Origin of the sequence: Mesorhizobium sp. M8A.F.Ca.ET.218.01.1.1 (assembly GCF_004791165.1) — a bacterium.
Lineage (GTDB): Bacteria > Pseudomonadota > Alphaproteobacteria > Rhizobiales > Rhizobiaceae > Mesorhizobium.
Map to the genome: position 1 here is coordinate 224,749 of NZ_SRUZ01000007.1, position 54,279 is coordinate 279,027.

Below are 54,279 nucleotides of genomic sequence, written 5' to 3' on the forward strand. Positions count from 1 at the left end.
CGAACCCCATGCGCGCCTCTACCAGCGTCTGCTGGCCGGTGATCCGGACGAAGCCACGGACCACGCCGAAGAGATGCTGGAAGAGAAATATCTGGTCGATTTCTACGACAAGGTCGCTATTCCCGCACTTCTGCTGGGTGAGCAGGACCGCGCGCGCGGTGTCATGGGCGATCAGCAAAGGCGGCAGTTGGCGGCCAGTGCGCAGGCGCTGGTGGCAAACCTCGACGAAAGTGCGCAGGAGGAAGCGGATGAGGAGGATGGCACGCTCGTGGCCGCGGAGGCGAGCGACGACGGTGAGACCGCCGGCGAGGAGGAGGCCGACCTGCCCGACGGCACGGATATGTCGGTGCTTTGCGCTGGCGGGCGTGGCGAGCTTGACGACGCCGCAGCAGCCATGCTGGCCCAGGTCCTGGAAGTCCAGGGCACGACGGTCTCGAAGGCAGGCTTTGCAGACATGGAACCGGGAGGTATTCGCCGCCTCGAACTCGACACCGTCGACACGGTCGTGGTTGGCTTCCTGAACCCGGATTCCATCAAGCACGCCCGGTTTCTGGTTCGCCGGCTAAAGCGCACGAAGGCAGCGCTGCGGGTGGGCATCGTGTTCTGGTCGGAGACCGGAAATGAGGACAAGGACGCAGCCGTCAAACTGGCCCAGGACATCAACGCGGATTTCGTGGCGCATGGCATGATGGATGCCGTGGTGGGCGCGCTGTCGAACGAGCCGCCGGTCGCCCTGAAGCTCGTTGCCAAACGCCGCATGCGGCGTCAGCGGGCCACCCCGAGAAAGGCCTCGGCCACCGCTGCGAGCTAGGGCAATTCCCGGAAAAGTGTGTAGGGGTTTCGCGGTCGTTTACATATTTGAAGCAACGTCGCGGGAGGAGGGCGGCTTGGGCTTGTGGGCTGGCCGCATCTTCGCGGTCTGGTGGGGAAGGCGGGAAACAGGTTTGACCGGATTTCCAGCGACCGGTGCCTGAACCTTGCGGCGCCGGAGCCAGTTGGAAGACAGTTCGGCAAGCAGACTGCGCAGGGTCTTCACAACATTCTCCTCCGTCGGGCGATGCAGTAACCTCCAGAGACCGGACTTGTTCCACTGCGCTTGGAGCCGTGGCGGTCCGCAGGCTTTTTTGACTATTGCATCGAGGCTGACCGAGGAAGATCGAACGGCATGACCGCACTCTCCTCGCCATTGTCGACGAGCCCGTTCCCACTCGCAGCCAAGCCGTTGCCCAGAGCGTCGAATTCGATTGCCGCGCCAAGCACCTGGGCAGCGTGCAGGACAAGGTATTCGACATCCTCGAGGGCGACATTCTCGGCCAGGTTTCGCACCCTGATCTGTTCGGCCACCGCGCTGATGTTGACGATGCCTGCCATCTCAAAGGCCCTCTGGACCGCCGAATTGACGTCGTCCAGCAACCGCGAAGAGTATTCGTACCGCATTTAAACCTCCCTTGGAGGGTTGTTTCTATCCATGTCGCAGCATGCGCCAGGTGGACGCGGATGACAAGCGAATTCTCAAAAATATTTGAATAAAATCAATAAGTTAGCATAGTGATGCAAGTGGGGGTCCGACGTCTTATTCTCATCATGGGTTAGATGCGCCGTTCCCCCACTGGCGGCACTTGACGCATTATGAGGCAAACCCTATTTATTAGCTGAACGAGGTAGATACTAACTCGACACATTCTCAGCTCCAGCGAGGAAGCTTAGATGGCTGACCTGGAACGTCCGGAACGGCTGCAGATCATGCTCACCGTTGACGAATTGATGGCCCTGGAAAACTGGCGCTTCGAAAAGCGCATGCCGAGCCGCTCCGCCGCGGTCAGGGAACTATTGCGCCGGGGTCTGGCCTCCGATGGCTTCCTCGCCGCCGGGCAAGGGACCAAATCGCAGGAATTCGGCGTGCTGGCGCCCGAGGTCGATGGCAGAAGGCCAAACGGCGGGACAGCTGAGTAAGCCGGGAGCTGCGGATTCCTTAATTCCGTCAGGGGGGCGATTGCCTCGATTGGTTTGCGGGCTAGTTAGGTGGCCATGACGGAATTCCTGGCGGCGATGAGTGATGTTGAAGACAAGGGACGATTGGGCGCGAGCGCCGATGCGCGGCTGGCGGCGATTGTCGATTCCTCTTTCGATGCGATCATCAGCAAGGATCTGACCAGCGTCATCACAAGCTGGAACCTCGCTGCTGAACGCATGTTCGGCTACAGCCCCGAGGAAGCGGTGGGGCAGTCCATCCTCATGCTGATACCCGATCACCTCAAGGGCGAAGAGACGGAGATCATCAGCCGGGTTCGCAGCGGCGATCGCGTGGCGAGCTATGAGACGACCAGAAGGCGCAAGGATGGCTCGCTCATTGCCGTTTCGCTGACGGTTTCGCCAGTCAGGAACGGCGTAGGCGAGATCATCGGCGCTTCGCAGATCGCCCGCGACATCTCCGCCGCCAAGGAGAGCGAGCGCCGCATCAGGCTGTTGATGCGCGAGGTCAACCATCGCGTCAAGAACCAGTTCGCGGTCATCCTGTCGATGGTCAGGGAGACGAGCAAGCGCTCGAGCGACCCGCAAGAGTTCGAGGAACTGATACGCGCCCGCATCATGGCGCTGTCGCGCTCGCATGATCTGCTCGTCACCTCGGAGTGGGCGGGAGCGAGCCTCTTCGACCTGATCCAGGAGCATCTGAAGCCCTTCGGCCGCGAGGAGCAGATCCTGCTTTCCGGGCCGGTCCTGACGCTGCAGTCGAACGCGGTGCAGAACCTCGGCATGGCTTTCCACGAGCTCGGCACGAACTCGTCCAAATATGGCGCCCTGTCCAGTGATGCCGGCCGGGTCGAGATCACCTGGACGATAGGCTCTAGCGCCTTGGGCGAGCGTGAATTCCAGTTGACCTGGGAGGAGACATCCAAGCCTCGTCCCGGCGACCGGCGCGACGAGACCACGCGCAAGGGGTTCGGCACCGTCGTGCTGCAGCGTGTGGCGCCGCAGTCGCTGGGTGGCTCAGCCGTTCTGGAACGGTCGCCCGGCCATTTGAAATGGCGATTGAGCGCGCCCCTGGCCTCCATCATCGTGGCGCAAGCCGGTACCGAGCCCATCGCCGATGCGGCGGGTTTGGGTATTTAGATTCGAGATTTCAATAGGTTGTCCGTTCGATCCTGAACGAGGAAGCTTGGTTGCCGCCGGGCAGGTGCGCGTAGAAATAGCGGTCATGGTGGGGCGGCGGGGGACCCCGCCGCCCGTTTTACCGGTCACGGATGATGATGGATATGCCTTTCGGCATCGACTTCGCCAACCGTGAAGCTCTGGAAGCCCGGCATGAGCTGCCATATGGCGGCAAGACCGATGACCGTATAGGCGAGGCGGGCCAAGGTGGCTCCACCAAGGGCCGTGCCGATCACGTCATAGCCCGTTACGCCCATGGCCAGCCAGTTGAGACCACCAAGGATGATAAGGGCGAGGGTGACGAGGTTCATGATGCGCATAAACGCCTCCTGATGTTGCCTGAACAAACGCCGGAAGAAAAACGCCTGTGGTTTCAGGAGGTTCCGTCAATCACGGAATTGTGAACGGTGGTAACGAGCGTGAGCGGTGGCTGGGCGCGAAATCAGGCCGGGTTGCGGCGCCTGGAGCCTATTCGACCAGGACGTGCGCCTCGCGCGCGGCCTCGACAAAGGCCTCCCTCGCGATATCCGGGGAAACGTCGCCACTCGTGGCGCGACGGCAGGCGCGTAGCGCCGACTGATGTTTCAGGCTGCCGGCATCGCGCCAATGTGTCGTGAGGAGTTCGATGGCCTGTTGTGTGTTGGACAGGTTGCGGGTGGCTCCGGTGACGCCGACCGAAACCACAACGGGCTTGGAGAACCACGCGGTTTGCATTGGAACCTCGACCATGTTGCGCATGGAACGCGCGTGGCCGCGCGAGGTTTCATATCAGCCGATCACTGTCGCGTGAGGCTCGGCCCGGCATCTCCCGGCAAAACAAGGCCTAGAGGATGTTGGTCGTCACCTCGACGATGATCGCGGCGCCTTCCAGGCCGCCGTTGGGCACATGCACGACACGCGAGACCCGCAAATCCTGCGGGCTTCCGTCGACCGACAGGGAAACACTCTCTCCAATGCGCGGCACGGCCTGGAAGGTGGCGTTGGTGGCGTCCGGCCGGTTGTCGATGGATATGCGGCAATTGACGGTCATGGAATGTCTCCTGTGGCTGGCGGTGCCGGTCGTCAACGCGGGGTCCGTGAAATGGTTTCAGGAGGGCCGGGGCAAACCGAGTGACCTGCCCGATGTCCGCCTGGCGGCCAACGGGCGGTCCGACGGCTTCCAGGCTTCTAGTTGGCTCTCGGAACGAAGTAGTTGGTGGTGACCGCATCGCGGCCCATCCCACGCGTGACTTGAACCGTGGCATAGCCTTCCGGGGGAATCGAGCCGGTCGCCGTCCGGTCGACCTGCTTGCATCGGCCGACCATTTCGCCGCCCGGCCACGGTGCCAATCTGACTGCAAGGGCCGCTTGGCATTCCTCCAGCGAGGAATAGGCAACGGGCTGCGACTCCATGGGCCGGCAGAGCGATGCGTTGCATGAAAGCATGATCATTACCGCCGCGGTTGCCGGATCCATGAAACTCTCCTGTTGGCCGACAACGTGCAACGGGCCGCAAGGTTTCATGCCGGGGATCGAGCACCGTCCCGTGGGCATTCGGCTGCGCTTCTTCCGCAGGTATTCGAAGCCTGCAATCGAAACTGCTTGGCCAGGGAAGCGACCGCGCTTAAAGGCCCGGCCCCGGTCCGCGCCTTTGGGTGGACCAAACGCCGGAACATCAAAGGCCAAACGAGGATATCGTCCAAGCGTTCTGGTACCCGAGGCGCGGCTTGGTATTCGCTGCGTCGGTCTGGGTCGACGTTGCTGTTCCGGTTGCAGTGCAGTCCAATTTTGCCGCCAATGCCGCCTTGATCGATAGACCAGCGCATGTGTTCGCAGCAGTGACTTTTGCCTTCTTTTCGTGCGCCGCAGCGACACTTGAACCGGCGAGGACAAGCGCCAGGCAAACGAGAGCCATTTTCATTAGAGCCACCTATTTTAGTGTAATCTAAATTAAAGTTAACGTAACGTTAACTGGCCGTCAATCGCGACGGGGTCCAGGGCGGAAGTCGCCGTCCTCCTGCCATTCTGAATTGTTCATCCAAGGCCCCAGGCGCCCGCCTGGGGCTGGACTACGGAGGCACGATGACTTGGATTTTCCGGTGCGAGCGGTCCTAGCAGGCAGGGCACCGGCCGATATCCTACCTGTATCCCGATTGGCCGATCGGTAGCGGATCTGAAGCGATCCGGCCTGATTCCGTTCAGAGAGTTCGCTTGCGGTTTTCTGCCTGGTTCCCGTTCATCGACTCGAACCACATCCCCGATCGCATGTCGTCACGGGGGTTTTAAGGACTACCGGCAGCCGGGCCAAGCTGGAGTTCCTCCCGGCGGCTTACGATGCTCAGCACAAATGCCGTTTGCTGGATTATCCCCGCCTCAGCGCGGACACACTCTCAGGTCCAGATACTAGCCTAAGCCGCGAAGCGCTGCAGCGCTCGCTACATTGGAAAGAATTTCACGGGATCGCTCTATAAGCCTACGGTTCCCCTCGATGACTTCCTGAGTTTCCTTGATGCGACGCTCCGTTTCATCCAAGCGGTCAACCAGCTTTTTGGTGTCATCGATGTGTTGCATGACAATGGCCACCTTATCATGATCCGCGTCCTCCCGGCTCAACAACTCGCGCGGGATGGAAGTTGTTCCCTGATTGGCCCATGAGCCGGAGGCTTGCGTGGCGGTTGATCCACGGAGAATGTTTGCGTCAGCCGAGGAGGCGGCGACATGAAGGCCGCGGCAAAGCGATTTTCTTGAGCATGCGTCAGAACGTTGTTGATGGCCACCGGCTCCGCCCTTGCCAAGTCAATCGATAGGAATATATTCCTCGCGCGGCGATTTCTGCAATCTGAGGCCGCACCATGTCCAAAACTATTGCCGATGCCATTCGCAACCGCGAGACGTTCTACGTCACCTGCGGGCATCCGATGTGCAATCATTCCCTCCAGATCGACTTGCAAGCGCTGGGCGCCCGCCTGGGGCTCGACCACGGCGCCATGCATAACGACTTGGTGAAAGTGTTCCGGTGCGATCTGTGCAAGCGTGCAGGCAGGGGTCAGCGGCCGGTGTTCTTCACCTGCATCCCTGATTATGGCGCGATCGATCGGCGGAGGAACAGTAGCAAAGACTGACTGGCGGTCTTGGCCGAGTGCTCCGCTGGCGGGCTACAGTTTTACGCTTCGCGGTTCGTATGATCGGGGGGCCGGGAATGCGGCGGCTCGGCGCCGGAGTTTGGAGGGGAGCGCCGAGCCTAGCCGGCCGGTACCTGTGGGGGGCCACGGGGTCCTGCCGGGCTGGGCCGACTATGCCCCGCCTTCCAATAAGAACGAAGTCATCCGAAAGGAGGTGTCCTTGCGCGACATTGGCCGCGTCATTTCCCGTCCGCAACCAACCCTGCCGCCACCCGTTGACCCTATGCTGGGTAGATCCCTAGCACTTCTGTCTCTTCCCGCCGGTTTCGCCCGGCGGGCTTTTTCATGCCTGGAACATTCTTTGGAGGCGGGCGTTAATGATATCGTGGTCGATTCTTTAGGATGTAGCCACGCCCAGGGCCCGTCGCGGGGGGCCACGCGGCGGGCCTTTCATTTAAGGCACGGAAATTCAATAACGCTGGCCAACGGCTCGTGGCTTGGCTTGAGCCAGAAGAGTTGACGCAAATCGCGTTGGTCGGCCGGCTGGCCGCGGCTTAGTCTCCAGATGGTGACGACGTGGTTTGCCAGGCTTTGTTGCATGAGTATGGAGCCTCGAAAGTTGGAACTATTTTAGCGCACGCTGATTGAATCATCGGCAGCCGGGGTCGACTGCTGACCAACGTCCCTCCAAGACCTTTGGTCGGCCCGCGTCAGAGTTGGGTGGCGCGGGCCATCGCTTTCGGAGGCCGGGGAAGGTTGCGCGAGTCCTGTGCATGCCGAAGACGAAGGCTGGATTCACGGTGCCTTTCCTACCAGCCCTGCCTGCTATACCAGTCATCGATATCCCGACGGGCGCGATCCTTTTCGATGCCGTAGCGCTCCTGGATCTTGCCTTCGAGCTGATCGCGTTTGCCGGCGATGCGATCGAGATCATCGTCGGTGAGTTTTCCCCACTGTTCTTTGACCTTGCCCTTCACTTGCTTCCAGTTTCCCTCGACGCGATTCCAGTCCATGACAACCTCCTTCGTTCGAAAAAGGCGCAACGTCGTCGTGTCGAGGAAGTTCCCAAAAGGCCATCTGTGGCGGCCTTCGGGGGATCGATGCATATTCGACGATACGTCAAAAATTGCATCTAAGTCATTGGTTTTGTTTGGTTCCCGCTCATGGGCTCGAACCACGATTCACGCCTTCAAAGGGCGCTGTCCTACCATTAGACGAAGCGGGAAAGGCGGGACGTTATGGCGTCCTTGCGGCTTGCCGTCAATTCGGACCACCGGCCGTCAATTCGGGAAATCGACGCCCGGGTCCTGGCAGCGATGGACCGGGCAGGTACCGTCGCGGGACGGGATATAGGCCGACATCGGGACGTCAGGCCAGTCGCACTCGTTGCCGAACTGCCTGACATAGCGGTCATAGGTGTTGCGGCCGGTGGTCAGCACCACGGCGCGATGGCTCTGGATCATGGCGCGAATCTCGCCGCAACTCATGGAGCGGCTGTCGGGACGGGCATCGGCCAGGCCGGTCGTCGCGAGCACGGCGCCGATGGCCATCAACAAGGTCAGAACGCGAGCGGACATGAGGGTTCTCTTTGGTTTGACTGAATTGCACATGCGGCCGGTCCGGATTGGCGCTGGAATGGCCGCTTGCATTGTCGCACACAACCGCTTTCGTGTCTGTTGGGTTCCGCGCAACCAAATCGGGCGTCGCGCATTGCTGGGCATGGACGGCAGGAAACCCTACGAAACACCGCAATGGTGGCCCGGAAACGAGGGCCGTGAGGCGATGTGCTGTTCCTTCTGCGGCGGCCGCTACCATCGTTTCGAGGAGTGTCCGCGAAGATCCGATCCTTTCCGGCCTGGTGAACCCGACGGCGACGATACAGCGGAGCAATCAGTCGGCTGATCCGAGGTGACTGGCAGTGGCTAACCGGGGCGGTGGCTAACCGGCACCGGCCTTGACCTCGCCGAAGAAATCGATCAGCGCGCCAGCCGTTTGCCCGGGCATTTCCTCGGGGAAGAAATGCCCGCCTGACATAGCGCGGCCACGCACGTCATCAGCCCAGTTCCGCCATAACGCCAGCGGTCCGCCTTCGCCGGCATACCATTGGGCCAGCGCGCCTTGCCCGCTCCACAGTGCCAGGACCGGGCAGGCGATGCGCCGGCCGGCGGCTTTGTCCGCCCGGTCGTGTTCGCGGTCGAGCGTTGCCGCCGCCCGGTATTCCTCGCAGATCGCGTGGATGTGGGCGGGGTCGCGCAAGGCATCGACATAGGCCCGGCGGATGCCGGCCGGAAAGACATCGGACGACGAACCCCAGCCGCCCAGCGCATTGTCGACGATGGCGTCTGGGGCGCCCGCCAGGATCTTTTCCGGCAAGGGCGCGGGCTGCGCCAGCAGGGACCACGGCCAGTAACCAAGGGCCAGCCGGGCATCGGCCCGGTCCCAGGCATCGGCCGTGGGCACGATGTCGAGCACGGCGAGTTTTTTGATACGGTCGGGATGGTCGAGCGCCAGGCGGTAGGCGACACGCCCGCCGCGATCATGGCCGGCGACCATGAAGCTGGTAAAGCCGAGTTCCGCCATCATCGCCACCATGTCGGATGCCATGGCCCGCTTGGCATAGGGCGCGTGATCGGCGCTCGATGCCGGGCAGGCGCTGCGGCCATAGCCGCGCAGGTCGGCGCAGATGACGGTGAAACGTTCGGCGAGCGCCGGTGCAACATCGCGCCACATCAGATGGGTTTGCGGAAAGCCGTGCAGCAAAAGCACCGCCGGTCCGCCACCGGAGCGGCGCACGAAGATGCTGGCGTCCCCAACGTCGACGTCGATAGGCTGGAAATGCTCGAACATGGCCGGCCTCCGGCACAGGCAACGGATGGAGACCAGAGTTGGTTGCAGCGCGTTTCGTGCAAGCGCCGGCGCTGTCGGCGTCGCCCGCGGCCTTGGCCTCTGGCAGGTGGCAAGGTTCGCCACGCTGATCGTGCTGATCCTGGCAGGGCTTGTGCGCCGGCTCGAACCCAGGGCCGGCCTTGGGGAGGGCGACAAGAAAGCCGCTCCGGCCCCAAAGGGGGCCCCCGCGAACAGGCCTCTTCGCCAACCCTTTTGGGCCAACCTTTTGGGCCGACGGGCGTTGTCCCATGAAGGGAAGGCCGCCGCGGGCGGCTGTTCAACGAAGGAGGCCGAGATGAAACCTCTCGCCATTGCATCATGCGCCGCGATGCTGGCCCTGGCGATGCCGGCCGCGGCACAGACGGCTCAGCAGATACCGAACCAGCAGGGCGACAAATGCCGGGTGCAGACGGATCAAGGCGGCAAGCAGCAGTCCGGCAGCGGCGACCTAAGCGAAAAGCTCAGTGATTGCGGCGGCGTGTTGAAGCCGCCGGCTACCGGCGACCAAGGCATGGCCGCGCCGGCGCCCGATGAAGGCAACACACCGGTAATCAAGCCTGGCGAAGTCCCGCCCCAGCCACCGAAGCAGTAGAGTTGGTTTAGACGACATTGCAGTGCCTGCAGCGGAACCTCGCGAACCAGGAAACGTTTCTATGACAAGACGGACCTGGGAAGGATTGGATCGTGAGAGATATTGCCGGCACCGCCACGTTGCTTGCCTCTATTGCTGTTGTGATCGTCCTGATGCTGATGGCGCCGAAGAGCTTCGGCTTCGAAAGCTCCCACCCGATCGTCAACGGCGATCTGCCCACCCAATGATCGAAAATGGGTCCAAAAAAAGCAGGCGAGTTCGCCTGCTTTTTGTTTGGGCATTGCCTTGGCCTATCGGACCAGAAGGCCGGCGTGATCGCACAGCGCGGTAAAGGCCTCCTGTGCCTGTGCCGCGCCTTCATTGTTGGTTAGCGCCGCCTCGATCTTCTCGCGCGCGGCCTGGTAGAAAGGGCCGCGCTTGGCATGCGGCCAGTCGATGAGGACTTCACTGGCGTCCTGGAGCGTGGCCACCTCACGGATCGTGTCCGATCCATGCGGCTTGACCCGCAGCGGTGTCGACAGCATCAAATCGGCCATTGGTTTTCCCGCTATTGGAGGATGCGCGCTTCACGCGCGGCGTCGATCATCGCCCGCATCGCCTTTTCCGGCGGCGTCCAGCCATCCAGGGCATCGCGGCAGCTGCGCAGTGCCGCCCGGTAGCGCCGGCCCCGGCCGGCCGGCCAGTCACCAAGGCATTCCAGACCTTCCCAGGCGCTGCGCACCACGCGCTCCCGTTCGGGCGCGAATTTCAGGCGGATCGGTCGGGGAAACATCTTGTCGTTCAACGGTCGTCTCCATGAATCGCATGGCGGTCAAAACCGGGGGCGAGCCGACATGCACAGAGGAAGCGCCGGATAACGTGGCCGACAGGGCAGGGTTCCAGGTCCGGACGATCAATTTTCAAGCTTGCGCTCAATCGCTCGCGACGGCGTCCGACAAGGCTCTCGGCGCTGGCAGATCCGCGCCCTCTGCCAGCGGCCGGTCATGCTCGAACTGCTCGGCGTCGGGCAAGGCATGCAGCCAGGTTTCGCGCCGGCCGGTCCACAATTCATATTGCGGTTCAAGGTCCGTCGGCGCGACGTCGAGACTGCCGAGCATCACCTCGGCCTCGTTGTCGTCGACCCAGGCGACGCGGCTGCCGCAGGTCGGGCAAAAGCTGCGTGTGCCGTAGCTTGCCACTTCGCCCGATGTCTCGAAGGCATCGCGCGGCCAGATGGCAAAGGCGGAATAGACCGAACCGCTCGCCTTGCGGCAGTCCTTGCAGTGGCAAAGGCCAACCCGTGACGGCTGGCCGGTGACGACGAAATGCACGCCGCCGCACAGGCAGCTACCGGTCCTGCGTGTTGTCTCGGACATGGTTGCGGCCCTCCGTTTTCGCCACCCTGGCTGTCAGCCATACGGCTGTGCAGCCGATGCTTCGTCAGTTTGGCATGCCACGGGCCGGGCGGGACAGATGCTCGTCTGCCATTTCGTTGGCCAGGATGAGAAACCGGGAAAAAGACATCCTGTTCACCGTACCGCCGGGCCCGGTTGACGCGGCCCGCAGCAATCTTCAACGCCATCCAGGTGAAATGGTTGCCGCCTTGCGGGCCGCGTTCTTCTATCCGCGCGCGGCCATGTGGTTGTCGAGCTTCTTGCGCGAGGGGCCATAGCGCTTGATGATGGTCTGCGCCTCGCTCTGCGGAATGCCGTATTTGCGCGCGAAGGCGGCGACCTCATAGGTCTCCTCGCTCGAGACCAGCTTGCGGTCCTGCTTGGTCTTCGATTTGTCGTCGGGCATGGCTGGCCTCACTTTCTGTAAGCCGCATGGTTGCGCGGACGTCTAGATGTCGCGGTCAGACATAACACGGATCGGTCATGCTGGTTCCATGGCGGATGGCGGCGACCGCCGGGCGCTTGCCGCCGGCCCCGGTTCAGGCCGATGGAAAGGCCGAGTCGGCGCCGTGGCCGTCAGTCGCGCCGCATTCGGCGCAGGGCGCGCTGGCGCCGGGGCAGCCGCGGTAATGCGTGCCGGCGGGACAGCAAAGGCCGTTTGAACTCGTCCAGCGCGGGCACTGGAAAACCTGCCCAGTGCCGCCGCAGCCATCGCACTCCAACACCGGTGACCGGACCAGATAGGACTTCGTTCCCAACCTGACGCTTGCGCCCAAAACTCGACCCACCCCAAAATCACTGCACAGGACACGCCGTGCATTAGCCCCAGCTAACAATATCACGTTGCCGGTTACGGACAAGTTTCAGGATCGTTAATTGTTCATGAATGCCCGGCGCATGTTGTGGGGGCTGACGATCGGCGCCCTGCGCGTGCTCCGAAATCGGAGAGAAAAAAATCGCCGACTCATGAAAAATCGCTGGCCCATGTCGGATCCGCGCGTGGCGGCGCGTCCTTGGGGCTGATGAAGCTGGAGAACAACCATGTCGTCGCAAATCGCACAATCGCCGTGGCAGACCGCGGCCCTCCTCGTTGCCCGGCTGATCTTCGCCGCCGTCTTCCTGATGGCGGTGACCTTCAAATTCATGGGCATGGAGGCCACGGCGGGCTATATCGCGACCGCCGGTTTCCCGTTCCCGCTCTTCCTCGCCTGGTGCGCGGCGATCCTGGAGGTTGCGCTGGTGCTGTGCTTGCTGAGCGGCGCCTTCTTCACGCAGGCCGCCCTGGTCGCCGCCGCCTATGTGCTGTTCCTGGCCTTTGCCTTCCACGGACCCAGCCACTGGTCAGGCAACCAGGCCGAATTCGGCTTCTTCGTCGACCATTTTTCATTCCTGGCCGGCCTGCTGTTCGCGGCGGTCCATGGACCGGGGAGGATTCTGGCGCTGAACCTGGAATGGCCGGGCAGGGCTTAAGTAGCCCGCCCGGCAAGGCGCGAAGAGGACCTTACATCTGGTCGTTGTAGGGCTCCTTCATCTGGCCGACCATGCGGGCCAGCTTCGAGAAGGACGGCATGTCCGCCTCCGGCTGGCACTGGTTGGCGAGTTCCAGCAGCCGGATCGGGAAGTTGACGGCGTCGCGGCTCGACGCCGACATGCCTCCTGATCGCTCCTCGCCGGTTTCGGAGGCCTCGGCCTTGCGCAGCGCAATGTCGATCTCCTCCGCTGTCAGCACGCCCTTCTTGACCAGGACGTGGTTGATCGAGGCGACGGCCATCAGCAGGCCTTCGAGTTGCAGGTTGGCGACGTTCATGGACTGCTCCCTCCATTGATCGCAGTGGAAACGCGTCAGCGGCGTTTCCGATCCCAGGACGCCGGTCGGCCGGACGCGTCTATTCCTGCGTCAGGCGCTCGCCATATTCGCGCCACACCGCCTTGACCTCGAGGCTGCCGAGGCGCGGGATCGAGGGGTCGCCGCAGTCTATGGCGACGGTGCTGATGTCGTAATTGGGGTAAGCGTGGGCGACGAAGCGGATCGCTTCGCCAAGCGAGTGCACCCGGATGATCGGATCCGCCTGGCCCTGGCCAGTGCTGCGCACACCGGAAACCGTGGCCGGAGCGTGCCGCATCCTGAAGACGGATGCCATGGCTGGTCTGTCCATCGTCCTCTCCTAAAAGGCCGTGCGACGGGAATCATTCCATGAGCTGCCGCTGATGATTTCACAGGAGCCGGCTGTTGAAAAGCCTGATGAATGTCAGGGCCGCGGTCATGCCCCCTCCAGCTAAATGTGAATTTTTTCCTAGAAGCTCGTTGATCGGGTGAGGGCAGCCATGCTACATATTTGTCCATGGTGCTGATTTGCGCCAACGACCCGCCGCCGAGGCGGGTTTTGTTTTTTGGCGCCATGCCAGGAACGCCGCTGCGATTGCAAATCTGAATGCTGGCGGGACAGCGCCCCCCTCTGTCCTGCCGGACATCTCCCCCACATGGAGGGAGATCGGCAGCTTTGGCGCTCCGCCACTCCATCAGACGTTGGAAATTGGCGAAAGCCGGCGAGTGCTTAATCTCCCCCCTCGTGGGGGAGATGTCCGGCAGGACAGAGGGGGGCGCCGTAGAGCGCTACTTCCGCAAGATGCGAGAAATCCCATGCCCCGCTATGCCACCATCATCACCGGCGATGACGGCTTTGAAGTCGTCAGCGCCATCGGCGAATTCGAGGGCGCGGCGCCGCGGGCGCGGCTCGGCCGTGTCGAGGCGGTTGCGCCCGGCGTGCTGATCGGGATGGTGCGGGACGCCAGCGGCGGGTTTTGTTTTCCGCCGGCCGGCATCGACAGCCGCGCTGTCGGCCTCGCCATGGCGAAGCTCAAGGCGAGGGCCGGGGCGGCAAAACCTGCCGCAAGGCCGAAGCGTGGCAAGCGGGCCGGGTAGAAGACCGTGCGCTCGAAGAAGGCGGTCCGGCGAAGCAGATCGGAACCGTCCAAAGCGGCGACCGGCGATGCCTTGGGGTAGGCCGATGGCTGACGAAACCGACGTCGCGCCGAAGCGCCGCAAGGCAAGGCCGGCGAGGCGCAAAGCCGCCGCCAGCCCGGCAGCCGCGAAGGCGCCCCGCCCGAAGCGGACGAAGAAGACGCTGGGCGACGATTTTCTCGCCGCCGTGCGGGCCGATTTCCGGGCGCATGGCGCCGGCGTCCTGGCCGAGGTGCGGGCCGACAAGCCCGACCAGTATCTGAAGATCGTGCTTTCGGTGCTGCCCAAGGACATCGATGTCGCCATCAACCAACTGGACACGCTGAGCGATGAGGAAATCCGCAGCCGCATCCGCGCCCTCGAAGCCGTCCTCCGGCCGTTCCTCGACGAACCCTGCGATCCCGGCCCTGCCGATCCCGGCCCCGCTGATGCCGGCGAGCGCGGAATATCTGGCGCTGCTGGCGGAACTTGACCGCCGGCGCCGCGCCAACCAGTTGGCGGCGTACAAACCGTATCAGCGCCAGGCCGAGTTTCACGCGGCCGGCGCGACCAATCGCGAGCGGCTGTTCATGGCCGGCAACCAGCTCGGCAAGACCAGGGCAGGCGGCGCCGAATGGGCCATACACCTCACCGGCCGCTATCCCCAGTGGTGGCAAGGCAAGGTTTTCGACACGCCGGTGCGGCTGTGGGCCGCCGGCGTCACCGGCGAGGGCACGCGCGACAACCCGCAGCGCGTGCTGGTCGGCCCGCCGCAGCAGCAATCCGCTTGGGGCACCGGCATGATCCCGGCCGATGCGATCGCCGACACCATCATGGGACGCGGCGCGCCCGGCGCGCTCGACAGCGTCGTGGTGCGCCATGGCGGCGGCGGCGACGTACAGGCCGGCGAGAGCGTACTGTCGTTCAAGAGCTTCGAAAAGGGCCGCGAGAAATGGCAAGGCGAGACGCTGCACGGCGTCTGGTTCGACGAGGAGCCGCCGCTCGACATCTATTCCGAGGGCCTGACCCGCACCAACGCCACCGGCGGCATCACCATCGTCACCTTCACGCCGCTGCTGGGGATGAGCGATGTCGTGTTGTTGTTCCTGTCGGCGGGGGAGGTGGAGGGGATGGGGAAACCCAACGGAAGATGAATCAGGGGTATTTGCTTCCCGCAAGCTGCCTGGCGCGGCCTTCGGCAGTCGGCGATTTGCGCGTGAGTGGCATACACCTAACCAACGTTTGTCGGGTGCCGCGATCATAGTATTGCACACAGGACTTATTTGGTGTGTCCGGGATGCAAGCATTAACGTTGCTCTTTATCCACTTTCCTCCGCCGCTGAAAGCGATATATGAGGGGTAGTTTTTGCAAGTAGTTTCCTTGCTGGAATAGGGAACATTCGCTTGGCTGGTGCATGCCGATGCACTGGTGGCAATGGCGACAACGATTGCAATCCGGATCATGCCTTCCCCCAAGTCTTGTGTCAGCTTCGCATTGACGAGCCGTTGTATCAATGGCTGAAGCTCTATTGGAGCATGCTTGCATGTCCCGCCACGTTACCTTCATGACCATCGACGATGCCGCGCATTATTCGCCCGGGGAACGCGCGGCGATCGTCGCCGCCTATCCCGAGCATGAGCGCGAGGCCCGTGCCCGGGGCATTCCGGTGCTGGGTTCCGGCCGCATCTTTCCGGTGGCCGAGGCGCTGATCGCCTGCGAGCCGTTTCGCCTGCCGCGCTATTGGCCGCGTATCGGCGCGCTCGATTTCGGCTGGGATCATCCTTCGGCCGCCGTCGAGCTTGCCTGGGATACGGAGGCCGACGTCGTCTATGTCACCAAGGCGGCGCGCGCCTCGCAACAGACGCCGGCGATGCAGGTGCTGACGCTCAAACCCTGGGGCGAATGGCTGCCCTGGGCATGGCCGCGCGACGGCCGCCGCGAAACACTGGAAGGGGCGGGCACAGCACTCGCCAGGCAATATGCCGCGCATGGGCTGAATATGCTGCCCGGCCATGCCCGTTTTCCAGATGGCTCGGTCTCGGTCGAGGCCGGCCTGATGGAGATGCTCGACCGCATGCAGAGCGGCCGCTTCAAGGTGTTCTCGACGCTTTTGCCCTGGTTCGAGGAGTTTCGCTTGTTCCAGCGGCAGGGCTTTCGGATGTACCGCATCGTTCGGGATGCGTTCGGGCCATCGACCGGTTATCCCGAAGGCCTGCTCGTGAACGGCATTCCGTTGTGCGACCAGGTGGTCTTTGAACGGGATCTCGGCGCCGATTGACGATGGCGGATTGCCCGCATGTGTTGCAATGCCATTGGACTAGCGACAGCCATCGCACACAACCAATAGCCCGCTCCGGTTCGCCGGGGCGGGCTATTGGTGTTTCTGGGCCTAACGCGCATCTTCGGATTTTTCATGCATGGCGTGCTCCAAAGCCGGGTTACTTCGGTAGACCTGCCTTAGGCCAGGATGTTGACGGCGCGGGCCGCGACCAGCGCGATCGTCAGCAGCGAGATCATCGCCTCCGCCATCATCAAAAGCTTGGCGCGTCGGGAAAGCGGCAAGGTGTCGGTCGGAGAAAATGCCGTCGCGTTGGTGAAGGCGAGGAAGAAATAATCGACGAAGCCAGGCAGCCAGTCGCGGATTTCGCGATCATTCAGGGTCATTTGCGGAAACAGGAAATCGGCATCGGCGCGTTTGACCAGGCCGCAGGTCGGCGGCCCGCCCCGGTCGGTGCTCCAGAACCACAAGGCAAAGACGATCACGTTGGTGACCCAGATGTTGAGCGCGTCGACCAGCAGCGTCTGGCCGCTGGAGCCGGCATGGCCAGCCAGCAAGGCACGCACCAGGAGCACCAGCGAACCGCAATTCATGACGCTGACGACGCCGGTCATCACCAGGGCCGTCCGGCGGATCATGACGCGAAACCGTCCGACCAGATACCAGTGCTCCTCCTCGACCGCTTTCTGGGTGGCGGCCTGCGTCCAGGCGGTGGCCACGGACAGCGGCGCGAGCAGGGCGGCCTCCAGCGCCGGCGCCAGCCAGCGGGGACCGAATGAAAGATCGTTGATGACCAGAAGCTGCAGGCAGATGATGACGAGGACCGCCGCGCGCGCCAGCCAGAAGTCGAGCGCACGGTGGTGAATGACGGCATGCGGGTGACGCATCGAATATCCGGGATTTTCTAGTGGGATCAGGTGTGCGGGCTGTTCTGCCCGGTAAGGGCAACGGGACGCCGAAGTTCCCGCTCAATCTTGGTCTTGCAATGACCTGCAAGTATACTTTTTTGTAAGCTTTGACGTTGGGGCTGTTCGGCAAACCGGGCAATGTGGTTTAAGCCGCGCATGGCGGGAATTGACGACTCCATCGATCGTTGGGTGCCGGCAGGGCTGCCTGCCGTGGCGCTGGACTCGTCGTCGTTCTGGTCCGCCCTGCTTCGGCACCCCTGGGGTTTGCTGGCACTTTTGTGTCTGGTGCAGACGCTGTGCTGGACCGTGGTGCCAACACTCATCGATCCCGCACCGCCCGGCGATGTCGTGGAAGGCTTCATGTGGGGCCGCGAATGGGTGCTTTTGACCTACAAGCACCCGCAGCTCCCCGGCTGGCTGCTCGAGGCCAGCCATCTCCTGACCGGATCGTTCCGCTGGCCGCAATATCTGCTGGCCCAACTGACGATCTCGGCCACGTTCGTCCTGGTCTATCTGCTGGCCCGCGACATGCTCGGACAACGCCGCGCGCTGGCCGCCGTGCTTTTGATGCCATCGGTCTATTTCTTCGGCTGGCCGACGCCGCAATTCAATCACGACTATGCGCAAATGCCGTTCTGGGCCGCGATCTGCTGGCTGCTGTGGCGCGCCGGCCGCGGTGGCGGGCCAGGCTGGTGGCTGGCGCTCGGACTGGTGTCGGGCGTCGGGCTTTATGCCAAGTTTTCCACCGGCCTGCTGCTTGCCTTCGGCGCTCTCTGGCTGCTGTCCGACGCGCGCGCGCGCAGTCGGCTGGCGACGCCCTGGCCGTGGCTTGGCCTGGCCGTTTGTCTCGCGGTCGCCGCGCCGTTGGCCATCGCACTCTACCGCATCGATTTCCTGCCGTTGACCTATTTCGCCGGCCGCGATGCCTGGGTAACCGAGCACCGTGCGCGCCTCTACTATATCGGTGTCCAGCTAGCCGGGTTTTCCGGCTTCCTCCTGGTGCTGGCGATATCAGGGCTGCTGCGGCGCACGTCGGCTCCGCAGGACCCCGTCGAGCGCGGTAAGCTGGTCTATCTCACCTGGATGGGACTTGGGCCGGCGACGCTGATCATGGTCGCCTCTTTGTTCACCGGCACCGGCGAGGCCTGGGGCGCGCCGATGTACAATCTCGTCGGCGTCGTCGCGCTCGCCTTTCTCGGTCACCGGCTCGGTGCCCCCGAGATGCGAAGGTTGGCGATCTGCGCCTTCATCTGCATCGTGGCCATGTCGGGGGCCTATGCGGCCATCCGCTGGACGGATTGCAATGTGCGCGGGCGGATGGACGCCGTCTGCTGGCCGGCGCGGCCGATCTCGGACGAGGCCGAGGCAATCTGGCACGCGGCGGTGCCGGGCCGGCTCGACATCGTCGGTGGCGACACCAATCTTGCCATGCTGGCGGGCCTCAACGCCTATGACAAGCCGTCGATCTTCACCGATCTCGATATGCGGTTCGCACCCTGGATCACGAGGCAGCGGTTGCGCGACCATGGCATGCTGATGGTTTGGCCGGGTCGTCAAGTGCCGTCGCGGCTGCGGGCATGGTTGGACAACATTCCGGTCAAGACCGTTCTTTTCAACTGGTCGCGCGAGGCACCGCCTGTGGCGATCAGTTTTGCGGCCATTCCACCTGGTATCCGATATCTGCCGGTCGCCGCCAGTAGCCGGACACGGCATCCGCGCAACTGAGGTGCCCCCAGTTCCTTAGGGGGCGAATTTCACCGGTATAGCCGAATGGCCGCTCGTCCGACTGGACGAAGCAGGCGACAATGCCCATTTATGGGACTATCCAAATTTGTTGTCGCGCAATTCCCCGGGGAACGCCGCTACAGGTTTCCCGGAATTGCCTTTTGAGGAGACGTTACATGGCGACTTCGAGCGAACGTGCAGTGCTTGCCGGCGGCTGTTTCTGGGGCATGCAGGATCTGATCCGGCGCATGCCGGGCGTCCTCGCCACGCGTGTCGGCTACAGCGGCGGCGACGTGCCGAATGCCACCTATCGCAATCATGGCACGCATGCCGAAGCCATCGAGATCAGCTTCGATCCGGCGAAAATCAGCTTCCGCCAGCTTCTGGAATTCTTCTTCCAGATCCACGATCCGACGACGCGCAACCGCCAGGGCAACGATGTCGGCATGAGCTATCGCTCGGCAATCTACTACACTAGTGAGGAGCAGAAGCGTGTGGCGGAGGACACCATCGCCGATGTCGATGCCTCTGGCCTGTGGCCCGGCAAGGTTGTCACCGAGCTCGCTCCAGCCGGAGTGTTCTGGGAGGCCGAGCCCGAGCACCAGGATTATCTGGAGAAGTATCCGAACGGCTACACCTGCCATTTCGTCAGGCCAGGTTGGAAACTGCCGGTTCGTGAAAAGGCCGTTTCATAAGGCTCGCGGATCAGTCTTTGCGGCAGTGGGTTTAAGCGCCCGCCGATTGCCGCGAGGCCATATCAATAGCGGCTGTCAGCCCCGCCCGGCGGTTGACAGTCCGCGGCACTGCTGACCAACTGCGCGGGTTGATTGATTTCAGGGGGAGCATGAGGAAACTCTACGAAAAACCTGTGTTGGTGAAGCGGGAAAGGCTCTCAAGTGTCGCCGCGGCAGGACCGCTTTCTCCCAAACCAGGCTGACGGCTCGGCCGGCCTTTTGGTCCTGACCGGACGGGTCCGTGACGGTGCTCGGATTGCCGGGCGATGTCTTGCCCCGCCGGATTTGAAAAGATGATTTCTTTCGAGCCTGTGGCCGGCGCCCGGCAGCTCAATGCAGTTTTCATCCTGGATGTTTCTGCTTACACCGGGCCTCTGCTTTCCGGCTGGATCGAGGCGGGAAACCGTATTGGCGCGATCATCGTGCCTGGCTTTCAGCGCCCATCCAGAGGCTTCAGCATTGGCAATTTTCGACGCCGGCTGAGGCGCCAGCTTCTGCTCAGGCGCTATCTCGGCAACACGCCGGTAAAGTTGATCGAATTCGGCCGGCCTTACGACTGGGATGAGCTTGGCCGGCAATTGCCTGACATCGCCGCGGATGTACTGATCTGCTACGCTTTCCCGACCTTGATCCCACAACAACTGCTCGGCCTCTTTCCCAAGGGCGGGCTTAATTTTCATCCGGCGCTGCTGCCCAACTACCGGGGGCCGCACCCTCTCCATCGCCTGGTCGCGGACGGCCAGCATGCCGTCCATGGCGGCGTGACATTGCACAAGATGTCCGCCAATTTCGATGACGGCGACATCCTCGGACAGGTGCCGTTCTGCGAAGCACACTGGGCAACGCGGCGGGATGTGGCCGACAGCGTGGCGACCGCGATGCGCGCGTTGGTGCGCGAGGTGGCGCCAGCCTATTGCAAGGATTTGGTGTCCGGGACGCGGCAGCCAACCGGTGATTTCGTCTGGGCGCGACTTGAGCGGAACCACATGGCGATTTCATCCGACATGTCGATCGAGCACGTTGCCCGATTGTGGCACGTCCTGGGCGGCAATCCCGGTATCTATCTGGACGTTGCCGGCCGCGAAGTTCGGTTGGCCTTTCAGATCGCGCGACTGGGTCCGCCAACTGGAAAAGGTCCGGTCAGGCGATGGGGGAGGGTGGAGTTCGATCTTGCCAATGGCCGAGTTCGATACCTCACCTATGGCCGCCTGCTCAAACGGCTGATGAAAATGCACACCGCATTCGCACGGCCAAAAGCCGGAAAACCGTGCCCCGAAATAAGAGTGTTTGGCAAAGTGGCCAGCGAATCGGTGCCAGAGGTACCGCCAGCCGGTCGTGGCGTATAGTGAGACCAACGAGCATGGAAAGCGCGGAACTTGCGTCCGCGCTTTCCCTGCTGCGAAAACTACTTACCGCAGTTCTTGTCGGCCACGGTCGGCGCGGTCGCCCTGCCATTGGCATCCGTCTGCGCGCTGGTCGGGCAATTCTGGTCCGCGTTGGAATTCATGTCGCCCGGCGTGATGGTCGGGCTGTTGGTTGCACCCGGATCGAGCCAAATTCCCGGGCGCCGGCACCCGGTTGTGCCTGCGCTGGCGCAATGCTTTGGCGCAGCTTGCTGAAAAAACAGCTTCCCCAACCGATCGAATGGTGCTTTAACGCCGCCATCCACAGGGGTGCTCCGTACGGTCGGGGCTGAGACGGGGGCGGCAAGCCCACAGACCCTAGAAGCTGATCTGGGTAATACCAGCGGAGCGAGGCGGGCGATGTTTTCAGGCGCACAGGTTTCCCTATATCCCATGGCCGACGATTTTGTCGGCGTCATCCTGGGCGCGCTTGGCGCGCTCGATTCGTATCGCGACAAGCTCAGGATCGAGACCGACGACATCTCGACCTTGCTGGTCGGGCCCCCCGAGGTGCTATTCCCGGCGCTGCGCGACCTTTTCGTGGCTGCGTCTGGCAGCGGTAAGCATTGCGTGCTGTCGGCGACCATTTCGCGTGGTTGCCCAGGTGAGCCGGACGATCCGATCTGCCGCTCCGACACGTTTGGCGGACCTGCCGGGCCACTCGGCCCGCGCAAGCAAGCCGCCATTTCCGCCGTCCGCGGCGCGCCCGCCACTGGGCAGCCAGCGGCGGCGCAGTTCTCGCTCTATGTGATGGGCACGGACGACCACATGGACGAGATCTATGGCTGCATCGATTTCCTGAAGCAGTCCGGCGTCTACGATCGCTCCAAGAATTTCTGCACCAAGCTGCGCGGCGATGCCGGCGCGATCTTCTCGGCGCTCGACGAAGCCTTCTGCCGCTTCGGACCAGGCGCCGGCCACGTAACCCTCGACGTCACGGTTTCGGCCAACAGTCCCACTGCCGTCTGAACCGTTCGCGCCGACGCGCGCCGTCAAGGTCATCCTCTCGTGGCTTCATCGTCGTTCAACCCGCGTCAACTCGCGGGCTTCCTCGCCCAGGCGGCGCCGGCCGTGATATCGATCGGCCTGGTGCTCGTGGCGTGGGAACTCTACGCAAACCATTCCGGCATCAAGCCGACGGTTCTGCCGGCACCCTCGCGCGTCTTCGAACAGGCGATGCTCAATCGTGACGCGCTGCTCGACAACGCCATTCCCACCATCCGCGCCACGCTGATCGGTTTTGCCTGTTCGCTCAGCGCCGCCTTCGCGCTGTCGATGCTGGTCGACTTCTTCCAGCCTTTGCGGCGCGCGCTGTTTCCTGTCTTCATAGTCAGCCAGACCTTGCCGCTGGTCGCCATCGCGCCATTGGTGGTGCTGTGGTTCGGTTTCGGGCTGACGCCCAAGATCATGCTGGTGGCACTGGTCACCTTCTTCCCGATGCTGGTGGCCCTGGTGCAGGGCTACGAGGCTACCGAGGTCGAGATCGGGCAGATGCTGCGCGCCATGGGAGCAGGGCGCTGGCGGGTCTTCATCCTGGCACGGTTGCCTTCGGCGCTGCCTTATTTCTTCGCTGGCCTCAGGATCTCCATCACCTATGCCGTCGTCGGCGCCATCTTCGCCGAATATGCGGGCGCGGCCAAAGGGCTGGGCATCTACATGCTCAACGCCAAAAACAATTTCCGTCCCGACCTGGTGCTCGCCGCCGTCGGCGTCAGCGCCGCCCTTACCCTCGTCCTGTTCGGGCTGACGGTGGTGCTGCAACGACTTGCCATGCCCTGGGAAAGAGCCGCTGGCAGGCGAGCCGCCCGAAAAGGCCCGCAAGCATGAGCCGGCTCGAATTGCGGCATATGCGCAAGGCCTTTGGCGGGCTCGAAGTGCTCGCCGACATTTCGCTGCGCGTGGATGCCGGCGAATTCGTCTCGATCCTTGGGCCTTCGGGTGCCGGCAAGTCGACGCTGTTCCAGCTTCTGACCGGCGCCGAGCATGGCGAGGGTGAGATGTTTTTCGACGGCGCGCCGCTCGACGATCATGGCAGGCATTTCGCCTTCATGCCGCAGCGGGACGCGCTGATGCCGTGGCGGCGCATCCTCGATAACACGACGCTCGGGCTCGAGGTGCAGGGCCTCGGCCGCAAGGCGGCGCGGACGCGTGTCGCGCCGCTGTTTGCCGAGTTTGGGCTTGCCGGCTTCGAGCGGCATTTTCCGGCGCAGCTTTCAGGCGGCATGCGGCAGCGCGCGGCGCTGCTGCGTACTGTCGTGCAGGAACGCGACATGTTGCTGCTCGACGAGCCGTTCGGCGCGCTCGATGCACTGACGCGCGCGGCCATGCAGCGCTGGCTCGAACAGATGTGGCGGCACCACCGCTGGACGGCGCTGCTGATCACCCATGACGTGCGCGAAGCCGTGTTCCTCTCCGACCGCATCTATGTGCTGTCCGCGCGACCGGCCCGTGTCGTGCGCGAGATCCAGGTGCCGCTGCCGCGGCCGCGCGATCCGACCAGCGCCGCCACACGGCAGGCCGGGGTCCTCGAGGCCGAGATCCTCGACATTCTGCTCAACCTCCAGCCAACCAAAGGACATGACCATGACTGACTTGACGCGCAGGCAGGCTCTGCTGCTCACCCTTGCCGCTAGCGTACCGCTGGCCACCGGATCGAGCCGCTCCTTCGCGGCAACGCAAAAAGTCACTGTCGCGCTGGACTGGACGGTCAACACCAACCACATCGGGCTGTTCGTCGCGCGCGAAAAGGGTTTTTATCGCGAGGCCGGTCTGGAGGTCGATATCGTGCCTTACAGCGACACCGGCGCCGGCACGCTTGTCGCCAACCGCGTCGCCGATTTCGGCATCAACGGCACCATCAGCCTGTTCACCCAGAAGACCGCCGGCGCCGACTTGAAGGCCGTCTATGCCGTCGTGCAGTCCGAAACTGGTCGGCTGGTGTTCAATGCGGCGCGCAGCGAGATGAAGAGCCCGAAGGATCTGGATGGCCTGACCTATGGCGGTTTCGGCAGCGCCTGGGAAAACGCACTGATCTCGACCATCATCCGGCATGATGGCGGCAAGGGCGATTTCGAGACGGTGACGCTCGGCACTTCCGCCTATGAGGCGCTGGCCAACGGTTCGGTCGACTTCACGCTCGAAGTGTCGACCTGGGAGGGCGTCGAAGCCGAACTCAAGGGCGTCAAGCAACGCAGCTTCGTCTATGCCGACTATGGCGTCCCCGACGAGCACACGACGCTCATCTCTTCGAGCGAAGCGTTTCTCCAGTCAAATCCCCAACTGGCGTCGTCCTTCATCCAGGCAACGCGGCGCGGCTATCAGTTCGCGGTGGATCATCCAGAGGAAGCCGCGACGCTGCTGATCGCCGCCAACAAGGATGCCCTCACCAATCCGGCGTTGATCCAGGCTTCGCTGAAGGCACTGATCGACGGGCACTATCTGCGCGGGCAAGACGGCGCCATCGGCATCATGGATCCCGCCAAGATGGAAGCGATCGGCTCCTATCTCCTCGCCGCCGGTATCCTTCACGATGCCGATGGCAAGATTGTCGCGCAACGTCCGGATTTTGCGGGATATTTCAGCAATGGGTACCTCAAATAGGGCGTCGGTGCAGAGGCCGCGAAAAGTCATATCCCGAGATGCTGGCCGACAAGGATGTCATCAGGTCGAAGCCGGAAAGACCGGGTATGGCCTTGCCGTTCGGCGATTTCGACCCGGTTTAATGCCGATCTGATCTTCTCGATTAACGGCACGGCAATGGTTACGTGCAAAGGTCGCCCCCGAGGGATCATCGGGATGCTTGCCTTGCTCATGTCAAAAAGTGAAGCGCTTTCGCGTGCACCAGACAAAAGGCTTTTGTCGGCGGCGCGCAAGCACGAGATCATGCTCGACTTGCGCGAAGGCTTCTTTCGCGCCTGTGCGCTCCTGTGCGCGGGGCTGTTCGTCTATCGCGGCGTCTATCAGCTTCTCGAGGATCCGACCCGGCTCAACACCGCGCTGGTGGCGATTTCCGAGATACTTACCTTCACCTGGCTGCTTCTGTCGCGGCGTCCGGTCACGCGTGACTGGAATCTGCTTACAGTCATCGTTTCGGTGACAGCCAGTTTTGGCGTTGCGTTGATCAGCCTCAAGCCAGGCATCGCGCTCATTCCTCTCTACGTCGCCGCGCCGTTACAGATCATCGCATTGGTGTTCGTTATCTGGGGCAAGATCTCGCTGGGGCGCTCTTTTGCGATCCTGCCGGCCAATCGCGGTGTGATGACGGGCGGTGCCTATCGGCTGGTGCGGCATCCGATCTATGCCGGCTACCTCGCCGGCCATGTGCTCTACCTCCTGTCGGCCTTTTCCTTCCACAATCTCGCTGTCTATGCGGTCATCACCTACATGCAGCTGTATCGAATCCTGCGCGAGGAGGCCTTGCTGGCCGCCGAGCCGGAGTATCGCGCTTACATGGAACATGTACACTACCGGCTGTTCTACCGGTTATTCTGAAGGCCAGGCGGTGAGGGTTGGCCAACAGGCTCATCAGCGTCCAGTGGTCGGAGCTGCTCCCTAGGCGAGGGCGCTGTAGCTCGGCGCTTCGGTCGGCGGCAGCAACGGCGAATGCCGTGGCCGGCGCCAATATCGGAGATTCGGGCGGCATCAACGCCGGGCTCGGCGCCAATGCTGGTGGAACAGGCGGTATCAACGCGGGGCTTGGCGCCAATGTTGGCGGTACTAGTGGTGTGGTGTCGGTGTCGGCGTCGGCGTGGGCATCGACAACGTAACCAATCCCAGCAACCCGTCGAACGTGGGCATATCGCCCAGCCCTAGCCAGCTCAACGGTCCGCGTGCCGTGGCCCAGATGTCGAGCTCCCAGCTGAGGCGCATGAAGAAGCGCTGCGTCGACGTTCTCGGCAGCGAGGGGACTTATGACCGCGACCTGCGCCAGCTCTGCCTGCTGATCGCACGCCGCTGAGGTTGAAGGAGGCTGCGGAACCAGCCCTGAGGCTTTGACCGCACTCTCCTGGCCCCCGACCGGTCGGAAAGCCCGCCGTCCAGGCGGGCTTTCCGCTTTGCGGGCTGGATGCTCCATAGCCGGGATGGCCCGGCGGAACGCCAGCTCCCCTAAAACGTTCATACCTTACAACATCTGAAATAGCGCGATGTTGAAACGGCGCGAAAGCGCGCATTTAGGAGCTGGGAAAGTCATGGGTCTCGGAACAATACTTATCATCATTCTAATCCTCGCGCTGCTTGGCGGCTTCAGCGGTATCGGTGGTGGTCCGTTCTACGGAACCGGCTATTATGGTGGCGGTGGTCTCGGACTTGTGCTGATCATCATCATCATTCTTGTCGTCCTGGGCCGCATTTAGCAGTTCGATCACGGGAGCAATCGCGATCGCGTGACCGCGCTTACGTTGCCGAGCACCGGATTGTGATGCATCAGGCATTTCGCGGGGTTCAGGTATGGTGATCGCGGTCCACACCTCCCGTGAAAACAAGAGGAGAGGGTCCACCCCTTCATCCTCCCCAAGGCCCGCTCCGGCTTCCCGGAGCGGGCCTTTTTTCGTCAAAGCGGTTCCTCGAAGGGCGGCTCCGGGCGAATTGCGATGAAGCGTCCCTGCGCTGGTGGTTGACAGAATTGGCTTGGCACGGTCATCGAGGACCAGTTCGTCGCCGTGTTCACTGGCCGCTCGGGGAAGCACTGTCCTTCTTCCTGCTCGCCGTCGTGCTGGTCATCCTGGCGGTGGCTTCGCCGCTGCTGCGGAGGGTGGCGTGATGGCGACGACGCGCATCCTCGAATGGCTGGGTCGCCTCTATGTCGGGCTGCTGCTCGCCTTCCTTTATTTGCCTATCATCATGGCGCTGATGTCGTTCAACGTCTCGCCCTTCTATCAGCTGCCGTTCGAATGGACGACCGAGTGGTACGCCTCGCTGTGGCAGAACGACCAGCTGATCGCGGCGACCTGGAACAGCATCGAGATCGCGGTCATCACCACGATCATCTCAACCGTGCTCGGCTCGGCGGCGTCGCTGGCGCTCTTTCGTCATGAGTTTCGTGCCAAGAAATTCCTGCAGGCGCTGCTGTTTCCGCCGATCGCCATTCCTTGGCTGATCACCGGCACGGCGATGCTGATCTTCTTCTTCGGCGTCGGGCGCGGCCTGTTCGCCATCCTGCTCGGCCATGTCGCGCTGGCCAGGGGCAGGCTGGGCCGTGCGGCCCGAGCGCATCCGCATTGCCGCCGATGCCGGCCGGTGGATGCCGCCAATGTCAACATGCTCGAGGGGCAGGTGTCGAAGCGCATCTTCGCCGGCAACAACAGCACCTATTTCGTCGAGCGCGCCGGACAGACGCTGAAGGTCATCGTGCAAAACACCGGTGCCGACAGGCTGGCGGAGGGGCAGGATGTGGTGCTGCGATGGTCGCCGGAGAGCACGGTGTTGATCGGCGGTTAGGATGCAGTCGACGGTTGGGATGGATGGCGTTCCTTGGCGCCCCCTCTGTCCTGCCGGACATCTCGCCCACGAGGGGGGAGATTGACTGTCATCGCTGGTTTCGCAAATCTCTCACGTCGCAAAAAACGAGCGCCAAGGCTGAAGCCGCCGATCTCCCCCCTCGTGGGCGAGATGCCCGGTAGGGCAGAGGGGGGCGCTGTCCCGCCATACGGTCGGGTAGGCCTAGGAGCACATCGATGACGCTTGAACTGGATGCCCGCGACCAATCCATGCTCGGCGGCGAGCACGGCCCGTCCGCTGCGGCGGCCATGAAAATCCTGGCCGCTTTTTCCAACGCGATCGGAGCAAACAGCCTGCTCGACATCACCGGCGCCCATATCGACGGTTGCCTCTATCACGGCAAAGCCGGGCTCGATTTCGTCGAACGGCTGGTCGAGGGCGGCGGTCGTGTTCAAGTGCCGACAACGCTCAATGTCGGCTCGTTCGACCTCATCCATCCCGGCATGGTGAAGATGCCGGCGGCGGAGGAAGCACCGGCGCGGCGGTTGATGCAGGCGCATCTCGAACTTGGCTGCCAGGCGACATTCACCTGCGCACCCTACCAAACGCGGTTCCGACCCAAATTCGGCCAGCAGATCGCCTGGGGGGAATCCAATGCCATTGTCTTCGCCAATTCGGTGATCGGCGCGCGCACCAACCGCTACGGCGATTTCATCGATCTGTGCTGCGCCATGACAGGGCGCGCACCGGCCTGGGGCCTGCATCTCAGCGAAAACCGGCGCGGCCGTGTCCTGTTCGAACTGGACATTGCCGAGCTGGAACCGACTGACAGCCTGTTCGTCGGCGTCGGGCTGATCATCGGGCAAGCCAGCGGCGACCGCGTTCCGGTGATTGCGGGCCTGCCCAGGCCGCGCGACGAGGACCAGTTGAAAGCGCTCGGTGCCGCGGCGGCAACGACAGGCGCGGTGGCGCTGTTCCATGCGGTTGGCATCACGCCGGAGGCCGGAACCGGCGACGAGGCGTTTCAAGGCATGGTGCCCGAGGAGATCGTCCGCGTCAGCCGTGCCGACATCAACCATGCATTGGCTAGGCTGTCGATGGTGCCTGACGGTGCGCCGCTCCGCGCCGTGTCGCTGGGCACGCCGCATTTCTCGCATGAGGAATGGATGCGCCTGCTGCCGCTGCTGCGTGAGGCAGCACCCGGGAAGGGCATCCCGATCTACGTCAACACCGGACGCGCGACGCTGACGCGATTGCAGGAGGAGGGGGCGCTCGACGGCATGGAGGCATTCGGCCTGATCCCGGTTGCTGATACCTGCACCTATGTCACCTCGATCCTCGAACGTCTCGACGGCGTGGTGATGACCAATTCCGGCAAATGGGCGCATTACGCGCCGGGCAATATCGGCGTGACCGTCGCCTTCGCCGAGATGAGGGACTGCATCCGCTCCGCCGCGGTTGGCCACGTCGTGCGGGGTGTGTCGTGACGCGGCGGATTGAAACGGGCGCGGCTGACCGGCTGGGCACTTTCCAACTGACCGGCGCCGCCGAAGGGCAGGCCTTAGTGTTCTCGCAGCCGCTCAGTTTCTGGGGCGGCATCGATGCCGAGACCGGCGACATAACAGATCATTCGCATCCAGGTCTTGGCCAGAATGTCGCCGGCAAGATCCTTGTCATGCCGAGCGGCCGGGGATCGTCATCCTCGTCCTCGGTGCTGGCCGAGGCGATCCGCAGAGGCACGGCGCCGGCGGGTATTCTTCTGGAGCGGCCGGACCCGATCCTGGCGGTGGGCGCGATCGTCGCCGAGTTTCTCTACGACATTCGCATGCCGCTTGTGGTGTGCGATATTTCCGGCATTGGTTCCGGTGGACGGATTTTCATCGGTATTGGTGCGGATGGCGCTGCGGTCGTTCGCAAGGTCTAGGAACATGCGTTCCTAATCAAGCTCAGCGCGCACATCGCGGATGGAAACCGCCGCTGCTTCCCAAGTCTCATTTCTTCCAAGGCAGCCTTCTCTCGAACAAACCTGCCGGCGCGGCGCCGAACATTGGCACGATATTCTAAGCTGCGCGGTTGACCGTGAACGTGCCCTCAGGCGTATAATTCTACTAAATTCATAGACTAACTGCCGGTGCCTGGGCGCTTGCAGCTTGACCTGAGAAAGCCGGCTGAAGGGAGAGCATCGATGCCGAAGACAGAATCCAATCCGATCGAGCTTGGCACCAGGGCCGCCGACTTCCTGTTGCCGGACGCACAGGGCGTGCTGCACCGGCTGGCCGACTTCGATGTCAGGCCGGCCTTGCTCGTTGCCTTCATTTCGAACCGTTGCCCCTTTGTCGTGCTGATCCGCGAACAGTTCGCCGCATTCGCGAGAGACTACGCAGCCAAAGGGTTGCAGGTGGTGGCGATCAACGCCAACGACCATCTGGAGCATCCCGAGGAGACACTGGCGCGGATCGGCGAGGAGTCCGAAAAGGTCGGTTATTCCTTCCCCTATCTGAAGGACGCCTCGCAGCAGGTGGCGAAAGCCTATGGCGCGGCTTGCACGCCCGACTTCTTCCTGTTTGGCGCCGATCGCCGGCTCGCCTATCACGGCCAGTTCGACGACGCGCGGCCAGGCAACGGCAAGCCGGTGACCGGTGCTGATCTGCGCGCGGCTGTCGACACGGTGCTGGAAGGCGGCAGGCCCGCCGCAAGCCAAGTGCCGTCGATCGGCTGCAACATCAAATGGAGCGCCGGCAATGAGCCGGTGTGGTTCTCCGGTGCGGCCCGCGCCGCATAGCGCCGGCCACGTCGCACTCCTTCGCCGAGCATCCATGCCCAAGTCGCAAAAATCAGCTTCCGACAACTTGCATCTCCAGGCCGATGTGCTGGTGCTGGGCGGCGGTCCGTCGGCGGCCTGGGCGGCGGTGGCGGCGGCCGAAAGCGGCGCCAGGGTGGCGCTGGCCGACAAGGGCTATCTCGGTACCAGCGGCGCCACGGCGCCGTCGAACACCGGCACATGGTGCGTGCCGCCGGGCGATAACAGGCATGCCGTGGTGGAGCGGCGCTGGCAGCGAACCGGCGAACTCGCCGACCAGCGGTGGATGCTGCGTTGCGTCGACACCGCCTACCGCAATCTGCTCAGGCTTTCGGAGTGGGGTTATCCCTTCCCAAGCGAGGATGACGGGCGGCTCTACATCGCCAATCTGCGCGGGCCGGACTACATGCGCTTCATGCGCCGCCGCGTGCTGCTGGCCGGCGTAACCGTGCTCGACCATCATCCCGCGCTCGAACTCCTGTCCGACGGCGATGCCATCGTCGGCGCAGGCGGTGTCGCCCGGCAGGCGGGCCATGACTGGCGCGTCGACGCCAAGGCCGTGGTGCTGGCGACCGGCGGCTGTGCGTTCCGCGAGCGCATCCTCGGTGGCACCGGGCTGACCGGGGACGGCTATCTGATGGCGGCGGAAGCGGGCGCCAGCCTTTCCGGCATGGAATTCACTGGCAAGTACACGTTGGCGCCGTACGGTTCCTCGCTGAACAAGGGGTTGCCGTTCCGCTGGGCCTCGTTCCATCGCGAGGATGGCTCGCCGATCCTCGGACCCACGGGCGAGCCGTTGCGGAACGGCATCGGCGACCGCGAGGACGAGGTGGCGCGCGCACTGATCGACGGTCCAGTCTATGCGCGGCTCGACCAGGCCGAACCGGCGTTGCAGGGCTGGCTGCGTCAGGGTCAGCCGAACTGCTTCGTTCCCTATGACCGGGCCGGTATCGATCCGTTCAGCGATCTGTTCCGCATCACGCTGCGTGCCGAAGGCACGGTGCGCGGCACTGGCGGCATCGACATTGTCTCCGACGATTGCGCCACAGGCGTGCCCGGCCTCTATGTCGCCGGTGACGCCGCAGGCCGCGAGATCATGACCGGGGCGGTGTCGGGCGGTGGCGCCGTCAATTCCTCCTGGGCGCTGGCCAGTGGCTGGTGGGCAGGCAAGGGCGCATCGACCCATGCCAAGCGCCGCGCCGGCAAGGCGTTTCGGGGCACCGTGCAACCGCTCGGTCAGGCCGGGCTGCGTCCTGCGGCAACGCCGCGCGCCGATATCGCGGCGGGCGAGGTCATCGAGGCGGTGCGTAACGAAGTGACCCCACTCGACAAGAACTTCTTCCGCAGCGGCGCTGGCCTGGAAAAAAGCAGCGAGCGGCTGGAGAGCGTCTGGCGCGATGTGCGCGACCATCTGCGGGGCGAGGGAGCGGACAAGGTCCGCGCACGCGAGGCGGCATCGATCGCCGCTGCCGGGCGCTGGTCCGTGGCCTCGGCATTGCACCGCACCGAGAGCCGCGGCATGCACCGCCGCACCGATCTGCCGGGCAAGAGCCCAGCCTTGGCGCATCGGCTGATCATCACCGGTGTCGACGCGTTCCGTATCGAAGGGACGCCCGAGCGGCCGGCGGAGCTGGCATCATGATCGAGATCGTCTCGGCCACGCGCTGCGTGGAATGCGACATATGCGTCAAGGTATGCCCGACCAATGTCTTCGACGCGACCGAGCATGGCGCCCCCGTCATCGCACGCCAGGACGACTGCCAGACCTGCTTCCTCTGCGAAATTTATTGCCCGACCGACGCGCTTTACGTGGCCGAGTTCGCCGAAGGGCCGACCGGCATCACTGAGGTGGAGGTCGAGGAACGTCTTCTGTTCGGCAGCTATGCCCGCGCGCTCGGCTGGGCGCGCGGCAAGGCCGGCGGCTCCCAGTTCGACCCGACGCACCGCATCCGCGTGGCGCAATAGGAGGCGAGGGACCATGGACCGCATCGTCGTCAACGACATCAGCAAGACCTTCCAGCTCAAGCCGGGGCAGTTCGTCACTGTCGACGGCGAGGCAAGCGACCGCGTCACCGTCCTCGACGGGGTCGATCTTGCCATCCGCAAGGGTGAGTTCATCACGCTGGTCGGTCCGAGTGGTTCGGGCAAGTCGGTGCTGCTCGACATCATCGGCGGGCTGACGCAGGCGACGGGTGGCGAGGTCCAGCTCGACGGCATGCGGACTACAAAGCCTGATCCGAAGACCGGCTATGTCTTCCAGCAATATGCGCTGTTTCCCTGGCGCACGGCACTGGCAAACATCGAATATGCGCTGGAAGTGCGCGGCGTCGCCAAGGCCGAGCGGACGGCGACGGCCCGGCATTTGTTGTCGCTGTTCGGCCTTGCCGGCTTCGAGGACCGTTTTCCCAATCAGCTGTCCGGCGGCATGCAGCAGCGCGTGGCGATCGCGCGCGCCTTGGCCAGCAATCCGGAAGTGCTGTTGATGGACGAGCCCTTCGCCGCGCTCGACCAGCAGACGCGTGAGCTGCTGCAGGGCGAGCTGTTGCGCATCTGGGGCAAGATCAAGACCACTGTCATCTTCGTCACCCACTCGATCGACGAGGCGATCTTCCTGGCCGACCGCGTGGTGGTGATGACGGCGCGGCCCGGCGCGGTGAAGGAGATCATCGATATCGACCTGCCAAGGCCACGCGACGGCGATATCCGCGCCAGCACCGAATTCAACCTGTATCGCGCCCGCGTCTGGGACGTGCTGCGCGACGAGGTCAACAAGGCGCAGAAGGACTGGACGCTGTCGCCGGCCTTCAGCCATTGAGGAGCTAGACCCATGGCCTATCTGACCGAAAAGCTCGGCCCCGCCATCGGCTTTCGCAGCGCTGCCGGCGAGGCTGCGGTTTCGACGAACGTCCCTGCGATCAAGACGCGCGGTGTCGCCGCAGGTGCCAAGGTTCGCGGGAAGGGAGCGCACGCCGGCACCTTCCTCTATGGCTTGCCGCTGCTCGGCCTGTTTTTTCTCGCCTGGGAGATCGCGCCGCGGCTCGGCTGGCTGAACCGCATCTTCTTCCCGCCATTGAGCGAGGTGCTGATCGCCTGGTGGGCGTTGCTCGCCTCGGGCGTGCTGGTCGAACATATCGGCATCAGCTTGCAGCGCGCCGCGATCGGCTTTGCGCTCGGTGTGGTGGTGGCCATACCGCTCGGCCTCTTGATGGGCCGCTATGCGCTGTTCGAGAAGGTCAGCGATCTTCTGGTGCAGACGCTGCGCAACACCTCGCAATTCGCGCTGCTGCCGGTGTTCATCCTGTTGCTCGGCATTGGCGAGGAATCGAAGGTGGCGATCACCTTCTACTCCTCGGTGTTCTTTCTCCTCGTCAACACTATCAGCGGGGTCAAGTCGGTCGATCCGCTGCTTATCAAGGCGGCACGCTCGATGGGTACGTCCGACTTCGACCTGTTTCGAAAAGTCATCCTGCCGGCGAGCATTCCCTCGATCGTCGCCGGCGCGCGGCTGGCGGTCAAATCCTCGCTGTTCGCGGTCATCGGCGCCGAGATGCTGGCGGCCAAGTCCGGCCTCGGTTTCCTCATCCAGAACTCGCAGCTGATGATGGAAACGGCCGACATGTATGCCGGCATCCTGACGCTCACCGTCATCGGGCTGACCGTCAACTATCTGCTCGTCTGGTTCGAGCGCTGGGCCACGGCCTGGAAGGGGCAGTCCGAGTCTTCGCTCATTTAAGCCATCCATTCATACCAATCAGGAAGGATTTTTCCATGACCAGCATCGCATTCGATGGATTTCGCCGGCTGCTCCTCAAGGGCGCCATTGCCGTCGTCATAGGCCTTGGCGGCATGCCGGCCTTCGCGCAGGACAAGCCCGATGTCATCCGCATCGGCAGCACCGCGCCCGGGCATCTCAAATTCATCCTCGCCCAGAAGGATGGCTGGTGGGAAAAGGAATTCGCCAAGGACGGCATCAAGGTCGAACTGGTGACCTTTAATGGCGGCTCGGAGGCAACGACGGCGCTGGCGACCGGAGCGATCGAGTTCACCTACACCGGCAACAACCCGGCGCTGCGTGTCGCCGCCTCCGGCGCCGACGTCAAGCTGATCGGCCTGTCGAGCTATGTCAGGACAGGCGGCTCCTACATCGTCGTCAAGACCGATTCTCCGCTGAAGACATTGCAGGACCTCAAGGGCAAGAAGGTCGCCTATCTTACCGGCACGGTGCGGCATTCAAATTTCAGCAAGGCGTTGAACAGCGTCGGCCTGACGACGAATGATGTCGAGGGTCTGAACCTGCCTTTCGAGGCATCCGGCCCGGCACTGCTGCGCGGCGACATCGACGCCATCGTCGAGACGGATTCGACGGCGGCCAAGCTGGTCGATACCAGCGAGGCCCGCATCCTCTTCGACACCGGCACGCATCCGGAATGGAACGTGCCCAATGTCATCTCGGTCAACGGCGCCTTCGCGGCGAAATATCCCGATCTGGTCAAGCGCCTGCTGAAGGTCGATATCGAGATTTCGCGCTGGGCCGACGCTCATCCCGATGAGACGATCAAGACCTTCGTGGAGGCGACCAAGTCGTCGGAAAAATCGGTGCGCAAGACTTATGCCGATGGGGCGTTTCACCAGGACCCGAAACTCACCGACGATGCGATCGAGGCCCTGAAGGACGAGGAAAAATTCATGGCCAGCGCCGGGCTTTTGAAAGGCTCGATCGATTACGGCAAATGGATCGACAAGAGCTTTGTCGACGCCGCCGCGGCGGAAGTCGCCGCTGTCCAGTAAGCCGGAGTGATCGGGGCAGCGCGCGTTCGCGGCGCTGTCCCGTTCGTCCGAGGATATCAAATCTCCGGGATGTTCTCCTTGAAGATCACCTGCAGCCTCGGCTGGTGCAATTCATAGGGCAGCCCCCGGACGGCATGGGTCAGGATGTTGAGCGCCTCGCGGGCCTCGACGCGCGGGTTCTGGTCGATGACCGCGTCGAGCGTGCCGTCGAGCAGCAATTCCTTGGTGCCGTCCGTCGCCTCATGGCCGAGGAAAACCATGGATCGCGCACGGCCGCGCTCCTTGAGCGCGCGCGCGATGCCGGTGTTGCCGGCGCCGACATTGTAGATCGCGGCAAGGTCCGGGTGCCGCTCCAGAAGGGCTGACGCCTCCGAATAGGCCTTTTCGCGGTCGTCGAGCATTTCGCGCATCTCGACGATCTGCAGGTTGGGTGACTCTTCCGTCAATATGTGCCGGAATCCCATCTCGCGTTCCTCATGGCCGCGATAGGACAGCGAGCCGGCGAACAGTGCCACCTTGCCGGGGCGTCCAGACCCCATGAAACGGTTGAGGAGATAGCCGGCCAGCCGCCCGGCAGCGCGGTTGTCGATGCCGATATAGGCGACTCTCGGCACATGCAGGATGTCGGAGGCGATGGTCACCACCTTGACGTCGTTGGCCGACAGCGAGCGGATCGCCTCGCGCACCGTCGGATGGTCGAGCGCGATGACGCCGACGCCTTGCGTCTGGCCGCGCAGATCCTGCAGCAAGCGGGCGAGCCGGTCGGGATTGAAGCCCTCTGTGGTGGCGATGTGAACGTCGAGATCGGGGCGGGCCAAGGCCTGCGCCTCGATATGGCGGTGCAGCATCTTGATGAAGGAATTCGTGCCCGCCGGCAGGGCGAAGTCGAGCCGGATGATCTCGCCGGGCAGGGGCCTGGGCGGCGCGCCGTTCGGGCTCTCGGCGATGTAGCCGAGGCGCTGCGCCATCTCGAGCACGACCTCGCGCGTGCGCGGCCGTACACCGGGTCGATTGTTGAGCACACGGTCGACGGTGGCGGCGGAGACGCCGGCTTCCCGGGCTATGTCAGTCAGGGTGGAACGCACCGTCTTTCATCTCCTCAATGCATCAGGATCACGCAATGCGGGCTGCCGGCCCGATGCTGCCAACGCCTCGCTATCCGCGATTCTGATGGGAAATGATGTATCCGGCCTTGGCCGATGCGCAAGCCGCCAGGCTAAATCAAGTCGCCCGGGGCGATCGTGCCGGGAAGGGAAAACACATTTCCCATCAAATCGAGGCATCTGGAGAGGTGTATGAACTCCGGTATGACGCATTCCCCCGCCTCGTTGCGATGTTGTGAGGTATTTTGATCATTTATGATGTTGACAGCCTTCCGATACTGCCGTCAATATCCCTCATGGGCTCGTGGAGGAAACGTTGGCCCTGAGGGAGGAATTCCAATGTCTGATCTGATCCGCATCTCGCGGCGCCGATTGTTGGCGTCCGGAGGAAAGGCCGCGGTGTTCGTCGCCGCGACCGGTATCGCACCGCAATTCATTCGTCCCGGCCGCGCTTTTGCAGCCGATGCACTGGCGCCCGGCATGATCGGCGGGCCGACCGGCTTCGACGGCGCCGAGCGTTATCAATACGGCCCCGACACGCCCGAGGGCCGTGCCGTCGAGGCCGCCAAGGCGCTGAAGGGCGCCGGCAAGGCGCCGGCCAAGATCGTGCTTGGCCTCTCGGACGGCTCAATCGGCCAGCTCACCCAGCCTTTCCCGGCCGGCGCGCCATCGATCAAGGAGCTCTGGGAAAAGGAGACCGGCATCCCGATCGAGATCGTCGGTCTGCCGAATGGCCAGGAATTCACCAAGACCATGCAGGACATCTCCACCAAGGGTGGAGCCTATGACATCTACTCGACCGAGTGGAACCGCCTTGGTGATCTCGCCGAGACCGGCGGCATCGCCAAGCTCGACGACTTCGTCGCCCAGTACAAGCCCGAATGGGACGATCCCAAGACCGGCTATGTCGACGGCGCCAAGGGCGTGTCGCTGCTCAACAAATATCGTGGCTCGAACTACGGCGTGTCGCTGGACGGCGACTTCCAGACCTGGGTCTACCGCACCGACCTGTTCGGCGACGAAGCCGAGAAGAAGGCCTTCAAGGACAAATACGGCTACGATCTGGTGCCGCCGAAAACCTGGAAGCAGCACGGCGATATCGCGGCCTTCTTCCAGCGCCCGGACAAGGGTCTGTTCGGCTCCACCGACCTGCGCAACCAGGGCTGGGGCTACACCAACTGGTACCAGCGCTATGTGTCGATGGCCTCGCCCAACCAGTTCCTGTTCGGCGATGACGGCAAGCCGCTGATCAATTCCGAGCACGGCATCGCGGCCACCAACGAATATGTCGAATCGCTCGCCCATCATTCGCCGGATGCGATCTCGTGGGGCTGGCCGGAGCAGTACGGCAATTTCGCCAAGGGCGGCGCGGCGATGACCTGCGCCTTCTCCAACCTGCCGAAATTCCTCGACAATGCCGGCAACAAGGACTCCAGGGTCACCGGCAAGATCGGCACGATGCTGCCACCCGGCCGCGAGATCGACGGCAAGCTGATCAGCCGCTCTGTGCTCTGGTTCTCGCTGACCGGCATGGTCTCGTCGCAGTCGAAGAACCAGGAGGCCGCCTATCTCCTGCTGCAATGGCTGGGCTCGGCGCGCATCTATGCCTGGATGAGCGCCAACCCCGGCGGCTATCTCGATCCGTTCCGGCTTTCGGATTTCTCCGATCCGCTGGTGCGCCAGACCTATCATGCCTACCACATGGACGTGGTGCGCGAGACGGTCGCCCGAACGGTGCCGACCATCAACTATCCCGGCGCCACCGCCTTCCACAACGCGCTGGACGAAAACCTCATGGCCTCGCTGACCAAGGCCAAGACGTCGGAGCAGGCGATGGCCGACACCGAAACCGAGTGGAAGAAGATCGCCCGGCGCATCGGCGAGGACAAATTGCTCGAAGCCATCAGGACCAACAAGGAGGCCTGGCCGACCGTTCTCGATCCGATCAGCTGATCCGTCTCCCTGGATCAGATCCGGAGGGGGAGGGGCGAAAGCTCTTCCCCTCCGCAACCGACGCCACCAGCAAAAGCAGCCAGATGAAGCGTTCCGTCCCCTTCGAGATATTCCGCTACGCCGCGATCCTGGCGGCGATGGCCGTCACGCTGGTGCCGATCCTGTGGATGGTGTCGATGGCCTTCAAGCCGATCGCCGAATGGTCGGCGACGGGTGCGGACCTGACATGGTGGCCGAAGAACCCGACGCTCAGCAATTTCCAGTTCGTGTTCGGCGAATCCACCAACAATCTGATCGTGGCGCTCGACCGCACCGCGCTAAAGCCGATCCTGTCGTCGCTGCTGTCGGCGGTGTTCGGCACCGCGATCGCCATGTCGGCGGGCACGGCCGCCGCCTATGGCCTGTCGCGCTTCGGCTCGGGGCAGAACCTGCCGCTGGCGCTGATCCAGCTCAGGCTGTTTCCGCCGATGGCCGTCATGATCCCCGTGATGATCATGTGGGCCTTCCTCAATTTCACCGACAGCTGGTGGGGTCTGGCACTGATCTATGGCATCGTCACGCTGCCGTTCGCCTTCTGGCTGATGAAGACCTTCTTCGACGACATGCCGCGCGAGATCGAGGAAGCCGCCTTGGTCGAAGGCTGCTCGCGGCTGCGCGTCTTCACCCGCATCACGTTGCCGATGATGCGCGCGCCGCTGGCGAGTGCGGCCCTCTTCGTCTTCATCCTCAACTGGTCGGACTATCTGATCGCGCTGCTTCTGACGACGCGCGAATGGGTGACGATCCCGGTCTACATGGCCTCGCTGTCGTCGTCGATGACCGGCCAGCTCTATGGCGCCAAGGCAGCACTCGGGCTGATCGCCGCCGTGCCGCCGGTCATCATGGGCATCGCCATCCAGCGCCATCTGGTGCGCGGGCTGACCTTTGGGGCGCTCAAGCAATGAGCGCCTTGACCGCAACGATTTCGGAGGACGAGATGGGCGCCGTGCGCGGCAAGCCAGTCCTGCGCGACGAAGGCACACGGCTGGGCTTTCGCCTGACCTTGCCGGCGCAGATCCTGGTGCTGTTCATCTCGGCCTTTCCGCTGTTGATGCAGCTCTACATCAGCGTCACCGACTGGTCGCCGCTCTCGGGCCTCGGCTGGTGGAACGCCTGGGAGATGTGGAACAGCTTCGCCAACTACACCGACCTCGCCGCCGACGCGCGCTTCTGGAGCGCGCTGAAGCGCACTGCCATCGTCATGATCGTCTGCGTGCCAGCCGAGTTCCTGCTCGGCCTGGCACTTGCGACGCTGTTCGCCGACGATTTTCCCGGCAAGCGCATCTTCTATTCGATCCTCTTGATGCCGATGATGGTGGTGCCGGCGGTGGCCGGCTACATGTTCTTCATGCTGTTCCAGTCGGGCGGCCCGGTGAACGACATCCTGTCGGCAGTCACCGGCACGCAAGTCACCATCGCCTGGCTGTCGGACCCGACGCTGGCGCTGATCGCGGTGATGATCGCCGATATCTGGCAGTGGACGCCGCTGATGTTCCTGATCCTGCTTGCGGGCCTCGTCGGCGTGCCGGAGGACCAGATCAAGGCGGCGACGCTGCTCGGCGCCAATCCCTGGCAGCGCTTCACCACCATCGTGCTGCCGAAGATGAAGACGATCATCATCATCGCGCTGGCGATCCGGGTGATCGAGAACTTCAAGATCTTCGACACGCTCTACATCATGACCGGCGGCGGCCCCGGCGTCGCCACCGAAACCATCTCCGTCTACATCTACAAGGTCACCACGCAGGATCTGATCTGGGGCTATGTCGCGGCGATCGCGCTGGCCATCCTGGTCGTGCTCTCCATCGTCGCCGTGTTCGCCATGAAGCGCATGGCGCGGGCAAGGCAGGTGCCGGCATGAGCACGATCCAACTCAAGCACCTCACCAAGACATTCGGCGACTTCACGGCGCTGAAGACCATGGACCTCGACATATCAGACGGCGAGTTCATGGCGCTGCTCGGGCCGTCCGGCTGCGGCAAGTCGACGACGATGAACATGATCGCCGGCATGGAAGAGCCGACCAGCGGAAAGATCCTGTTCGGCGAGCGCGACATGGCCGGGGTGCCGATGGGGCGGCGCGGCGTCGGCTTCGTCTTCCAGAACTATGCCATCTTCACCCATATGACGGTGCGCCAGAATCTTGCCTACGGGCCGAGGATGCGCGGTGCCGCGAAAGCCGAGATCGACCGGCGCGTCGGCGCCATCGCAGAGCTGTTGCAACTGACGCCGCTGCTCGACCGCAAGGCCGACAGGCTTTCGGTCAATATCCTGCAGCGCGTGGCGATCGGCCGCTCGGCGATCATGGAGCCGGCGATATTCCTGCTCGACGAGCCGCTGTCCAATGTCGACGCGGCCTTCCGCGCGGTCATGCGCACCGAGCTGAAACAGCTGCAGCGCCAGTTCAAGCAAACCATGGTCTACGTCACCCACGACCAGTTGGAAGCGATGACCATGGCCGACCGCATCGCGGTCATGGACCATGGCGTGCTGCAGCAGGTCGGCACGCCGCTGGAGGTCTATAACAATCCGGCCAATGTCTTCGTCGCCCGCTTCATCGGCGCGCCGGGCATGAACCTGCTCAAGGGCAGGCCGGCGGAGAGCGACCGGGGTCTGGTCGTCGATCTCGGACCGCTGGGCATCACGCCGCCATTGCCGGATGAGCTGGCGGCCAGTGTGCGCGGCGCACGCGGCGAGGTGCTTTACGGCTTCCGGCCGGAACAGGTGGCCTTGGCCCAAGACGGGCGCGGGCTTGCCATGCCTGTCACCTTCGTCGAACGCATCGGTGCACGTACCATCGTTCATCTCGGACAGGGCGAGGGCGCCGTGAAAGCGGTGTTCGACAATGATGTCGGGTTGTCGATCGGGCAGGCCGCCGTCGTCGCACCCGCGGCGCCATCGGTGCGCGTCTTCGACGCCGTCAGCGGCCTTGCGATGGGGGCGGGCTGAGCCATGGCCGATATCGTCTTCCGCAATGTCACGAAACGCTACGGCGACACACTCGCCGTCGACGATGCCTCGTTCACCGTCAACGACAACGAGTTCTTTTGCTTCTTCGGGCCGCCGCTGTCGGGCAAGTCGACCATCCTGCGGCTGGTGCTCGGGCTGGAGACGCCGGATGCCGGCGAAATCCTCATCGGTGGCAGGCCGGTCAACACCGTGTCGCCGGCCGAGCGCAACGTGGCGATGGTGTTCCAGAACCTGGCGTTGTTCCCGCATATGAGCGCGCTCGACAATGTCCGCTTTCCGCTGGTCGAGCGGAAGGTCGCCGACGTCGACATCAAGCGGCGCGTCGCCGATGTCGCGGCCAAGCTGCATATCGGTCATATCCTGCACAAGCCGCCGGCACAGCTTTCGGGCGGCGAGCGGCAGCGCGTGGCGATCGCACGGGCGCTGGTGCGCGATCCCAATGCCTACCTGATGGACGATCCGATCTCGGCGCTCGATGCGCGGCTGCGCGAGGAAACGCGCGTTGAGTTGAAGCGCATCCAGCGCGACCTCGGCAAGACGCTGATCTATGTCACCCATGACCAGGAAGAGGCGATGTCGATCGCCGACCGCATCGCCATCCTGGACAATGGCAGGATCAGGCAGATCGGCGCGCCGGCCGAGATCTATGACCGCCCGGTCAGCACCTATGTGGCGCGGCTGCTCGGTTCGCCTGTCATGAACATCCTCAAATCCGTTCGCGGCGAGAGCGGCGTCGAAGCCGCCGAAGGCGCGCTCAGCATCGCCGACCGCGCGGCTCCGGCCGACGCAGTCGAGATCGGACTGAGGCCGGAGGACATCAAGGTCAGCCCCTGGAGCGACAACGAGAAGGCGGGCCGGGGCCGCCCGGCGCGGGTGTTCGAGGTCGAGCCGCTTGGCGGCTACACCGTGGTGACGCTCGCCGCCGGGCAGGCGCGGCTGAAGGCACTGCTGCGCGGCCAGCCCGATATCAGGCCCGATGCGATGGTGGCGATATCCTGCGAGCCGGCACGCGTGCATTATTTCGGACAGGGCGGAGGCGCGTTGGCAAGATGAATGCGGCCGCGAGGACAGAATTTCGGGAGGAAGGCATGACAGGCAAGGGCTTCGAGCCGGATGTGAAGGTCCGCACGAAGGAATACAGGATCGGCTGCGTCGGCGCCGGCATGATCATGGCCGAGTGCCACCTGGCCGCTTACAAGGAGGCGGGGTTCCCGGTGGTGGCGATCGCTTCGCGCACAAAGGCGAATGCGCAAAAGGTCGCCGACCGTTGGAGCATCCCGACCGTCCACGACACGCCTGAACAACTGATCGAGGACGCAAATGTCGAGATCATCGACCTGGCCTTTCCGCCCGACCAGCAGCCGGCGCTGATCCGCCATGCGCTGAAGCAGAAGCATATCAAGGGGATCCTGGCGCAGAAGCCTTTGGCGCTGTCGGTCGAGGAAGCCGTCAAGCTGCGCGACGAGGCTGCGGAGGCTGGCAAGATCCTCTCGGTCAACCAGAACATGCGCTACGACCAGTCGATGCGCGTGTTGAAGCAGATCATCGACAGCGGCGCGCTGGGCGATATCGTCTTCGCGCAGATCGACATGCATGCCATCCCGCATTGGCAGACTTTCCTTCAGGGTTACGACCGGCTGACGCTCGCCAATATGAGCGTGCACCATCTCGACGTGCTGCGCTTCCTGTTCGGTGATCCCGAGGAGATCACCACGCTGACGCGTAAGGATCCGCGCACGAAATTCGATCATTCCGACGGCATCACCGTCTCGACACTGCGTTTCCCCACAGGCGTGCTCGCCGTGTCGCTGGAGGACGTCTGGTCCGGTCCGCGCCAGGAGGGCTATCGCGACGACCAGCACATCAACTGGCGCGTCGACGGCACCAAGGGCGTCGCCAAGGGCATGATCGGCTGGCCGACGGGTGCCGCCTCGACACTCACCTATGCCTCGACCGAGACCACCGGCGGCGAATGGGTGAGCCCAAGCTGGGAGACGATGTGGTTCCCACATGCCTTCATCGGCGTGATGGAGCAGCTGCAGCACGCGGTGAAGACAGGCACGCCGCCGGCGCTGTCGGTCGCCGACAACGTCAAGACCATGGCGCTGGTCGAAGCGGGCTACCGCTCGATCGACGAGGGCCGAACGGTCAAGCTTTCCGAAATCGCCACCTGATCATCGCAACTGAAACGCCAGACAACTGAATCGCTTACAGGGAGGAATTCACATCATGATGCAGGCAGGTATTTTCACGGGCTATTTCCCGTACGGCCTTGAAGAGACGGCGAAGAAGATCCGCGGGCTCGGTTTCAATACGGTGCAGCTCGACCTGCATTTCAGGGATGTCGACCTGTCGGCCGGCCAGATCACCAAGGACAAGGCCAAGAAGGTGCGCGACGTCTTCCGCGACAACAATCTGCCGGTCTGCTGCGTGTCGGGCTACACCAACATCATTCATCCTGACAAAGCCGAGCGTGACAAGCGCGTCGGCTATCTCAAGGAGATTATCCGTAACGCCCGTCATTTCGGCTCGCCTTACGTGATCTCTGAAACCGGCACCTACAACACCGAATCCGACTGGGTGCATCACCCCAAGAACAAGACCGAGGAAGGGTTCGAGGAATGCCGCAAGGTGATCGCCGACCTCGCCCAGACGGCCTATGACCACGGCGCGGTGTTCCTGCTCGAAACCTATGTCAACAACGTCGTCGGCTCGGTCGAGGAGACGGTCAGGATGTTCGCGCAGGTCGATCATCCCGGTCTCGGCCTGCTAATGGATCCGACCAATTATTTCGAGACCCACAACATCGACCGGATGGACCAGATCCTGAACCAGGTGTTCGATACGCTGACCGACAAGATCAAGATCGCGCATGCCAAGGACGTCAAGCGTTCTGGCGACGACAAGTCGGAGAAGCACGCCGATATCGGCGACGCCGATGCGATGGAAAGCCATACGTTCCGCGGCGTCGGCGAGATCGAACTGCCGGCGCCCGGCCTCGGCTCGCTGAACTACGACCTCTATCTCAAGCGGCTGGCGGAAAAGCACCCGAACATCCCGGTGATCATCGAGCATCTGTCGGAGGACGACGTGCCGCGCGCCAAGAAATTCCTCGACGGGAAGTTCCGTGCCAACGGTCTGTGATGGCCCGCCGCGCTGCCGGTGCATGGCGGCGTGGCTCCAAACAAGGGAGGAAAGAATGTTGAAATTCGCTTGGAAACTGGCTGCCGCCGCGACAGTGCTCGCCGGCGTCGCCCTTGGCACGACGGCGCAGGCGCAGGACGGCCAGAAGACCTTCTATCTCTTGTCGCATGGCGGCCCGTCGGATGCGTTCTGGATCGACTGGAACGCCGGCGCGACCAAGGCCTGCGACCAGCTCAAGGTGACCTGCAAGATCTCCTTCAGCGGCGGCGACATGGCGGCACAGAAGGAGGCCTTCAATTCGGCGCTTGCCGCCAAGCCCGACGGCATCGCCACGACATCGGCGCAGCCCGGCCTGTGGACCGAGGAGGTGAAAGCGGCAAAGGCGGCCGGCATCCCGATCGTGTTCTTCAACACCGACGATCCGGCGACCGGACGCCAAGCCTATGTCGGAGCCGACCTCAAGGAAGCCGGCGTGACCTGGGCCAAATACCTCGTCGACCACAAGATGGTGAAGCAGGGCGACAAGGTGTTCCTGCCGGTCGAGGTTCCCGGCGCCAGCTACCAACAGCTCGAGACGGAGGGTATTGCCAGCGTTTTCGATCCGTTGGGGATCAAATATGACGTGGTCGATTGCGGCACCGACCCGGCCGGCATCATCGCCAAGATGACCGACTACATGGTCGCCAACAATCCGCCGGCTATCATTGCGCTCGGCGATTCCGTGGCGGCCAGCGTCAAGCGCGTGTTCGACGGCGCCGGTGTGGCGGCGGGCAAGATCCCCGTCGTCGGCTGGGGCAATTCGAAGGAGACGGCGCAAGCCGTCAAGGACGGCTTCGTCAATGCCGCCGCCTGGCAGTACCCGTCGGCGCAGGGCTTCATGCCGGTGGCGCTGCTCGGGCTCGCTGCCTCGGGCGAACCGATCGGCTACGACATCCATACTTTCGGTCTCTACGACGCCGCCAGCGTCGAGCCGATCCTGAAGCTCTACGACAAGAAATGAGAAGCCGGCGCCCGCCTAAAGCGGCGGGCGTTTTTCCAAGCATGGTCCAAGCAGTCATGACAATTGCCGCAGAAGACGACGCGCCGAGGGCGAAAGGTAGGTCCAGCCTGCTGCGCTCGCCGCAATTCTCCTCCTTCATCATCCTCATCGTGCTGCTGGCGGTGTTCGCTGTCGCCGACGCCAATTTCCTGTCGCCGCTCAACATCTCCAACATGATGGCGTTCCTGCCCGAGCTCGGCATCATCGCGCTTGGCATGACACTGCTTTTGACGGCAGGCGAATTCGACCTTTCCGTTGGCGCGGTGTTCGGGCTGGCGCCTGTGGTGGTGATGCTGCTGGTGCAGAATGGGGGCGTCGATATCGGGGTCGCGCTGCTGGCCGGACTTGTGCTGTGCATCGCGATCGGCGCGATCAACGGACTGATCGTCACCAAGATCGGCATCTCGTCCTTCCTGGTGACATTGTCGATGCTGCTCGTCGTGCGCGGGGCAGCGCTTTACATCACGCAGGGCTTTCCGCTGAAATCCTGGGACCAGCCCGGCTTCTTCGTGACGTTGCTCGCGGGCAGCTTCAACATCGGTTCGTTCCGCTTCTACACCTCGCTGTGGTGGTTCATCGGCCTCTCGCTGTTTGCCATCTACATCCTGCGCTACGCCAAACTCGGCAACTGGATCAGCGCCATCGGTTCCAATCGCAACGCGGCGGTTGCGCGCGGCGTGCCGGCCGATACCGTCAAGATCTGGCTGTTCGTTGCGACCTCGGTACTGGCCGGTCTTGCCGGCATGATCAGCGCCTTCCGCATCTCGGCCGCCTCGCCGGTGGCCGGCACCGGCTACGAGCTGGAAGTGATCGCCATGGTGGTCGTCGGCGGCACGGCGCTGACCGGCGGACGCGGGACGATCCTCGGCACCATCGTCGGCGCGCTGATGCTGCGCGCCATCCGAAACGGCATCGTGCTGATCGGCGTGCCGGGGCTCGCCTACAACATCTTTGTCGGCCTGATCATCCTCGCCATGCTCATCCTGCACGCTTTGCTGCAGAAGAACGCCGCAAGGGGCTGACGATGACGCAAGAAGTACTTCGGCTGCAGAACCTGCAAAAGTCCTTCGGCAGCGTGCGGGCGCTGAAGAACGCCTCGCTGACACTGCGGGAAGGCGAGGTGGTGGCGCTGCTCGGCGACAATGGCGCCGGCAAATCGACGCTGATCAAGGCGATCTCGGGTGTGTTTCCGGTCGATCGCGGCGACATCTATGTGCGCGGCGAGAAGGTCTCGATCCGCTCGACCAGGGATGCGATGGACCTCGGCATCGAGACCATCCACCAGGACACGTCGCTGGCGCCGGACCTCAGCATCGCGCGCAATCTTTTCCTCGGCCGGGAGCCGGTCAATTTCGGTTGGCTCGGCGTGTTCGCGCCGCTCGACCTCGCCAAGCTGCGCAAGGCCGCCTCCGAACTGCTCAAGCGCGTCGGCATCTCGAAAAAGCTCGACGCCGACGCGCTGGTCAGCACACTTTCTGGCGGCGAACGTCAGTCGATCGCGATCTCGCGCGCCATGCAGTTTGCCGCCAAGGTCATCATCCTCGACGAGCCGACCAACAATCTCGGCGTCGAGGAGACCCATGGCGTGCTGCGTTTCGTCAAGGAGGTGCGCGATGCGGGCCATTCGGTGCTGCTCATCACCCACAACATCCACCATGTCTTCCAGGTCGCCGACCGCATCGTCGTGATGCGGCGCGGTGAGATCGTCGCCGAACAGACGGTCGCCGACACCGACCTCTTGACCGTGGAAAGCATCATCACCGGCGCCGACATGTCGGCCTTGCTCAAGGAGGCGAGGGCAAAGTGAAGGGCGTCGCATGGTAGAGCTATACGGCAAGACGCTGTCACGCCGGCAAGTGGCCGAGCGATCCGGCATGCTGTCGCAATTCGCCGGCGTGCGGCTGATGACGCTCGGCGACGGTGTGGAGCGCGGCATCCGTATGCTCGAATTCCGCACCGGCTCGGGCCTGCGCTTCACCGCGCTGGTCGACCGGGCGCTCGACATCGCCGATTGCGACTTCAAGGGCCAGGCGATCGGCTGGCATTCACCGAGCGGCTTTCGCCATCCGGGCCTGCACGAGTATGAAGGGGAAGGGGGGCTGGCCTGGGCGCGCTCTTTCTCCGGCCTGCTCGTCACCTGCGGCCTCGACCATGTTCTGGGCCGTGAGACCGTACCCGCCGACAGCTACAACTACCCCGGCAGGAAGACGGTGCTCCATTCGCTGCATGGCCGTGTCGGCACCATCCCGGCGCGGCTGACCGGCTATGGCGAGCGTTGGGACGGCGACCGTTGCGTGCTGTGGGCCGAAGGCATCGTCCAGCAATCGGCGGTATTCGGCGAGGACCTCCATCTCATCCGCCGCATCGAGGCCGATGTCGGCGGCAACGAGATCCGGCTTTCCGACCATGTCGTCAATCACGGCTTCAACCGCACGCCGCATATGTATTTCTATCATGTCAATATCAGCCATCCCTTGCTGGATGAGGGCTCGCGTTATCTGGCGCCGATCCGCGACGTCGTCTGGGCCGGCCATGCCGGCGAGCGCTACGCGGCGCAGAAGGTCGGCTATCGCACGGCGCCTGCGCCGCAACCGCGCTTCAGCGAACAGGTCTGGCAGCATGAGATGGCTGCCGATGCCAATGGCGAGGTGCCGGTGGCCGTCGTCAACGACCGCATCGGGCTCGGTCTCGAACTGGTGACGCGCAAGGACCAGTTGCCGTGTGCCTACCAGTGGCAGAATTTCCAGGCCGGGCAGTACGCGCTGGGGATGGAGCCTTCGACCCACCATGTGCTGGGCGATCTCGCCGCCCGCGAGCGCGGCGAGATGATCTGGCTGGAGCATGGCGAAAGCCGGGCCTACGACGCGGTGTTCCGGGTTCTCGACGGCGCCGGTGAGATCGCGGCGGCCGAAGCCAGGATCGCGGCTATCGCCCGACAGCCCGAGCAGGATTATCCTGAGCCTTCCGGAAACTTTCCAAGACTGGCCGGCAGGACATGAGCGCGACATTCATCCAAAGCAAGCCCTCCGGCCGGCGGACCGGATTGCCAGCGGTGCGCGACGATTGGAGGTCAGTGTGACGACGATGGCAAAGAAGCGCGACTACAGCCTGGTCGGCGAAAGCACCAGGGCGGCGATCGAGACCGGGCTCGCCTCGGCCGAGTGGTATCACACCGACGTCTCGCGCAAGGCGATGAAGGAACTGATGCAGCGTTCCGACGGTCCGGCGATCCGCGACACGGTGATCTGGATTGTCGCGATCCTGGGTTCGGCCGCCGGCATCGTCTGGTTCTGGGGTTCGTGGTGGGTGGTGCCGTTCCTGTTCGTCTATGGCGTGCTCTACGGCTCGTCGAGCGACTCGCGCTGGCACGAATGCGGCCATGGCACGGCGTTTCGCACGCGCTGGATGAACGATGTCGTCTATCACATCGCCTCGTTCATGCTGATGCGCAATCCCGTGCAATGGCGCTGGAGCCATGCCCGCCACCACACCGACACCATCATCGTCGGCCGCGACGCCGAGATCGCGGTCATGCGGCCGCCCGACCTGTTGAAGGCGGGGCTGGCGTTCACCGGCATTCTCGATTTCCGCTATTCGCTGCCGACGCTGGTGCGACAGGCCTTCGGCAGGCTGTCGGATGAAGAGAAGAGCTATATCCCCGAGATGGAACAGCATAGGGCGGTCGTCGCCGCCCGCTGGCACGTCGCCATCTATGTCGGGACGATCGCGCTTGCCATCGCGCTGAGGTCGTGGATACCGCTGGTGCTGATCGGCCTGCCGCGCCTCTACGGCACCTGGCACATGGTGACGACCGGCCTGCTGCAGCATATCGGTCTGGCCGACAATGTCGTCGACCACCGGCTCAACACCCGCACCGTCTACATGAACCCGATCAGCCGGTTCATTTACTGGAACATGAACTACCATGTGGAGCACCACATGTTCCCGATGGTGCCCTATCACGCGCTGCCCAGGCTGCACGAACTGATCAAGCATGATCTGCCCCAGCCGAACCCGTCGATGTGGCATGCCTACCGCGAGGTTTGGCCGGTGCTGCTCCGGCAGCTGAAATACGAGGACTATTACCTCAAGCGCGAACTGCCGCCGACGGCCAGGCCCTATCGCGGCGAGTTCCACGAGGTCGATATGTCGGCGGCGGCCGAATAGCGATCGATAATGTCCGCAGGAGATTGAGATGGCCGAGTGGCTGGAAGCGTGCGCCGTGGACGATGTCGAGGAAGAGGATGTCATCCGCTTCGACCATGGTGGGCGGAGCTTCGCGATCTATCGCTCGCCGGATGACGAGTTCTTCGCTACCGATGGTTTTTGCACGCATGAAAAGGCGCATCTGGCCGACGGGCTTGTCATGGACGACATCATCGAATGTCCCAAGCACAATGGCCGCTTCAACTACAAGACCGGCCAGGCCAAGGGCGCGCCGGTCTGCGTCAACCTCAAGACCTATCCAGTCCGAATCGAAGCTGGCAAGGTGATGATCGAGATCGGCTGACGAGCCGCCATCCAGAAACAGGGACAAGAGTTCAATGAGCCGAAAGAGACCGACCGTCGCCGATCTGCGCGCCATGAAGGGCAGGCGGCAGCTGACCATGCTGCGCGTGCTGACACTGGATGAAGCGGAAGCCGCCGAGCGGGCAGGGGTCGACATCGTCTCGGTGCCGCCCGAACTGGTGCTCAATCCGCAATACCGCGATGCGGCGCCCAGCCTGTTCACCATGCCGGGCGACAATTTCTACGAGATCGGCACATCGGACGATTTCCTGCGTTGGGCTTTTCGGCTCTACAAGGCCGGCGCCGACGCGGTCTATTGCAGCGCCGGCTATGCCACCATCAAGCGGATGGCGGACGATGCCATTCCCGTCATCGGCCATGTCGGCCTCATTCCATCGCGCGCGACCTGGACAGGCGGCTTCAAGGCTGTCGGCAAGTCCGCCGACACGGCCATGCAGGTGTTCGAGGCGGTGAAGCAACTGGAGGCAGTGGGCGCCATCGGCGCCGAAATAGAAGTTGTGCCGGTCGAAGTGGCGAAGGCGATCTCGGAGCGGACGTCGCTGATCATGCTGTCGATGGGCGCGGGCACCGGCTGCGACGCGCAATATCTATTCGCCGACGACATCCTTGGCCAGAACAGAGGCCACATGCCGCGCCACTCCAAGGTCTACCGCAACTTCGCCGCCGAGTATGACCGGCTGCAGGCCGAGCGGGTGGCGGCGTTCTCCGAATATGTCGCCGACGTCAACAGCGGCGCCTATCCCGAGGACAGGCACATCGTGCACATGGACCCGACCGAGCTACGCCTGTTTCTCGACAAGGTCGGCCGGAGCTAGGGCCGGCCGCCACGCATTGCCGGCCAGCGCGGCGTGGAGTGCTTCCGCATCGACGCCGAGCGGCCGGTCCTCCTTCAGGGAAGGGACCAGCGCGCGTATCGCCGTGTGGACGGCTGACGTGCCTGGTGCCAGCGTCAACCCTTCACGCAGGTCGACGGCCTGGGCGGCCGCCATCAGTTCGAAAGCGATCAACCGCCGCCACAGCACGATCATGTCAGCGCATTTCGAAACCGCCAGCGGCGTCTGCGTGGCGTGATCCTCGACGCCTTCCGAGACGGGCAGGAAATCGAGCATCACCGGATTGGCCTTGTGGCGGATGGCGGCCAGGATCGACGTCACCGTCTTCTGCAACGGCACGAAACCGGCCGAGGCGCCGCCGACCGGCGACAGATATTTCGGCAGCCCGTTGCGGCCCGAGCCGGTGAGTTGGATGAAGCGGGCTGCACTGGCGGCCGCGCATTGAGCGATTGCCAGGCTGAGCGCCTCGAAGGCCAGCGCCAGCGAAGCGGTGTGGAAGTTGCCGGTCGACAGCACCAGCCCGTCGTCGCTCAGAACCAGCGGGTTGTCGGCGGCGGCATTGAGTTCGACCTCGACGGCGCGTTCTGCCTGGCCGATCGCCTCGATCAGTGCGCCATGGATCGAGGGCATGCAGCGGATCGACAGCGGGTCCTGTAGGGTGGTGGGCGCCGGCGCTTCGTCGCGGGCGAGAAGATCATGCAGCGCCTTGGCGGCTTCCTGCTGGCCGGCCGCCGGCCGCGCCATGTGCAGGCGCGGGTCGAGGATGGTGCGGTTGGCGCCAAACCCTTCCATGGTCAGCGCGCCGGCCTGCTGTTGCTGGGCAAGAGCCGAAAGCGCGTCCGTGACCACAAGCGCGCCACCGCCAGCGGAGACAGCGGAAGCGTTGATCAGCGACAGCCCATCCTTGGGCGCCAGGCCGATGGGGCCGAGGCGGGCCATCATCAGCGCCTTGACCGCCGGCATGCGCCTTCCCTGATAATCGGCTTCGCCTTCGCCGACCAGCAGGCGGGCGATCGCGGTCATCAGCACGAGGTCGCCGGCGCCGATGGAGCCGAGCGACGGCATCACCGGATGGACGCCGGCGTTGAGGACATCGACCAGGGCAACGAACACGGCGGGCGACAGGCCGGAGCCGCCCGCCGACAGCATTGTCAGGCGGGCGAGCATGGTTGCCCGCACGGTTTCGACCGGCAGGGCCTCGCCAACGGCGCCGCTGCGGCCTTCGAGCAACTGGCGCTGGAAGGCGCTGGCGTCACCCTCGACCGAGGTGCCGAGATTGGCGCCGAGACCGGTGTTCAGGCCGTAGATCTGCTGGCCCGAGGCCGCGGCCTGGTCGAGCACCTTTCGCGCCTTCTCCAGCCCGCCGATGACATCGGCTCCGATTTCCACCTTGCGGGCCTCGCGGGCGACGGCGGCGACATCGCCGACGCTGACGCCGGCTCCGGTGAGGACGAGCGCGCTCATGCGAAGCGCAGCCTCTGGCCAATGCCTTGCGCCTGCGCCTTCGCCAGCATCGCTTTGCCAAGCGCGATGTCGGACAGCGACAGGCCACGATGCCAGAACAGGATGGTTTCGTCGTCGCTCTGCCGTCCCGGCCTCAGGCCGGCGGCGATCTGGCCGAGTTCGGCATGCAGCGTCGTCTCGCTCAGCCGCCCGGTCTCGACATGGGCGCGCAGCGAGCCGAACTTGCCACCCTTGCACTGGCCCCAATCGTCGACGACCATCTTCTGCATGATGTCGGTCAGCGACAGCTCCACCGCGCTCATCGTGCCATAGGGCACGACCAGCGCGCCGGGCTTGATCCATTCTGTCTTCAGCAGTGGTTGCGGCTCGGGCAGGCGGGATGCCTCGACGACAATGTCGGCGCCCTTGACGCAGCTCTCCCAGTCGGCGACCGCTGTGACCGGCTTGCCAAGGTCGGAGGCGAGTTTTGCGGCAAAGCCGTCGCGGCTTTCCGGCCGGCGCGAATGGACGCGGATTTCGTCGAAATCGAAGAGATGGTCGAGCAGGCGCACGTTCCAGTAGGCGGTGCCGCGCGCGCCGATATGGGCGAGCACCTTCGAGTTCTTGCGCGCCAGATGTTTGGCGCCGATGGCGGTGACGGCGCCTGTGCGCATGTCGGTGATGACGGTGGCGTCGAGGATGGCGCGCGGCGTGCCGGTGCGCGGATCGAATAAGTTCAGGATGCCGAATTCCGAAGGCAGGCCGTGAAGGTAGTTGTCGACATAGTCGCCGACGATCTTCACGCCCGCCGTGTCGAGCGGCGCGACGTAGCCACGCAGGACATTGAAATGGCCGTGGAAGGACGGGTCGGGTTCGAGGTGGACACGCGGCTCGATCACCGTCTGGCCCTTGCCTTGTGCGATGAGCCCGGCCTCGACCGCGCCGATGATCTCGGCATCGGTCATGGCAAGGGCTTCGATGTCGAGGGCATTGAGGTAGTCGATATAGATAGGCTTCATGCGTCTGCGTTCCTCGGCCACCCCGCTCATCCATAACAGGCCGCGACGCGACACGAAAGTTTGTTGGCTCTTGTCTGGACGCCGTCGGCCAAATGCTGTTCAAGCGGTCCGTCATGACTGCCATTTCCGAGACCGAAGCTTCAGCCGACCGAGCCGGGAATTCGCGGCGTGTGGCGCTGATCGTCGCCATCGCCTTTTTCATGCAATTGCTGGATTCGACAATCATCTCGACCTCGCTGCCGCAGATGGGGGAATCGTTCGGCGTGCCGGCGGTGGCGATGAGCATCGGCATCACCGTCTACATGCTGACCATGGCGGTGTTCGTGCCGCTGTCGGGCTGGCTCGCCGACCGCTTTGGCGCGCGTAACATCTTCCTCGTCGCCATCGCGCTGTTCACACTGGCTTCGCTTGCCTGCGGCTTTTCGCAGAACCTGACCGGATTCGTCATTGCCCGTGCCGTGCAGGGCCTGGGCAGCGCGCTGATGACGCCGGTCGGCCGCATCCTGGTGCTGCGCAACGCGTCGAAATCCGAATTGCTCAACGCCACGGCTCTGATCACCTGGCCGGCGCTCTTCGCGCCTGTCGTCGGGCCGGTGCTCGGTGGCTTCATCACCACCTATCTGTCCTGGCACTGGAATTTCTTCATCAACATTCCGCTCGGGATGATCGGGCTGGCGCTGGTCGCCCGCTTCATCCCCGGTGACCGTGAAGCCGATCCCAAGCCGCTCGATTGGCCGGGTTTCTTCCTGACGTCGCTGGGGCTCGCCTGCCTGCTCTATGGCCTGGAGCGCATCGCGCATCCGGAGGATGGCGCCTTGCCGACGGTGGGGCTGATCGCGGCGGGGATCGTCGTCGGATGGCTGGCGGTGCGTCATCTCCATCGCGCGCCGCATCCGCTGCTCGACCTGTCGTCGTTCAAGGTGCAGACCTTCGCCATCTCGACGCTTGCCGCCGGCACCATCTTCCGGGTTGCGATCAACGCCACGCCGTTTCTATTGCCGCTGTTGTTCCAGGTCGGCTTCGGCCTCTCGCCCGTCGACGCCGGCATGATGATCCTGGCCTATTTCCTTGGCAATCTCGGCATGAAG

Annotated in this window: 65 protein-coding genes, 1 tRNA gene, 1 pseudogene and 1 riboswitch (2 of these 68 cut by a window edge); of the genes and pseudogenes, 45 read left to right on the forward strand and 22 right to left on the reverse strand. The window is 63.6% G+C overall.

What is annotated here, in order from left to right:
- A protein-coding gene (locus tag EN861_RS24845; RefSeq protein ID WP_135866166.1) for an AI-2E family transporter crosses the window boundary here: on the forward strand, positions 1–811 show its final stretch. The gene continues 1,178 nt to the left of window position 1, outside the view; the window shows 811 of its 1,989 coding nt (coding positions 1,179–1,989); its start codon lies beyond the left edge, outside the window; the stop codon is at positions 809–811.
- A gap of 39 nt (positions 812–850) precedes the next feature.
- Here the strand turns inward: EN861_RS24845 and EN861_RS24850 are convergent, their stop codons facing one another.
- The gene (locus tag EN861_RS24850) at positions 851–1,036 is read right to left on the reverse strand and encodes a hypothetical protein (RefSeq protein ID WP_127278000.1); all 186 of its coding nucleotides are present in this window, start codon (positions 1,034–1,036) and stop codon (positions 851–853) included.
- Positions 1,037–1,128: 92 nt separating this feature from the next.
- Positions 1,129–1,437: a hypothetical protein gene (locus EN861_RS24855; protein ID WP_127277999.1), complete on the reverse strand. Its 309-nt coding sequence runs from the start codon at positions 1,435–1,437 to the stop codon at positions 1,129–1,131.
- 270 nt (positions 1,438–1,707) lie between these two features.
- Between EN861_RS24855 and EN861_RS24860 the strand changes: the two genes are divergently transcribed.
- Both EN861_RS24860 and EN861_RS24865 read left to right on the forward strand, forming a co-directional pair.
- Positions 1,708–1,953, forward strand: coding sequence for a hypothetical protein (locus EN861_RS24860; RefSeq protein WP_127277998.1), 246 nt, complete (start codon positions 1,708–1,710; stop codon positions 1,951–1,953).
- 96 nt (positions 1,954–2,049) lie between these two features.
- On the forward strand, positions 2,050–3,111 hold the full coding sequence (locus EN861_RS24865) for a PAS domain S-box protein (RefSeq protein ID WP_245464335.1): 1,062 nt from the start codon (positions 2,050–2,052) through the stop codon (positions 3,109–3,111).
- 125 nt (positions 3,112–3,236) lie between these two features.
- Here EN861_RS24865 and EN861_RS24870 read toward each other — a convergent pair whose 3' ends face one another.
- The 5 genes from EN861_RS24870 to EN861_RS35555 form a co-directional block, all read right to left on the reverse strand.
- Entirely contained in the window at positions 3,237–3,470 is a 234-nt protein-coding gene (locus tag EN861_RS24870) for a DUF378 domain-containing protein (RefSeq protein WP_127870385.1), read from the reverse strand.
- Between the two features lie 148 nt (positions 3,471–3,618).
- A complete protein-coding gene (locus EN861_RS24875) occupies positions 3,619–3,888 on the reverse strand; it encodes a DUF982 domain-containing protein (protein ID WP_245511705.1) in 270 nt (89 codons plus the stop codon).
- 85 nt (positions 3,889–3,973) lie between these two features.
- Positions 3,974–4,180, reverse strand: a complete 207-nt coding sequence (locus tag EN861_RS24880) for a hypothetical protein (protein WP_127870386.1) — start codon at positions 4,178–4,180, stop codon at positions 3,974–3,976.
- Between the two features lie 137 nt (positions 4,181–4,317).
- A complete protein-coding gene (locus EN861_RS24885; RefSeq protein WP_127870387.1) occupies positions 4,318–4,605 on the reverse strand; it encodes a hypothetical protein in 288 nt (95 codons plus the stop codon).
- Positions 4,606–5,532: 927 nt separating this feature from the next.
- Positions 5,533–5,700, reverse strand: coding sequence for a hypothetical protein (locus tag EN861_RS35555; RefSeq protein WP_189343724.1), 168 nt, complete (start codon positions 5,698–5,700; stop codon positions 5,533–5,535).
- 281 nt (positions 5,701–5,981) lie between these two features.
- On the opposite strand from EN861_RS35555, the gene EN861_RS24890 reads away from it, so the two are divergent.
- A complete protein-coding gene (locus tag EN861_RS24890; protein WP_127279763.1) occupies positions 5,982–6,251 on the forward strand; it encodes a hypothetical protein in 270 nt (89 codons plus the stop codon).
- A gap of 809 nt (positions 6,252–7,060) precedes the next feature.
- Here EN861_RS24890 and EN861_RS24895 read toward each other — a convergent pair.
- The 4 genes from EN861_RS24895 to EN861_RS24910 all read right to left on the reverse strand — a co-directional run bounded on the left by EN861_RS24895 (position 7,061) and on the right by EN861_RS24910 (position 9,098).
- Positions 7,061–7,264: a CsbD family protein gene (locus EN861_RS24895; RefSeq protein ID WP_127279764.1), complete on the reverse strand. Its 204-nt coding sequence runs from the start codon at positions 7,262–7,264 to the stop codon at positions 7,061–7,063.
- 138 nt (positions 7,265–7,402) lie between these two features.
- Positions 7,403–7,476 (reverse strand) — tRNA-Gln (locus EN861_RS24900).
- 55 nt (positions 7,477–7,531) lie between these two features.
- Positions 7,532–7,828: a hypothetical protein gene (locus EN861_RS24905; RefSeq protein WP_127279765.1), complete on the reverse strand. Its 297-nt coding sequence runs from the start codon at positions 7,826–7,828 to the stop codon at positions 7,532–7,534.
- A gap of 361 nt (positions 7,829–8,189) precedes the next feature.
- The gene (locus EN861_RS24910) at positions 8,190–9,098 is read right to left on the reverse strand and encodes an alpha/beta hydrolase (RefSeq protein WP_127279766.1); all 909 of its coding nucleotides are present in this window, start codon (positions 9,096–9,098) and stop codon (positions 8,190–8,192) included.
- A 334-nt stretch (positions 9,099–9,432) separates the two neighbouring features.
- Between EN861_RS24910 and EN861_RS24915 the strand changes: the two genes are divergently transcribed.
- A complete protein-coding gene (locus tag EN861_RS24915; protein ID WP_135866168.1) occupies positions 9,433–9,729 on the forward strand; it encodes a hypothetical protein in 297 nt (98 codons plus the stop codon).
- 92 nt (positions 9,730–9,821) lie between these two features.
- Positions 9,822–9,956, forward strand: a complete 135-nt coding sequence (locus tag EN861_RS36665; RefSeq protein ID WP_281041223.1) for a hypothetical protein — start codon at positions 9,822–9,824, stop codon at positions 9,954–9,956.
- Between the two features lie 63 nt (positions 9,957–10,019).
- On the opposite strand, the gene EN861_RS24920 is transcribed toward EN861_RS36665, so the two are convergent.
- The 4 genes from EN861_RS24920 to EN861_RS24935 all read right to left on the reverse strand — a co-directional run bounded on the left by EN861_RS24920 (position 10,020) and on the right by EN861_RS24935 (position 11,508).
- Positions 10,020–10,265, reverse strand: a complete 246-nt coding sequence (locus tag EN861_RS24920) for a DUF982 domain-containing protein (protein ID WP_135866170.1) — start codon at positions 10,263–10,265, stop codon at positions 10,020–10,022.
- 11 nt (positions 10,266–10,276) lie between these two features.
- Positions 10,277–10,513 (reverse strand): DUF982 domain-containing protein, encoded by a 237-nt coding sequence (locus EN861_RS24925; RefSeq protein WP_127279401.1) that lies wholly within the window; start codon positions 10,511–10,513, stop codon positions 10,277–10,279.
- 127 nt (positions 10,514–10,640) lie between these two features.
- Positions 10,641–11,084 carry a GFA family protein gene (locus EN861_RS24930; protein ID WP_127870391.1) on the reverse strand — a complete coding sequence of 148 codons (444 nt, stop codon included), beginning with the start codon at positions 11,082–11,084 and terminating at the stop codon, positions 10,641–10,643.
- Between the two features lie 244 nt (positions 11,085–11,328).
- Complete coding sequence (locus EN861_RS24935) at positions 11,329–11,508, reverse strand: DUF3606 domain-containing protein (protein ID WP_015317039.1); 180 nt, start codon at positions 11,506–11,508, stop codon at positions 11,329–11,331.
- A 635-nt stretch (positions 11,509–12,143) separates the two neighbouring features.
- Between EN861_RS24935 and EN861_RS24940 the strand changes: the two genes are divergently transcribed.
- Positions 12,144–12,572: a DoxX family protein gene (locus EN861_RS24940; RefSeq protein WP_135866172.1), complete on the forward strand. Its 429-nt coding sequence runs from the start codon at positions 12,144–12,146 to the stop codon at positions 12,570–12,572.
- A gap of 31 nt (positions 12,573–12,603) precedes the next feature.
- On the opposite strand, the gene EN861_RS24945 is transcribed toward EN861_RS24940, so the two are convergent.
- Both EN861_RS24945 and EN861_RS24950 read right to left on the reverse strand, forming a co-directional pair.
- Complete coding sequence (locus EN861_RS24945) at positions 12,604–12,909, reverse strand: hypothetical protein (RefSeq protein ID WP_127279404.1); 306 nt, start codon at positions 12,907–12,909, stop codon at positions 12,604–12,606.
- Between the two features lie 79 nt (positions 12,910–12,988).
- Positions 12,989–13,258, reverse strand: a complete 270-nt coding sequence (locus EN861_RS24950; RefSeq protein ID WP_127279405.1) for a hypothetical protein — start codon at positions 13,256–13,258, stop codon at positions 12,989–12,991.
- Positions 13,259–13,743: 485 nt separating this feature from the next.
- Between EN861_RS24950 and EN861_RS24960 the strand changes: the two genes are divergently transcribed.
- The 4 genes from EN861_RS24960 (at position 13,744) to EN861_RS24975 (ending at position 16,322) form a co-directional block, all read left to right on the forward strand.
- On the forward strand, positions 13,744–14,025 hold the full coding sequence (locus EN861_RS24960) for a hypothetical protein (RefSeq protein ID WP_245512104.1): 282 nt from the start codon (positions 13,744–13,746) through the stop codon (positions 14,023–14,025).
- Between the two features lie 85 nt (positions 14,026–14,110).
- Complete coding sequence (locus EN861_RS24965; RefSeq protein WP_245512105.1) at positions 14,111–14,536, forward strand: hypothetical protein; 426 nt, start codon at positions 14,111–14,113, stop codon at positions 14,534–14,536.
- On the forward strand, positions 14,493–15,197 hold the full coding sequence (locus tag EN861_RS24970; protein ID WP_245512106.1) for a terminase family protein: 705 nt from the start codon (positions 14,493–14,495) through the stop codon (positions 15,195–15,197). The genes EN861_RS24965 and EN861_RS24970 overlap by 44 nt, the downstream gene beginning before the upstream one ends.
- Positions 15,198–15,587: 390 nt before the next feature.
- Positions 15,588–16,322, forward strand: coding sequence for a terminase family protein (locus tag EN861_RS24975; RefSeq protein ID WP_135866177.1), 735 nt, complete (start codon positions 15,588–15,590; stop codon positions 16,320–16,322).
- 179 nt (positions 16,323–16,501) lie between these two features.
- On the opposite strand, the gene EN861_RS24980 is transcribed toward EN861_RS24975, so the two are convergent.
- Entirely contained in the window at positions 16,502–17,209 is a 708-nt protein-coding gene (locus EN861_RS24980) for a hypothetical protein (RefSeq protein WP_135866179.1), read from the reverse strand.
- 177 nt (positions 17,210–17,386) lie between these two features.
- On the opposite strand from EN861_RS24980, the gene EN861_RS24985 reads away from it, so the two are divergent.
- The 3 genes from EN861_RS24985 to EN861_RS25000 all read left to right on the forward strand — a co-directional run bounded on the left by EN861_RS24985 (position 17,387) and on the right by EN861_RS25000 (position 21,035).
- Entirely contained in the window at positions 17,387–18,955 is a 1,569-nt protein-coding gene (locus tag EN861_RS24985) for a glycosyltransferase family 39 protein (protein ID WP_245512107.1), read from the forward strand.
- Between the two features lie 176 nt (positions 18,956–19,131).
- Positions 19,132–19,650: a peptide-methionine (S)-S-oxide reductase MsrA gene (gene msrA / locus EN861_RS24990; RefSeq protein ID WP_127279086.1), complete on the forward strand. Its 519-nt coding sequence runs from the start codon at positions 19,132–19,134 to the stop codon at positions 19,648–19,650.
- A 350-nt stretch (positions 19,651–20,000) separates the two neighbouring features.
- Positions 20,001–21,035: a formyltransferase family protein gene (locus tag EN861_RS25000; protein WP_189343726.1), complete on the forward strand. Its 1,035-nt coding sequence runs from the start codon at positions 20,001–20,003 to the stop codon at positions 21,033–21,035.
- A gap of 59 nt (positions 21,036–21,094) precedes the next feature.
- On the opposite strand, the gene EN861_RS25005 is transcribed toward EN861_RS25000, so the two are convergent.
- Positions 21,095–21,358, reverse strand: coding sequence for a hypothetical protein (locus EN861_RS25005; RefSeq protein WP_127279089.1), 264 nt, complete (start codon positions 21,356–21,358; stop codon positions 21,095–21,097).
- Positions 21,349–21,462, forward strand: a riboswitch (TPP riboswitch). Its footprint overlaps the gene before it by 10 nt.
- Between EN861_RS25005 and EN861_RS25010 the strand changes: the two genes are divergently transcribed.
- From EN861_RS25010 to EN861_RS25100, 16 genes and pseudogenes are all read left to right on the forward strand, one after another.
- The gene (locus EN861_RS25010) at positions 21,453–22,061 is read left to right on the forward strand and encodes a YkoF family thiamine/hydroxymethylpyrimidine-binding protein (protein ID WP_127279090.1); all 609 of its coding nucleotides are present in this window, start codon (positions 21,453–21,455) and stop codon (positions 22,059–22,061) included. Its footprint overlaps the riboswitch before it by 10 nt.
- A 39-nt stretch (positions 22,062–22,100) precedes the next feature.
- A complete protein-coding gene (locus EN861_RS25015) occupies positions 22,101–22,919 on the forward strand; it encodes an ABC transporter permease (RefSeq protein WP_189343727.1) in 819 nt (272 codons plus the stop codon).
- Positions 22,916–23,683 carry an ABC transporter ATP-binding protein gene (locus tag EN861_RS25020; protein ID WP_135866181.1) on the forward strand — a complete coding sequence of 256 codons (768 nt, stop codon included), beginning with the start codon at positions 22,916–22,918 and terminating at the stop codon, positions 23,681–23,683. The genes EN861_RS25015 and EN861_RS25020 overlap by 4 nt, the downstream gene beginning before the upstream one ends.
- Positions 23,676–24,692: an ABC transporter substrate-binding protein gene (locus EN861_RS25025; protein ID WP_135866183.1), complete on the forward strand. Its 1,017-nt coding sequence runs from the start codon at positions 23,676–23,678 to the stop codon at positions 24,690–24,692. The genes EN861_RS25020 and EN861_RS25025 overlap by 8 nt, the downstream gene beginning before the upstream one ends.
- A gap of 210 nt (positions 24,693–24,902) precedes the next feature.
- Positions 24,903–25,583, forward strand: coding sequence for an isoprenylcysteine carboxylmethyltransferase family protein (locus EN861_RS25030; protein ID WP_245512108.1), 681 nt, complete (start codon positions 24,903–24,905; stop codon positions 25,581–25,583).
- A 698-nt stretch (positions 25,584–26,281) separates the two neighbouring features.
- Positions 26,282–26,446, forward strand: coding sequence for a DUF3309 family protein (locus EN861_RS25040; protein WP_127280942.1), 165 nt, complete (start codon positions 26,282–26,284; stop codon positions 26,444–26,446).
- A 270-nt stretch (positions 26,447–26,716) separates the two neighbouring features.
- Positions 26,717–26,853: pseudogene (locus EN861_RS36380) on the forward strand (ABC transporter permease); the annotation flags it as partial.
- Entirely contained in the window at positions 26,853–27,530 is a 678-nt protein-coding gene (locus EN861_RS36385) for a TOBE domain-containing protein (RefSeq protein WP_245512109.1), read from the forward strand. The pseudogene EN861_RS36380 and the gene EN861_RS36385, both read left to right, overlap by 1 nt.
- 236 nt (positions 27,531–27,766) lie before the next feature.
- Entirely contained in the window at positions 27,767–29,017 is a 1,251-nt protein-coding gene (locus EN861_RS25065) for an aconitase X (protein WP_135866190.1), read from the forward strand.
- Positions 29,014–29,454, forward strand: coding sequence for a DUF126 domain-containing protein (locus tag EN861_RS25070; protein ID WP_189343728.1), 441 nt, complete (start codon positions 29,014–29,016; stop codon positions 29,452–29,454). The genes EN861_RS25065 and EN861_RS25070 overlap by 4 nt, the downstream gene beginning before the upstream one ends.
- Before the next feature lie 261 nt (positions 29,455–29,715).
- Complete coding sequence (locus EN861_RS25075) at positions 29,716–30,312, forward strand: thioredoxin family protein (protein WP_135866194.1); 597 nt, start codon at positions 29,716–29,718, stop codon at positions 30,310–30,312.
- A gap of 34 nt (positions 30,313–30,346) precedes the next feature.
- Positions 30,347–31,972, forward strand: coding sequence for an FAD-binding protein (locus tag EN861_RS25080; RefSeq protein ID WP_135866196.1), 1,626 nt, complete (start codon positions 30,347–30,349; stop codon positions 31,970–31,972).
- Complete coding sequence (locus EN861_RS25085; protein WP_135866199.1) at positions 31,969–32,295, forward strand: ferredoxin family protein; 327 nt, start codon at positions 31,969–31,971, stop codon at positions 32,293–32,295. The genes EN861_RS25080 and EN861_RS25085 overlap by 4 nt, the downstream gene beginning before the upstream one ends.
- 13 nt (positions 32,296–32,308) lie before the next feature.
- Positions 32,309–33,145, forward strand: coding sequence for an ABC transporter ATP-binding protein (locus EN861_RS25090; protein WP_135866201.1), 837 nt, complete (start codon positions 32,309–32,311; stop codon positions 33,143–33,145).
- Positions 33,146–33,157: 12 nt separating this feature from the next.
- Complete coding sequence (locus tag EN861_RS25095; protein ID WP_135866205.1) at positions 33,158–34,063, forward strand: ABC transporter permease; 906 nt, start codon at positions 33,158–33,160, stop codon at positions 34,061–34,063.
- A 35-nt stretch (positions 34,064–34,098) separates the two neighbouring features.
- Complete coding sequence (locus tag EN861_RS25100; RefSeq protein ID WP_135866207.1) at positions 34,099–35,118, forward strand: aliphatic sulfonate ABC transporter substrate-binding protein; 1,020 nt, start codon at positions 34,099–34,101, stop codon at positions 35,116–35,118.
- 56 nt (positions 35,119–35,174) lie between these two features.
- Here the strand turns inward: EN861_RS25100 and EN861_RS25105 are convergent, their stop codons facing one another.
- The gene (locus EN861_RS25105; RefSeq protein ID WP_135866209.1) at positions 35,175–36,203 is read right to left on the reverse strand and encodes a LacI family DNA-binding transcriptional regulator; all 1,029 of its coding nucleotides are present in this window, start codon (positions 36,201–36,203) and stop codon (positions 35,175–35,177) included.
- A gap of 357 nt (positions 36,204–36,560) precedes the next feature.
- On the opposite strand from EN861_RS25105, the gene EN861_RS25110 reads away from it, so the two are divergent.
- The 14 genes from EN861_RS25110 to EN861_RS25175 all read left to right on the forward strand — a co-directional run bounded on the left by EN861_RS25110 (position 36,561) and on the right by EN861_RS25175 (position 50,711).
- On the forward strand, positions 36,561–38,174 hold the full coding sequence (locus EN861_RS25110; RefSeq protein ID WP_135866211.1) for an extracellular solute-binding protein: 1,614 nt from the start codon (positions 36,561–36,563) through the stop codon (positions 38,172–38,174).
- 83 nt (positions 38,175–38,257) lie between these two features.
- The gene (locus EN861_RS25115) at positions 38,258–39,118 is read left to right on the forward strand and encodes a carbohydrate ABC transporter permease (protein ID WP_015317068.1); all 861 of its coding nucleotides are present in this window, start codon (positions 38,258–38,260) and stop codon (positions 39,116–39,118) included.
- Entirely contained in the window at positions 39,115–40,074 is a 960-nt protein-coding gene (locus tag EN861_RS25120) for a sugar ABC transporter permease (RefSeq protein WP_135866213.1), read from the forward strand. The genes EN861_RS25115 and EN861_RS25120 overlap by 4 nt, the downstream gene beginning before the upstream one ends.
- Positions 40,071–41,162, forward strand: coding sequence for an ABC transporter ATP-binding protein (locus EN861_RS25125; RefSeq protein ID WP_135866215.1), 1,092 nt, complete (start codon positions 40,071–40,073; stop codon positions 41,160–41,162). The genes EN861_RS25120 and EN861_RS25125 overlap by 4 nt, the downstream gene beginning before the upstream one ends.
- Before the next feature lie 3 nt (positions 41,163–41,165).
- Positions 41,166–42,236: an ABC transporter ATP-binding protein gene (locus EN861_RS25130; RefSeq protein ID WP_135866217.1), complete on the forward strand. Its 1,071-nt coding sequence runs from the start codon at positions 41,166–41,168 to the stop codon at positions 42,234–42,236.
- 35 nt (positions 42,237–42,271) lie between these two features.
- Positions 42,272–43,357, forward strand: a complete 1,086-nt coding sequence (locus EN861_RS25135) for a Gfo/Idh/MocA family oxidoreductase (RefSeq protein ID WP_135866219.1) — start codon at positions 42,272–42,274, stop codon at positions 43,355–43,357.
- A gap of 55 nt (positions 43,358–43,412) precedes the next feature.
- A complete protein-coding gene (locus tag EN861_RS25140; RefSeq protein ID WP_135866222.1) occupies positions 43,413–44,327 on the forward strand; it encodes a sugar phosphate isomerase/epimerase in 915 nt (304 codons plus the stop codon).
- Positions 44,328–44,382: 55 nt separating this feature from the next.
- Positions 44,383–45,327, forward strand: a complete 945-nt coding sequence (locus EN861_RS25145) for a substrate-binding domain-containing protein (protein WP_135866224.1) — start codon at positions 44,383–44,385, stop codon at positions 45,325–45,327.
- A gap of 56 nt (positions 45,328–45,383) precedes the next feature.
- Entirely contained in the window at positions 45,384–46,388 is a 1,005-nt protein-coding gene (locus EN861_RS25150; RefSeq protein ID WP_245512110.1) for an ABC transporter permease, read from the forward strand.
- A 2-nt stretch (positions 46,389–46,390) separates the two neighbouring features.
- Positions 46,391–47,173, forward strand: coding sequence for an ATP-binding cassette domain-containing protein (locus EN861_RS25155; RefSeq protein ID WP_127280339.1), 783 nt, complete (start codon positions 46,391–46,393; stop codon positions 47,171–47,173).
- 10 nt (positions 47,174–47,183) lie between these two features.
- On the forward strand, positions 47,184–48,365 hold the full coding sequence (locus tag EN861_RS25160) for an aldose 1-epimerase family protein (protein ID WP_135866228.1): 1,182 nt from the start codon (positions 47,184–47,186) through the stop codon (positions 48,363–48,365).
- Positions 48,366–48,450: 85 nt separating this feature from the next.
- Positions 48,451–49,533 carry a fatty acid desaturase family protein gene (locus EN861_RS25165; RefSeq protein ID WP_135866429.1) on the forward strand — a complete coding sequence of 361 codons (1,083 nt, stop codon included), beginning with the start codon at positions 48,451–48,453 and terminating at the stop codon, positions 49,531–49,533.
- Positions 49,534–49,561: 28 nt separating this feature from the next.
- Complete coding sequence (locus EN861_RS25170; RefSeq protein ID WP_127280341.1) at positions 49,562–49,876, forward strand: MocE family 2Fe-2S type ferredoxin; 315 nt, start codon at positions 49,562–49,564, stop codon at positions 49,874–49,876.
- Between the two features lie 34 nt (positions 49,877–49,910).
- Positions 49,911–50,711, forward strand: a complete 801-nt coding sequence (locus tag EN861_RS25175) for a 3-methyl-2-oxobutanoate hydroxymethyltransferase (RefSeq protein ID WP_135866230.1) — start codon at positions 49,911–49,913, stop codon at positions 50,709–50,711.
- Here the strand turns inward: EN861_RS25175 and hutH are convergent.
- Both hutH and EN861_RS25185 read right to left on the reverse strand, forming a co-directional pair.
- Positions 50,676–52,193, reverse strand: a complete 1,518-nt coding sequence (hutH, locus tag EN861_RS25180; protein ID WP_135866232.1) for a histidine ammonia-lyase — start codon at positions 52,191–52,193, stop codon at positions 50,676–50,678. The two genes, EN861_RS25175 and hutH, sit on opposite strands and share 36 nt — an antisense overlap.
- Positions 52,190–53,191, reverse strand: a complete 1,002-nt coding sequence (locus EN861_RS25185; protein ID WP_135866234.1) for an ornithine cyclodeaminase family protein — start codon at positions 53,189–53,191, stop codon at positions 52,190–52,192. Before EN861_RS25185 ends, hutH begins: the two co-directional genes overlap by 4 nt.
- Positions 53,192–53,304: 113 nt before the next feature.
- Between EN861_RS25185 and EN861_RS25190 the strand changes: the two genes are divergently transcribed.
- Positions 53,305–54,279: the 5' portion of a DHA2 family efflux MFS transporter permease subunit gene (locus tag EN861_RS25190; RefSeq protein ID WP_135866236.1), read on the forward strand. The gene runs 459 nt beyond the window's last position; only the first 975 of its 1,434 coding nucleotides appear in the window; its start codon is at positions 53,305–53,307; the stop codon falls past the right edge of the window.

Coding starts and splice junctions, on each gene's coding strand:
- EN861_RS24855 (WP_127277999.1), bottom strand. CDS start 1,437: ATGCGGTACGAATACTCTTCGCGGTTGCTGGACGACGTCAATTCGGCG.
- EN861_RS24860 (WP_127277998.1), top strand. CDS start 1,708: ATGGCTGACCTGGAACGTCCGGAACGGCTGCAGATCATGCTCACCGTT.
- EN861_RS24865 (WP_245464335.1), top strand. CDS start 2,050: ATGAGTGATGTTGAAGACAAGGGACGATTGGGCGCGAGCGCCGATGCG.
- EN861_RS24870 (WP_127870385.1), bottom strand. CDS start 3,470: ATGCGCATCATGAACCTCGTCACCCTCGCCCTTATCATCCTTGGTGGT.
- EN861_RS24875 (WP_245511705.1), bottom strand. CDS start 3,888: ATGCGCAACATGGTCGAGGTTCCAATGCAAACCGCGTGGTTCTCCAAG.
- EN861_RS24880 (WP_127870386.1), bottom strand. CDS start 4,180: ATGACCGTCAATTGCCGCATATCCATCGACAACCGGCCGGACGCCACC.
- EN861_RS24885 (WP_127870387.1), bottom strand. CDS start 4,605: ATGGATCCGGCAACCGCGGCGGTAATGATCATGCTTTCATGCAACGCA.
- EN861_RS35555 (WP_189343724.1), bottom strand. CDS start 5,700: ATGCAACACATCGATGACACCAAAAAGCTGGTTGACCGCTTGGATGAA.
- EN861_RS24890 (WP_127279763.1), top strand. CDS start 5,982: ATGTCCAAAACTATTGCCGATGCCATTCGCAACCGCGAGACGTTCTAC.
- EN861_RS24895 (WP_127279764.1), bottom strand. CDS start 7,264: ATGGACTGGAATCGCGTCGAGGGAAACTGGAAGCAAGTGAAGGGCAAG.
- EN861_RS24905 (WP_127279765.1), bottom strand. CDS start 7,828: ATGTCCGCTCGCGTTCTGACCTTGTTGATGGCCATCGGCGCCGTGCTC.
- EN861_RS24910 (WP_127279766.1), bottom strand. CDS start 9,098: ATGTTCGAGCATTTCCAGCCTATCGACGTCGACGTTGGGGACGCCAGC.
- EN861_RS24915 (WP_135866168.1), top strand. CDS start 9,433: ATGAAACCTCTCGCCATTGCATCATGCGCCGCGATGCTGGCCCTGGCG.
- EN861_RS24920 (WP_135866170.1), bottom strand. CDS start 10,265: ATGGCCGATTTGATGCTGTCGACACCGCTGCGGGTCAAGCCGCATGGA.
- EN861_RS24930 (WP_127870391.1), bottom strand. CDS start 11,084: ATGTCCGAGACAACACGCAGGACCGGTAGCTGCCTGTGCGGCGGCGTG.
- EN861_RS24935 (WP_015317039.1), bottom strand. CDS start 11,508: ATGCCCGACGACAAATCGAAGACCAAGCAGGACCGCAAGCTGGTCTCG.
- EN861_RS24940 (WP_135866172.1), top strand. CDS start 12,144: ATGTCGTCGCAAATCGCACAATCGCCGTGGCAGACCGCGGCCCTCCTC.
- EN861_RS24945 (WP_127279404.1), bottom strand. CDS start 12,909: ATGAACGTCGCCAACCTGCAACTCGAAGGCCTGCTGATGGCCGTCGCC.
- EN861_RS24950 (WP_127279405.1), bottom strand. CDS start 13,258: ATGGACAGACCAGCCATGGCATCCGTCTTCAGGATGCGGCACGCTCCG.
- EN861_RS24960 (WP_245512104.1), top strand. CDS start 13,744: ATGCCCCGCTATGCCACCATCATCACCGGCGATGACGGCTTTGAAGTC.
- EN861_RS24965 (WP_245512105.1), top strand. CDS start 14,111: ATGGCTGACGAAACCGACGTCGCGCCGAAGCGCCGCAAGGCAAGGCCG.
- EN861_RS24970 (WP_245512106.1), top strand. CDS start 14,493: ATGCCGGCGAGCGCGGAATATCTGGCGCTGCTGGCGGAACTTGACCGC.
- EN861_RS24975 (WP_135866177.1), top strand. CDS start 15,588: ATGTCCCGCCACGTTACCTTCATGACCATCGACGATGCCGCGCATTAT.
- EN861_RS24980 (WP_135866179.1), bottom strand. CDS start 17,209: ATGCGTCACCCGCATGCCGTCATTCACCACCGTGCGCTCGACTTCTGG.
- EN861_RS24985 (WP_245512107.1), top strand. CDS start 17,387: ATGGCGGGAATTGACGACTCCATCGATCGTTGGGTGCCGGCAGGGCTG.
- msrA (WP_127279086.1), top strand. CDS start 19,132: ATGGCGACTTCGAGCGAACGTGCAGTGCTTGCCGGCGGCTGTTTCTGG.
- EN861_RS25010 (WP_127279090.1), top strand. CDS start 21,453: ATGTTTTCAGGCGCACAGGTTTCCCTATATCCCATGGCCGACGATTTT.
- EN861_RS25020 (WP_135866181.1), top strand. CDS start 22,916: ATGAGCCGGCTCGAATTGCGGCATATGCGCAAGGCCTTTGGCGGGCTC.
- EN861_RS25025 (WP_135866183.1), top strand. CDS start 23,676: ATGACTGACTTGACGCGCAGGCAGGCTCTGCTGCTCACCCTTGCCGCT.
- EN861_RS25030 (WP_245512108.1), top strand. CDS start 24,903: ATGTCAAAAAGTGAAGCGCTTTCGCGTGCACCAGACAAAAGGCTTTTG.
- EN861_RS25040 (WP_127280942.1), top strand. CDS start 26,282: ATGGGTCTCGGAACAATACTTATCATCATTCTAATCCTCGCGCTGCTT.
- EN861_RS36385 (WP_245512109.1), top strand. CDS start 26,853: ATGGCGACGACGCGCATCCTCGAATGGCTGGGTCGCCTCTATGTCGGG.
- EN861_RS25065 (WP_135866190.1), top strand. CDS start 27,767: ATGACGCTTGAACTGGATGCCCGCGACCAATCCATGCTCGGCGGCGAG.
- EN861_RS25075 (WP_135866194.1), top strand. CDS start 29,716: ATGCCGAAGACAGAATCCAATCCGATCGAGCTTGGCACCAGGGCCGCC.
- EN861_RS25080 (WP_135866196.1), top strand. CDS start 30,347: ATGCCCAAGTCGCAAAAATCAGCTTCCGACAACTTGCATCTCCAGGCC.
- EN861_RS25085 (WP_135866199.1), top strand. CDS start 31,969: ATGATCGAGATCGTCTCGGCCACGCGCTGCGTGGAATGCGACATATGC.
- EN861_RS25090 (WP_135866201.1), top strand. CDS start 32,309: ATGGACCGCATCGTCGTCAACGACATCAGCAAGACCTTCCAGCTCAAG.
- EN861_RS25095 (WP_135866205.1), top strand. CDS start 33,158: ATGGCCTATCTGACCGAAAAGCTCGGCCCCGCCATCGGCTTTCGCAGC.
- EN861_RS25100 (WP_135866207.1), top strand. CDS start 34,099: ATGACCAGCATCGCATTCGATGGATTTCGCCGGCTGCTCCTCAAGGGC.
- EN861_RS25110 (WP_135866211.1), top strand. CDS start 36,561: ATGTCTGATCTGATCCGCATCTCGCGGCGCCGATTGTTGGCGTCCGGA.
- EN861_RS25115 (WP_015317068.1), top strand. CDS start 38,258: ATGAAGCGTTCCGTCCCCTTCGAGATATTCCGCTACGCCGCGATCCTG.
- EN861_RS25120 (WP_135866213.1), top strand. CDS start 39,115: ATGAGCGCCTTGACCGCAACGATTTCGGAGGACGAGATGGGCGCCGTG.
- EN861_RS25125 (WP_135866215.1), top strand. CDS start 40,071: ATGAGCACGATCCAACTCAAGCACCTCACCAAGACATTCGGCGACTTC.
- EN861_RS25130 (WP_135866217.1), top strand. CDS start 41,166: ATGGCCGATATCGTCTTCCGCAATGTCACGAAACGCTACGGCGACACA.
- EN861_RS25135 (WP_135866219.1), top strand. CDS start 42,272: ATGACAGGCAAGGGCTTCGAGCCGGATGTGAAGGTCCGCACGAAGGAA.
- EN861_RS25140 (WP_135866222.1), top strand. CDS start 43,413: ATGATGCAGGCAGGTATTTTCACGGGCTATTTCCCGTACGGCCTTGAA.
- EN861_RS25145 (WP_135866224.1), top strand. CDS start 44,383: ATGTTGAAATTCGCTTGGAAACTGGCTGCCGCCGCGACAGTGCTCGCC.
- EN861_RS25150 (WP_245512110.1), top strand. CDS start 45,384: ATGACAATTGCCGCAGAAGACGACGCGCCGAGGGCGAAAGGTAGGTCC.
- EN861_RS25155 (WP_127280339.1), top strand. CDS start 46,391: ATGACGCAAGAAGTACTTCGGCTGCAGAACCTGCAAAAGTCCTTCGGC.
- EN861_RS25160 (WP_135866228.1), top strand. CDS start 47,184: ATGGTAGAGCTATACGGCAAGACGCTGTCACGCCGGCAAGTGGCCGAG.
- EN861_RS25165 (WP_135866429.1), top strand. CDS start 48,451: ATGGCAAAGAAGCGCGACTACAGCCTGGTCGGCGAAAGCACCAGGGCG.
- EN861_RS25170 (WP_127280341.1), top strand. CDS start 49,562: ATGGCCGAGTGGCTGGAAGCGTGCGCCGTGGACGATGTCGAGGAAGAG.
- EN861_RS25175 (WP_135866230.1), top strand. CDS start 49,911: ATGAGCCGAAAGAGACCGACCGTCGCCGATCTGCGCGCCATGAAGGGC.
- hutH (WP_135866232.1), bottom strand. CDS start 52,193: ATGAGCGCGCTCGTCCTCACCGGAGCCGGCGTCAGCGTCGGCGATGTC.
- EN861_RS25185 (WP_135866234.1), bottom strand. CDS start 53,191: ATGAAGCCTATCTATATCGACTACCTCAATGCCCTCGACATCGAAGCC.